We start from the raw sequence: 53,548 nt of genomic DNA, 5'->3' as shown, positions 1-53,548 counted from the left end.
GAACTCTTCTTCGGCGCCGAACCGCCGCGTGACCGCGACGAGGAACTACGCGCTCTGCTCACGTCATGATCGCGCTCACATGATCACCTTGGGCCTCACCGGATCGATCGGCATGGGCAAGTCGACCGTCGCGGCGATGTTCGAGGCGGAAGGTATACCGGTGTTCGATGCCGATGCAGTGGTGCACGAGCTCCAGGGTCCCGGCGGCGCGCTGGTGGCGGCGATCGAGGGCGAGTTTCCAGGCATGACGACAGAGTCGGGCGTGAACCGCGCTTTGCTGCGCGAGATGGTGCTCGGCGACGATGCGGCCCTTGCCCGGCTCGAGGCGCTGGTCCATCCGGGGGTGGCCCGCGAACGCGATAAATTCCTTGCCACCAACGCCGCGGCCCCGCTCGTGGTGCTCGACATACCCTTGCTCTTCGAAGCCGGCGGCTGGCGCAATGTCGACAAGATCGCCGTCGTCTCCGCCCCGCCCGAGATCCAGCGCGAGCGCGTTCTCGCTCGCCCCGGCATGACCGCCGAGCGATTCGAGGCGATTCTCGCGCACCAGATGCCCGATGCCGAAAAACGCGCCCGCGCCGATTTCGTCATTCCCACTGGAGGTACGCTCGCGGAGACACGCGAACGGGTAACTAGTCTCATCGCTTGCCTAGCGCCGCGCGCGGGAGGATAAGCAGGACATGCGCGAAATCGTGTTCGACACCGAAACGACCGGACTCAGTTTTTCGGGCGGCGACCGGCTGGTCGAGATCGGCTGCGTCGAGCTGGTGAACCGGGTGATGACCGGCAACAGCTTCCACGCCTATATCAATCCCGAGCGGGCAATGCCGGCCGAGGCGTTCAATGTCCACGGTCTTTCCGAGCGCTTCCTGTCGGACAAGCCACTGTTCCACGACGTGGTTGAGGACCTGCTCGAATTCATCGGCGAAAGCCCGATGGTCGCGCACAATGCCGGTTTCGACTTCAGCTTCCTCAACGGCGAGCTCGGGCGTTGCGGCCGGCCCCAGGTCGATCTGGCGCGGATGGTCGACACGCTCGGGCTTGCCCGTATCCGTCATCCCGGTGCGAAGCACTCGCTCGACGCGCTCTGCGCGCGCTACGGCATCGATCTCAGCCAGCGCACGCTGCACGGCGCGCTGCTCGACGCGCAGCTGCTTGCCCAGGTCTATGTCGAGCTCACCGGCGGCCGCCAGATCACGCTCGGCCTCGCGGTCGATGCGCCGGTGATGCGTGAGACGCCGGCCGAGGCGCGGAATCGAGTACATGTGCGTCCGGCGCGACATTTCGCTGCCGATCCGGCGGAACTTGAACGCCACGCAGCCTTTCTCAAAGCCATGGAGGAGCCGCTCTGGGGACTGGCCGCGTCAGGTTGACGCATATGGGCCGCATCCCTAGGTGCCGCCCCTCTCTATTCTAAGTGGAGGTTTTGTCATGGATATCCGCATCTCGGGGCATCAGGTCGATACGGGCAGTGCGCTCAAGGGCCAAGTAAGCGACCGACTCCAGGGTATCGCCGACAAATATTTCTCCCGCGCGATTTCGGCCCAGGCGACCTTCGGCAAGGGCCCGCACGACAATGGTTTCACCTGCGACATCGTCATGCACGTGATGCAGGGCCTGGTCCTGAAGGCAACCAACAGCGGCAACGAGGCGCATGGCGCGTTCGACGGCGCGGCCGATCGCATCGACAAGCAGCTTCGCCGTTACACGCGCCGGCTCAAGGACCGCCAGAATGGTGTGGTCAATGCGCTGGCCGAGGAAGGCGCCTATGACGCCGGCTACACGCTCTTCCAGGAGCCAGCCGCCGAGGAAGAGCCCTCCGATGCCCCGCTGATCATCGCGGAAACGCGCGTCGATGTGCCAGAAGCTACCGTTTCGGACGCGGTCATGATGCTCGATCTGCGCCACACCAATGCGCTTCTCTTCCGCAACACCGGTACAGGTGCGTTCAACATGGTCTATCGCCGCGGCGACGGAACGATCGGGTGGGTTGAGCCCAATCGCGCACAGGCCTAAGCGCATCCCGCCGGGCGGACCAAAGCTTTTGGATTACCGATGACCGATTTGAGCGATTTGCTCGTGCCGGAGGCGGTGCTCGCCGGCGTGACTGCAGGGAACAAGAAGGCGCTGTTCCAGCAATTGGGCGCGGCGGCGGCACGCGCCTATGCCCTCGATGCCAAGCTCGTCGCCGAGCGGCTTAGTGAGCGCGAGAAGCTGGGATCGACCGGCTTTGGCGGCGGCATCGCGATTCCGCATGGCAAGCTGGACGGGCTGAGCCATGTCGTCGCGGTGTTCGCGCGGATGGCGCAGCCGGTCGATTTCGCCGCGGTGGATGACCTGCCGGTCGATCTGGTGTTCATGCTGCTCTCGCCCGTGGGCGCGGGCGCCGATCACCTGAAGGCGCTGGCGAGCGTCTCGCGGCGGCTGCGCGACCGCAATTTCGCAGCCAAGCTGCGCGGCGCGGGCTCGCCCGACGCGCTGTTCGCGCTTCTCGCCGGCGTCGAAGCGCGTGACGCTGCCTGACTCCAAGCCTGATGCCGAGCCGACCGGCGCCCAAGCCCATTTTCGTGCGCTCGAATCGCTCTATGCGGCGGCGCCGATCAACCGGCTGTTCGATTCCGTCCTCGAGATTCCCGAGGGCGGCATCGCGCGGATTCGCTTCACGATCGACGAGCGCCACTTCCATGCCGGCGGCGCGGCGCACGGCACGAGCTACTTCAAGATGCTCGACGACGCCGCTTTCTATGCGGCGAACAGCCTGGTCACCGATCGATTCCTGCTGACGACGGCGTTCAACCTGCTGTTCACCAAGCCGTTGGGCCCAGGTCCGGTGATCGCGGAGGGCCGTTGGGTGAGCGGCCAGCGCCGCGTGTTCGTCGCGGAAGCGCGGCTGATCGACGCGAGCGGCGAGGAAGCGGCGCGCGGTACCGGTACGTTCATGCGCTCGCGCATCCCGCTGGCGTCGCTTCCGGGCTATCGGGCGGGCTGATGGCGCGGCTCACCAGTGCAGTGCTCGTCAGCGCGCTGGTCCGCCGCGTCAACCAGGAGGGCGGGTCGGCGATGATCCTCGCCCGCGGCGACGAAACTGCGGGGGCCATCCTGCTGCTGACCTATGAACGCGGCGCCAATCCCAGGTTCCTGGAGCGCGGCATCGGACCGGAGGGATCGCCCGCCTTGTTGCCCGCCGGTCCGGCCCAGATTGCCGACGAAGGCGAGGTCACCGCCTATTGGCAGCGCCGCCGATCGCGCGATTCGGATCTGTGGGTGGTGGAACTGGATATCGCAGGGGCAGAACGGTTCGCCGCTGAAACGATCGGTATCGGTTGACGCGCGCGCCCTTGGCGGGCACAGGCACTTCACTTTCCATAGCGTTGTGCCGCTCGGTGTCAGAGGTCGAACGGTTACGCAGTCGGGGGGAAGCCCGGCGGTCCTATTTTTTCGGGGCCGGTCGCGCACCAACCGCACAGTAATGAATCTCAATGAAGTTTCTGCCACGCGCCGCGACTTTCGCGGCTGTGACTTTTTGCGCTGGCGCACTTGCGAATGCAGCCACGCTCGATGCGAACCCGCTTCCCGCCTCGCAGGATGCGCCGGTTCAGCAAATTAACGTCTCGCTCCGGCAGGATGTTCCCGCGCCCCAGGCGGCAGCGGCTTCCCAGCAGGACGCTCGTGAGATCGTTCAGCCTCTCCCCCAGGATCAGATCGAAGAAGACGCCGATTACGCGTCGCTGTCCGCCGCCGTCGCTTCGCAGGAAGCCGACCAGGAGGTTTCGGACCGAGAGCTGACCTGCCTCGCCACCGGCATCTATTACGAAGCCAAGAGCGAGCCGCTCGCCGGCCAGCTCGCTGTGGCCGATGTTATCCTCAACCGCACCACTTCGGGGCGTTTTCCCAAGTCGGTCTGCTCGGTTGTCACCCAGCCCGGCCAGTTCTCGTTCGTGCGCGGCGGCAAGCTTCCGACCCCGCCGGCCAACGCGCAGTGGCGCAGGGCGCTGGCGATCGCCCAGGTCGCCAAGAAGGATTTGTGGGAAAGCCCCGCCGGTGACGCGCTCTATTTCCACGCGCGTTACAGCAAGGCGAGCTGGAATCGCGCGCGCGTCGCGACCGTGGGCAACCATATCTTCTACCGCTGAGACGGTCGCGGGCCGCCTCGGGGGGCTTTTCCGCGTTCGTGAAATGTTCTAGCGTTCGGGGATGCGCACTCAGCCATCCCCGGCTACGGCCACGTCGGTCGCACCCCCCCTATTGGCGGCCGACGTGGTTCGTGGTGTCACCCGCATGCTGTTGCGCCATGATTGCGTGGCGATCCCCGAAGTGCCGCTCGAAGGCGGGCGCCGCGCCGATCTGATGGCCCTCGACGCGCGCGGCAACATCGTCATCGTCGAGATCAAGGTATCGCGCGCCGATCTGCTCGGCGACTGCAAGTGGAACGACTATCTCGCGCATTGCGACCGCTTCTTCTGGGCGGTGCCGGCCGGATTCGACCTTAGGCCCTTTGAGCAGGAGGGTTTCCTGCCCGATCGTGCCGGGCTTATCGTCGCGGACCGGTACGATGCCGCGGTGGTACGCGAAGCGGCGATGGTGCCACTCGCCACACCGACGCGCAAGAAATGTACGCTCGCTTTCGGCCGGCGCGCCGGGCGCCGGCTAATCCAGCTCGTCGATCCCGAAGCCGAGCAGCCTTTTTGACCGCTCGGCCGTCCGGAATTCAGAGCCTGGGGCCAGCGACCGCCCTCGATTTGACCTTGGGCGCATCGGCCAGCAGCTTCGCGATCTGCGGATAGCGCGCCTCCTGCCGGGCATAGTCGCGCGCCGACAAACCGCCGCCGAAATCGGCCTTGTCGGGATCAGCGCCGGCGTCGAGCAGTGCACGCACGATCTCGATATCATGAACCTGCACCGCGCGGATCAGCGGAGTAACGCCACCCATATTGGCGAGATTCACATTGGCCTTCTTGGCGATCAGCGCCGTGACGCCCGCGTCCCAGCCGCGCTCGGCGGCGACCAGCAACGGCGTGTTGCCCTCGCGGTCCTGGATGTTCACGTTCACATCGGGCTGGTTGATCAGCACGGTCAGATAGGTCGGATCGCTGCGCTTGACGACGATGTGCAGCGCGCCTTCGCCGGTGTTGCGGTCCTTGGTGTTGACGATGCGCAGAGTCTTGTCCTGGAGGAAGGTATTGACCTTGTTGCCGTCGGCTTTGCGGACCGCTTCGAGGAACTGGTAGCCGTCGGAGAAATGCTGCGCTGCGGCTGGTGTGGCGGTGAGAACGAGCGCGGCCATGGCCACAACGCAAAAGACACGGACCTTCATGATACGCGGAAACCCTTTGATGGCAGGAATTCTTGCAAGCGCGTCCCTATCAGATCATGGCTGGCGGTGCCATGAATAGGATGTTTCCCGCCCTGACGCTGCTCTTGTCGGCCAGCTCCCTCGCCGGATGCGGCCAACCCCAGCAGCCGCCGCTCGCCGGCGCGACGATCGGCGGTCCCTTCGCGCTGACCGATCAGAACGGCAAGACGGTGCGCGACACCGATTTCGCCGGCAAATATCGCATCGTCTATTTCGGCTACACCTATTGCCCCGATGTCTGTCCCACAGACATGCAGAAGATCGGCCAGGCGATGCGCATCCTCGACAAGAGCGATCCCAGGACCTCGGACAAGATCGTGCCGATCTTCATCAGCGTCGATCCGGAGCGCGACACGCCGCCGGTGCTCAAGCAGTTCGTTGCCAATTTCCATCCCCGCATAATTGGGCTCACCGGCAGCCCGGATGCGATCGCCAAGGTCGCCAAGAGTTACGCCGTCTATTTCAAGAAGCAGCCGGTCTCGGCTGGCGGAGGCTACATGGTCGATCACCTCGCCATCGCATTCCTGATGGATCCGCAGGGCAAGCCGATGGTCTCGCTGCCGATCGACAAGGATGGCGAGGCGGTCGCCGCCGATCTCAGGCGCTGGGTCCAGTGAGCGAGCGCTTCTGGGAGGATGTGCCGCTCGACAAGCTCGATCGCGCGCAATGGGAGGCGCTATGCGACGGCTGCGGCAAATGCTGCGTCCACAAGCTCGAGGACGAGGATACCGGCGAACTACACGCCACCAACATCGCCTGCCGCCTGCTCGATCGTCGGATGGGCCGGTGCAGCGACTATAAGCATCGCCACGCTTATGTCAGCGAATGCGTGCGGCTGAATACCAGGAACGTCCACGAGATCGAATGGCTGCCCACCACCTGCGCCTATCGCCTGCGCGCGGCGGGCGAGCAGCTTCCCGAATGGCATTATCTGGTCTGCGGAGACCCTGAAGCCGTGCATATCGCCGGCCAGTCGACGCGTGGCTGGACGATTTCCGAGGACGATGCCGGCGATTTCGAGAACCATCTGGTGGATCGCATCTTGTGAGCGAGGTCGAGGTCGTCCGTCACGCCCGGGCGCGGCGGATGCGCCTGGCAGTCGATCCGCGCAGCGGCAAGGTGCGCCTGACGCTGCCGCCGCGCGCCTCGCTCCAGAAGGGGCTGGCCTGGGCGCATGAGCAGCATGCCTGGATCGCCACCCAACGCGCCGCGCTGCCCCAAGGCAGGCCCTTCGCGCCCGGCGAACGCTTCTCCTTTTGCGGCAGCGAGATCGAGATCGTCTGGCCCGCGGGCAATCTGCGCACGCCGCGGCTGGAGGGCGATCGCCTGCTCTGCGGCGGTCCGCGCGAGGGGCTGGAGCGCCGAATCGAGCATTGGCTGAGGCGCGAGGCGTTGCGCGTGCTGAGCGAGGAGACCGCCGAATATGCCGATCGCGCCGGCGTCACGGTCAGCCGCGTGTCGGTGGGGGATCCGCGCGGGCGCTGGGGAAGCTGCGCCTCGTCAGGAGCGATCCGCTATAGCTGGCGGCTGATCCTCGCGCCCGCGTTCGTCCGCCGCGCAACGGTCGCCCACGAAGTCGCGCACCGCGTCCATATGAACCACGGCCCGGCATTCCACCGGCTGGTCGAGACTCTGTTCGAAGCCGATCCCACCCCCGCGCGCGCCTGGCTGCGCCGCAGCGGCGCAGCGCTGCACTGGATCGGCCGCTACCCCTGAGGCCGTTATTCCTGCGGGCTGCGATTGTCGCGTGGCGCGCGGTCCGGCAACGGCTGTACCATCGGCGGCTGGCGCGGCGCATCGCGCGATGGCCCCCGGTTCGGTGTTGGCTGCGGCGTTGGCCGGCCCGTCATCCGATCGATCCAGCCCTGGTCGAGCTTGTCTTCGGGCGGCGGCGCCTGATCATCCGGCTGTTGTTCGGTGCCGTCGGTCTGCGGCTGCTGGTCCTCGGGAAGCGGATTGCCGTCCGGGTCCACGAACATGCCGTTGTCGGGCATGCCATAGGCTTCGTTGTCGGGTTCGAGCTGATATTCGGGCAGCGTCACCTGGGTGTCGAACTGCTCGGCCGGGCGATTGGCCACGGCCTTGCCCATGAAGGCGGAGAAGGCGCGCGCCGGCGCGGTGCCGCCCTGCAGTCCGGGTACCACCTTGGCATCGTCGCGGCCCATCCACACGCCGGTGGTGAGCCCGCTGGAGAAGCCGACGAACCAGCCGTCCTTGTTCGACGTCGTCGTGCCGGTCTTGCCCGCCACGGGCCGGCCGATCTGCGCGGCCTTGCCGGTGCCGGTGTTGACCGCCGTCTGGAGCAGGTCGGTCATCTGTGCTGCGACATAGGGCGCGACCAGCACATGGCTGGTATCGACCTCGTGCTGATAGATCACCGCACCGTTCGCGGTAACCCGCGTGATTCCATAAGGCGTCACCGCCACGCCCTTGCTCGCGACCGAGGCGAAGGCGCGCGTCATGTCGATCAACCGCACGTCTGAGGTGCCGAGCACCATTGCCGGATGCGTGTCGACCGGCGTGGTCAGCCCGAAGCGCCTGGCCATGTCGGCCACGGTGCCGAAGCCCACTTCTTGGCCCAGCTTCGCCGCGACCGTGTTGATCGAATAGGCGAACGCCGTGCGCAGCGTCATCTCGCCGCTATTGTGGCCCGAACTGTTGCGCGGGCTCCAGCCACTGATGGTGACGGGTTCGTCGACCACCATGTCGTCGGGCTTGTGGCCGGCCTCCAGCGCCGCGAGATAGACGAAAAGCTTGAACGCCGAACCTGGCTGGCGCGTCGCCTGGGTTGCGCGGTTGTAGATGGAAGCGACATAATCCTTGCCGCCCACCATCGCGCGCACCGCGCCGTCGCGGTCGAGGCTCACCAGCGCGCCCTGCGCATTGCCCGGCGCGTTCCGCCGGATCGCGTCGTCGGCGGCGCGCTGCATACCCAGGTCGAGCGTCGTCCAAACCTCAAGCGGCGCATCGGTCTCGTCGATCAGCACTTCGAGCTGGGGCAGCGCCCAGTCGGTGAAATAGCGGACGCTGTTCTGCTTGGGCTCGGGGGCGAGCTGGACCGACTTGGGATCGGTTGCCTGCGCCTCGGCCTTCGAGATTTTGCCGGTCTCGGCCATCACGTCGAGCACGACGCTGGCACGGTCCACCGCGGCCTGCGCATCGGCGGTCGGCGAATAATGCGACGGGGCCTTCACCAGGCCGGCGATCACCGCCGCCTCGGCCAGCGTCAGGTTGGTCGCGGGATGGCCAAAGAACTTCCGGCTTGCCGCATCGATGCCATAGGCCCCGCCGCCGAAATAGACCTTGTTGAGATAGAGTTCGAGGATCTGGTGCTTGGAGAATTTCTGCTCCATCGCCAGCGCGAGGATCGCCTCGCGTCCCTTGCGGCCGAGATCATATTTGTTCGACAGGAAGATCGTGCGCGCCACCTGCTGAGTGATTGTCGACGCGCCCTGCATGCGGCGGCCCGATCCGCGATTGACGAAGGCGAATCGCGCGGCGCGCATCAGGCCCATCGGATCGACGCCCCAGTGCGATTCGAATCGGCGATCCTCGACGGCGACGATCGCGTCGCGCATCACCTTGGGGATCTTCTCATACTGGATCCATTCGCCATAGCTCGGCCCCATCGACACGAGCACGGTGCCGTCCGCCGCATGGACGCGGATCATCTGGCCGTTGGGCGAGGATTTGAGCTCGTCGAAGCTCGGCAGCGAGGCCTTGGTCGAATAGATCGCGATGCCCAGTGCGACCAGCCCGAGCAGCGCCAGAGTGCCGCCCGAGATCGTGATCCAGAGGAAGAGGCGCTTCCACCAGGAGCCGCGGCGCCACCAGGACTTGCCGGAAGATTTGGGAGAGACTGCCATCGAAGGGTGGTCGGATACCGTCTATCCGGCCAACTCACAAGGATTAGGAGTTGTCCGAGTTGCCGCCGCTAGCGGGTTCTCCGTTGCCGCCACGTGAACGGAACTCGAGGCTGACCGAATTGATGCAGTAGCGAAGGCCCGTCGGCGGCGGTCCGTCGGGGAAGACATGGCCGAGATGCCCGTCGCAACGTGCGCAGCGGACTTCGACGCGCCGCATGCCGTGGCTGACATCGGCATGCTCGACGACATGGTCGGCTGCGATCGGCTGGGTGAAGCTCGGCCAGCCCGATCCCGAATCATATTTGTCGGCGCTGTCGAACAATTCGAGCTGGCAGGCGGCGCAGCGATAGATGCCGTCGGCCTTGTTGTTGTCGTAACGCCCTGAAAAGGCGGGCTCGGTGCCGGCTTCGCGCAGGACATGGAACTGCTCCGGGTTCAGCCGCTTGCGCCACTCGGACTCGGAGAGATTCAAATGCTCCATAACCCCGATGTGTGCCCAGCCGGGGTCCCCGTCAATCCGCGTTGACGCCAGGCCGGACCAGGCGCCCGCCTTCCCTCAGCCGGGTCTTGAGGATGTCCGCGCGCGGCGCCCAGAGAAATCCGAAGCTTACCGTGCCTTGCTTGCTTTCCACGGCGTGGTGCAGCCGGTGCGCCTGGACGATCCGCTTCATATAGGTCGAACGCGGCACGTAACGGTGGGCCACGCGGCGATGGACGATGACGTCATGAAAGCAGAAATAGATCGCGCCATAGGCAGCGATCCCTGCACCGATCCAGGTGAACCCCGGCCACCAGCCCAGCTGGACGCCACCTAGCAGCAGAACGATCGAGGGCGCAGCGAAGATCGCTGCATAGAGGTCGTTGAGCTCGAACATGCCCGTTCGCGCCCGGTGGTGGCTCGCGTGCAGGAACCAGCCGGGCCCGTGCATCACCCAGCGATGCGCGACATAGGCGACGCCTTCCATCGCGGCGATGGTGGCAGGCAACAGTATGATTCCGATTGCGGGGTGCATGAAGCCGATATAGCGGCTTCGCGCGATGGCTATAAGAGCATCGATTCCGCTGGGCCTGGCCCTGACGCTCGTCGGCTGCGCCGTGCCCGAGGCGCGGCTGCGCGCCGGGCTGGTCCGCGCCGGCCTGCCAAAGCCGTTATCGGCCTGCATGGCCGAGCGGATGGTGGATCGCCTTTCGCTCAAGCAGCTGATGCGAATCGCCGATCTGCCCAAGGCGTCGCGCTCCGAGTCGATCGAGCAGTTCCTCCACCGCGTCCGCGCGCTGGAGGATCCGGAGATCCTGGGCGTCACCACCAGCTCTGCCGCGCTCTGCGCCACGGGCCTCGCACACTAAGATTTGCTCAGTCGCGGGCCGGTGCCCGATCCTGCGAAGCCGCAAACGCCCGACTCGGCGGGGTGGATTCGCCTGTCCGCCTGTGCTTAAGGCTCAGCCAAACTCCCTATCTTCGAACCAAGGGGCTGCCCTCCCATGAACATCCACGAATATCAGGCCAAGGAACTCCTCGCTAAGTTCGGCGTGCCCGTCCCCGCCGGCTTCGCCGCGCTGAGCGTCGAGGAAGCCGTCGAGGCTTCGAAGAAGCTTCCTGGGCCGCTTTATGTCGTGAAGGCGCAGATCCATGCCGGCGGCCGCGGCAAGGGCAAGTTCAAGGAGCTTCCGCCCGAGGCCAAAGGCGGCGTCCGCCTGGCGAAGAACGCGGAAGAGGTGCGCGCCGCCGCGGTCGACATGCTCGGCAACACGCTGGTGACGATCCAGACCGGCGAGCATGGCAAGCAGGTCAACCGCCTCTACGTCACCGACGGCGTCGACATCGCCAAGGAATTCTACCTCGCTCTGCTCGTCAACCGCGCCAGCGGCCGGATCGGCATGGTCGTCTCGACCGAGGGCGGCATGGACATCGAGACCGTCGCGCACGACACGCCCGAGAAGATCCACACGATCGACATCGATCCCGCGACCGGCTTCATGCCGCATCACGGCCGCTCGGTCGCCAACGCGCTCGGACTCAAGGGCGATCTCGCCAAGCAGGCGGCGTCGACCGCATCGAAACTCTATGACGCGTTCCTCGGTACCGACGCCGCGCAGATCGAGATCAACCCGCTCGCCGTCACCGAGGACGGCAAGCTGATGGTGCTCGACGCCAAGGTCGGCTTCGACTCGAACGCGATGTTCCGCCACAAGGACCTGATGGAGCTGCGCGACGAGACCGAAGAGGATCCGATGGAGCTCGAGGCGTCGAAGTACGACCTCGCTTACATCAAGCTCGACGGCGATATCGGCTGCATGGTCAACGGTGCCGGCCTGGCGATGGCGACGATGGACATCATCAAGCTCAACGGCATGTTCCCGGCCAACTTCCTCGATGTTGGCGGCGGCGCCAACAAGGAGAAGGTGACTGCGGCGTTCAAGATCATCCTCAGCGATCCCGCGGTAAAGGGCATCCTCGTCAACATCTTCGGCGGGATCATGCGCTGCGACATCATCGCCGAGGGCATCGTCGCTGCGGCCAAGGAGGTGAACCTCCAGGTTCCGCTGGTCGTCCGCCTCGAAGGTACCAATGTCGCCGAAGGCAAGGCGATCCTCGCCAATTCGGGCCTCGCCATCGTTCCCGCGAACGATCTGGGCGATGCCGCCAGGAAGATTGTGGCCGAAGTGAAGGCCGCCGCCTGAACCTTCTCCTCCCCAGGGATGGTTTGGAACGCAGGAGAGTGGCATGAAGGTGTTGGTGCCGGTCAAGCGGGTGCTTGACTATAACGTGAAGCCGCGGGTGAAGGCCGACGGGACGGGTGTCGATCTGGCCAACGTCAAGATGAGCATGAACCCGTTCGACGAGATCGCGATCGAGGAAGCGGTGCGCCTGAAGGAAAAGGGCGTCGTGACCGAAGTGGTGGTGGTGACGATCGGCGTGCCCAAGGCGGAGTCGGACGTGCTGCTCACCGCCCGCGCGATGGGCGCGGACCGCGCGATCCTGATCGCGACGGAGGATGAGGTCGAGCCGCTGGGCGTCGCCAAGCTGCTCGCCAAGGTTGCCGAGGAGGAGCAGCCGGGCCTGATCATCCTGGGCAAGCAGGCGATAGACGACGACAGCAACCAGACCGGCCAGATGCTGGGTGCACTGCTCGGCTGGCCGCAGGGCACCTTCGCCTCGAAGGTCGAAGTAAATGGCGACCGCGTCGCTGTCATCCGCGAAGTCGATGGCGGCCTCGAGACGGTGGATCTCAAGCTCCCCGCGATCGTCACCACCGATCTGCGCCTCAACGAGCCGCGCTACGCGACCCTCCCCAACATCATGAAGGCCAAGTCCAAGCCGGTCGCGAAGAAGACCATCGCGGATTACGGCGTCGACGTGTCCCCGCGCCTCAAGACTCTCAAGGTCGTCGAGCCCGCCAAGCGCACGGCAGGCGTCAAGGTCGGTTCGGTCGACGAGCTGGTGGAGAAGCTCAAGGCTCTGGGAGTCGCGAAATGAAGACGCTTGTCTGGGTCGAGCACGACAATAGCCACGTCAAGGACGCGACGCTCGCCGCGGTCACCGCTGCTTCTGAGCTCGGTGAAGTCCACCTTCTCGTCGCGGGCAGTGGCTGCGCCGCGGTAGCCGATGAAGCCGCCAAGATCGCCGGCGTCGGCAAGGTCCATCTCGCCGACGACGCGGCCTATGGCCACGCACTGGCGGAGAATGTCGCGCCGCTGATCGCCAGGCTGATGGAGACGCACGACGCTGTGCTGTTCCCCGCCACCACCAACGGCAAGAACATCGCCCCGCGCGTCGCCGCCTTACTCGACGTGATGCAGATAAGCGACATCCTCTCGGTGGAAGGGCCGGACACGTTCACGCGTCCGATCTATGCCGGCAACGCGATCGCCACCGTCCAGACCGCTGACAAGAAGCTGGTGATCACCGTGCGTGGCACTGCTTTCGCCAAGGCGGCGACCTCGGGCGGCTCGGGCATGGTCGAGGCCGTGAGCGGCGAAGGTGACAAGGGCATCTCAACGTTCGTTTCGGCGGAGATCGCCAAGCTGGAGCGTCCGGAGCTCACCAGCGCCAAGGTGATCGTCTCGGGCGGCCGCGCGCTGCAGAACAGCGAGAATTTCCACACGCTCATTGAGCCGCTCGCCGACAAGCTCGGCGCCGCGGTCGGGGCATCGCGCGCGGCGGTAGACGCCGGCTATGTGCCCAACGACTATCAGGTCGGCCAGACCGGCAAGATCGTCGCCCCCGAAGTCTATATCGCGATCGGCATCTCGGGCGCGATCCAGCACCTTGCCGGCATGAAGGACTCCAAGACCATCATCGCCATCAACAAGGACGAGGATGCCCCGATCTTCCAGGTCGCCGACATCGGCCTGGTCGGCGACCTGTTCAAGATCGTTCCGGAGCTCACCGAAAAGCTCTGAGCGTGACGCTCACGCTCGAAGATCATGGGGCGGCCCGCCGGCATGGCGCGGCCGCCCCTTTTCTGCCCGGGCTCCACGCGATCGCAGCCGACCTGCCCAGCGATCGCGCCGGCATCCGTCTCCACGGCATCGCTGCGCTCGCCAATCTGCTCGGGGATCAGGCGCTGGGCAACGAGGCGGCCCGGCACCTCGGCCCGAACGCCCGGCCGGTGCGCGTCATCCTGTTCGACAAGACGTCCGCGGCAAACTGGGCGCTGGGCTGGCATCAGGATCGCACCATCGCGGTGCGGGCTCGCGCCGACGTTCCCGGTTTCGGTCCCTGGTCGGTCAAGGCCGGAATGATCCACGTGGAACCGCCTTTCGCGCTGATCGAACGCATGTTGACGATCCGTATCCATCTCGATGCCGTGCCTGACGGCAACGCGCCGCTACTGATCGCGCCGGGCTCGCATCGGCTCGGCAGAATCGCCGAGGCCGATCTCACATCGGTGGTGGAGCGATGCGGAATCGCGACCTGCCTCGCCGATCTGGGCGATATCTGGGTCTATGCCACGCCGATCGTCCACGCTTCCGCCGCATCGAATCGCCTAGGCCACAGGCGCGTGCTCCAGATAGACTATTCGGCGGACTCGCTTCCGGATGGTCTCGAATGGCTGGGAGTCTGAAATTCAGGCCAGCGCCCCGCGATTGGCGAAGAAGCGGGCGGGAGATTCGCCGAAGGCGCGGCGGAACATGGCGATGAAATTGCTCGGGCTGGCATAGCCCACCGCATCGGCGACTTCGCTCACCGGCTCGCCGCGCGCCAGCCGTTCCATCGCACGGGTCAGCCGCATCTGCTGGCGCCAATGGCCGAAATGCATGCCGGTCTCGGCATGGAAGACGCGTCGCGCCGTGCGTTCGGAAAGTCCGGCCCAGCGCGACAGCATCTCAAGCGTGTCCGGCAAGTCCGGGTGCGCCACGAGCCGCTCCGCGATGCGCAGCGCGCGCGGATCCCGCGGCATCGGCAGGTGCAGCGGCTGGCGTGGCGCCATGCGGATCTCGTCGAGCATCACCTCGATCAGCCGTGCGCGGTCCGGCGTCACCTCGGCCGGATCCGTCCAGCCCGCGGCGCGTTCCACCAGCGCGCGCAGCAGGCCGCTCGTCCCCATCACGCAGGGCTCCGCGGGCAGGCAGGCGCACAGATCGGGACGCAGCAACACGCCCCAGCCGCGCAGCGTGCCGCTGATCGCGATCTTGTGGTCCAGATAGGGCGGCATCCAGCCGAGACGGTGCAGCGGGTACAACATGGCCTCGCGCCGGGTCTCGACGCGCACCAGCCCGTCCTCCACATAGAAAAGCTGGCCGCGCACATGCGAATGCCAGTCGACTTCCATATGGTGCAGATGCAGATCGCTCTCCGGCACTTCCTTGCCCCAGAAAGCGACCAACGGCGGTCCATCGGCGATATCGAAATGCTCGAAGGCTTTCTCAATCGTGTGGCCGCTACCCATTATTTTTTGTCCAGATGCCGTTATCAGGTCAGATAACGCCCGTCCTACATCGACCACAAGGAGATTCGTAATGTGGCTCGATCCCGATCGTTTCCGGTTGCACGACGTTACCGAATTCCCGCTGATCTGGACAGGCGCTCCCGTGCGCGATGAAGTGAATGCGCGGCGATGGCAGGTCGAGATGGACGCACTGGTGGCGCAGGGCTCGCCTTTCGTGATCCTGCATCGTATCGACGGCCCGGAGCCAGCTGAGGCGCGCAAGGCACGGATCTCATGGCTCAAGCACAACAAGCGCGCTCTCGCACAGCTCTGTCTTGCGGTGGTGGCGATCGAAGTCGATCCGATCCGGCGCACGACGCTGGACGCGCGCGTAGCCATCGCCAACCAGAGCTATGGCGTGAAAGCCGCGGTCGTGGCGTCGGCCGAGGAAGGGGAGGACCTCGCCTGGGAAATCCTCTTCTGCACGCCCAGCAACCATGGCGCGCTGGGTGTGTTTCCGGCGGAATAGATAATCGCGCTCGAGCGCAGCGCGGTCAGCTTGCCAGACCGGGTTGTTGGCCGATAGTTCAATGGGATGGCGAACGGCGTTTTCATCCACCGAGAGGATTCCATTTACCGCGACACGCTGGCGGTCCGCTATCATTTCCCCAAGCAATATCTCGATCGTGCTCGTGCCTGTGTGGAGGATTGGATTCTCTACTACGAGCCGGTGAAGGTTCCGCAGACACGAGGTTATTGGGCGGTGGCGAAGGTCCAGTCGATCACCCCAGATCCCGATCAGCCCGGCATGTACTATGCGATGATCGAGGAGGGCAGCTTCCTGCAGTTCAGCACGCCGGTGCCTTTCGTGGTGGATGGCGAACAAGTCGAGCGTGGCTTGCTCAACGATCAGATGAAGCTGTCGGGTCGCGCACAGGCGGCCGTGCGGCCGATTTCCGCTCGGGATTTTGTCCGGATCGTCAATTTAGGACTGCGCGAAGACGAACAGCTTCTACCGCGCAGTGGAATGCCGCCCCCGGAAAATCGCGTCGGCGATCAGAATATCGGGTTTGATTTCGGGGAAAGGGAGCGCATTTCTCAGCTCGTATCGCGGCCCGTGAGGGATCGTGCGTTTCGCAAGACGGTCCTCGAAGCCTATGACTCGCGATGTGCGCTGACCGGGCTGAAATTAATCAACGGTGGTGGCAGAGCCGAAGTCGAAGCTGCGCATATTCGTTCGGTAGAGGCGCATGGCCCTGACATCGTGGCAAACGGGTTGGCGCTTTCGGGCACGGTACATTGGATGTTCGATCGAGGTCTCGTCTCGCTAGAGGACGATCTCCAGATCCTGGTCTCACGGCATGTGAACGACCGAGACAGCGTATCCGCGCTTCTCAATCAGTCGGGATATGCGCACGGGCCCAAGCGGCCGGCCGACCGTCCGCATCCGCTCTTCCTCGCCTGGCATCGCCAGCATTGCTTCAAGGCCTGATACAACAGCATTGACGCTGCACTGCAGCATGGCCACTTGGGGGCCATGCACGCCCCTGCTCCCGTCCGCCCCGCCGCCCCGGTCGCGCTTGTCCATTTCGCGCTGGCGATGGGTGGTTTCGCGATCGGGACGACCGAATTCGCGACGATGAGCCTGGTGCCCTATTTCTCCGCGGGACTTCATATCGACGAGCCAACCGCGGGGCATGTGATCAGCGCCTATGCGCTCGGCGTGGTGGTCGGTGCGCCGCTGCTTGCCGTCGGCGCGGCCAAGCTCTCCCGTCGAACCCTCCTGATTCTCCTGATGACCAGCTTCGCGTTGTTCAACGGCCTCAGCGCGCTGGCGCCGACCTATGGCTGGATGCTGCTATTCCGCTTCCTGAGCGGCCTGCCACATGGAGCCTATTTCGGCATCGCCGCTTTGGTCGCCGCTTCGCTCGTGCCCTTCAACAAGCGTTCGCAGGCCGTGGGCCGGGTGATGCTCGGCCTTACCGTCGCCACCGTAATCGGCGTACCGCTCGCCAATTGGCTTGGCCAGGCGGTCGGCTGGCGCTGGGGCTTCGCGGTGGTGGCGGCGTTCGCGCTGCTCACGGTGGCACTTGTCGGCGCCTTCGCCCCGCGCGACCGAGTCCATGCCGATGCCAGCCCGCTCAAGGAACTCGGCGCGCTCGCCAACGGCCAAGTGTGGCTGACATTGAGCATCGGCGCGATCGGATTCGGCGGGCTGTTCTGCGTCTACACCTATGTCGCCTCGACTCTGCTCGAAGTGACGCGCACGCCCGCGACGACGATCCCGCTGGTGCTTGCGGTGTTCGGCATCGGCATGACCGCGGGCAACCTTATCGCGCCGCGCTTCGCCGATCGCGCGCTGATGCCCACTGCCGCCGCGCTGCTGATCGGCAGCGCCGTCGCGCTCGCGCTCTATCCGTTCGCGGCGGGCCAGCTCTGGTCGATCTGCCTCGATGTGATCGCGATCGGATTCTGCGGCGCGCTGGGCGCGGTGCTCCAGACGCGGCTGATGGATGTCGCCGGCGATGCCCAGGCGCTGGCGGCCGCGCTCAACCATTCGGCGTTCAACACCGCCAACGCGCTCGGCCCCTGGCTCGGCGGCATCGCGATCGCCGCGGGCTATGGCTGGACGTCGACCGGCTGGGTAGGAGCGTTGCTCGCGCTGGGTGGGCTCGCGCTCTGCGTCGTCGCAATGCTTGGCGATCGGCGCGGCGCGAAGCGCAGTACCAGATAGCCGGCTAGTGCGGAGAGGATCGAGCCGGCCAGCACACCGATCTTCACTTCGTCGACCAGTTCGGGCCGTCCCGGAAAGGCCAGCCCGCCAATGAACAGGCTCATCGTGAAGCCGATGCCCGCCAACAGCGCCACGCCATAGATCTGCGCCCAGCCCGCGCCGCCCGGGCGCTTCGCGAAGCCGGTCTTCACCGCGATCCAGATGCTGCCGAAGATGCCAATCTGCTTGCCCAGGAATAGCCCCGCCGCGATTCCAAGCGGCAGCGGCGCCAGCAGCACGCCGGCCGACACCCCCGCCAGCGAAACCCCGGCATTCGCGAATCCAAACAATGGCACGATCAGATAAGCCGACCAGGGATGCAGCCCATGCTCTAGTCGATGCAGCGGCGAGTGTGCATCGTCCCTGCGGATCGGTATGGTCATCGCCGCCGCCACGCCCGCGATCGTCGCATGCACGCCCGACAGGAACACCAGCACCCAGAGCAGTGCCGCAAGTATCAGATAGGGCAGCAGGCGCGTCACGCCGAGCCGGTTGAGCATCATCATCCCAGCCAGCACCACCGCCGCGCCGGCCAGCGCGAGGAAGCCGATATGCGCGGTATAGGCCAGGGCGATGATCGCGACCGCGCCCATGTCGTCGACGATCGCCACCGTGGTCAGGAACAGCTTGAGGCTCGCCGGTGCGCGGCTTCCCAGCAGCGCGAGCACTCCGATCGCGAAGGCGATGTCGGTCGCCGCCGGGATCGCCCAGCCCGCGCTCAGCTCCGCCTTCCCCTGGATGGTCGCCAGATAGATCAGCGCCGGCACCACCATTCCCGCCGCCGCAGCGATAAAGGGCAGCCGCCGTCGCTCCCAGGTGGCGAGCTGCCCATCGACCAGCTCGCGCTTGATCTCCAGCCCGACGAGCAGGAAGAACAAGGCCATCAGCCCGTCATTGATCCAAAGATGCACCGTCATCGGCCCATGGCCGAGATCGGGTCCGGTCTCCAGGTGCAGCGTGTGGAAATAGGCTTCGGAAATGCCCGGCAGATTGGCCGCGAGCATCGCCAGCGCCGCGGCGGCGATCAGGAAGATCCCGCCCGCCGCCTCGCTCTTCAGGAAATCGCGCAGCACCGAGTCGGGTTTGCCCTCCGCCTCGGCACCATGCCCGCTCATGCCTTGGCCAGCGCCTCTGCAATCAGCCTGCGGCTGTTGTCGATGCCGTAGAGCGCGATGAAGCTGCCCATGCGCGGCCCCTGCTCGGATCCGAGCAAAGTCTCGTACAGCGCCTTGAACCAGTCGCGCAGCGCTTCCTTGCCGAAGCGCGCCTTGCCGATCTCATAAACGATGTTCTGCATGTCCTCGGCGCCCGTATCGGCCGGCAGCGCCGCCAGTTGCGTATCGAGATCGCGCAGCGCTTCGATTTCCACGCCTTCGGGCGCCCGGCGCACCGGTTTCGCCGCGATGTCGCGGGTAAATGCGATCGCGAACGGCACCATCGCGTTCAGTGCGGGATGCTGCTCCGCGGCCGATTCCGGTAAGTAGCGCGCGAGATAGCCGCGGACCTGTTCCTCGGTCGCGCCGCTGCCGAGCACGCCGACCAGGTTCAGCAGCAGCGAGAAGCTGACCGGCGGCGTTTCGGCCGGCACCGCGCCGTTATGGATATGGTGCGCCGGGTTGCCGAGCCTCTGGGCGACGGGCTGCTCGGGATAATCGGCAACCGCCTTCCAGTAATCGTCGATCGCGCGCGGGATCACGCCGAAATGGAGCTGCTTGGCCTTTCTCGGCTCGCGATAGGCGTAGAAGGCGATGCTCTCCTCAGGCCCATAGGTCAGCCATTGCTCGAGGCTCAAGCCGTTGCCCTTGGACTTGGAGATCTTCTCGCCCTTCTCGTCGAGGAACATCTCATAGTTGAAGCCCTCGGGCGGGCGCGCGCCGAGCACGCGGCAGATCTTCGAGCTCTGCGTCACCGAATCGATCAGGTCCTTGCCCGACATCTCGTAATCGACGCCGAGCGCGACCCAGCGCATCGCCCAGTCGACCTTCCATTGCAGCTTGGCATGGCCGCCCAGGATCGTCTGGGTGATCCGCTCGTCCTCATCGTCGAACGCGATCAGGCCGGCCTCGGCATCGATCACCTCGACCGGCACCTGCAGCACGATCCCACTCTTGGGGCTCACCGGCAACACCGGCGAATACGTCGCGCGGCGCTCCGCGCCCAGGGTTGGCAGCATGACGTCAAGGATCGCCTGATAGTTGCGCAGCACCGCCTTCAACGTCTCGTCGAAACGCCCGTCGGCGTAATAGTCGGTCGACGAGGCGAACTCGTATTCGAAGCCGAACTGATCGAGGAACTGGCGCAGCAGCGCATTGTTGTGCGCGGCGAAGCTCTCATGCGTGCCGAACGGATCGGGGATGCGGCTCAGCGGCTTGCCGAGATGCTCGCGCAGCATCTCCTTGTTGGGCACATTCTCCGGAACCTTGCGCAAGCCGTCCATGTCGTCGCTGAACGCGATCAAGCGGGTGGGCACGTCGGACATCGCTTCGAACGCATGGCGCACCATTGTCGTGCGCAGCACTTCGTTGAACGTGCCGATATGCGGCAGCCCCGACGGACCATAACCGGTCTCGAACAGCACATGGCCCTTGGCCGGCGCGCCGTCTGGATAGCGCTTCAGCAGCTTGCGTGCCTCTTCATAGGGCCAGGCCTTGGAGTCGAGCGCGGCGGCGCGAAGCTGAGGATCGATCGTCATGTTGCAGCGCGTCTAACCGAGAGCGGCGCCCGCCGCCAGTATTTGCGGGCGGAGGCGGGCGTCGAACCATTGCTTGACTCCGTACTTAGGTACGGAGCGCATACAGTGATTCGCCCATTCCCGGGTGAAGGAGAAAGACAATGACCGACGCCGTTCAGGCCGATGCGCAGGCCGCCAACCGTTGCCAGTGCGTCAATTGCAAGTGCACTGACTGCGGTTGCTGAGGCTATCGGGCCGCATCCGGAAACGGATGCGGCCCTCCTCCTGAAATTCCCGTTTTTGGCGAAGAAGTGCGAGGCACGCGCGCCGCACGCCAATGATCGCGTGAGGCCCCTGCGCCGATCCTAACTGCCGACATATTATTTGGCGCTTGCCGCTTCCTCGATCAGGGCGGCGACTTCCTTGGCATGTGAAATGAAGGCGACGTGGCTAGCATCGAGTTCGGTGGTGAGAGCGCCGATCCGCTTGGCGTAGAAGCGCTCGAGATCGGGACTCAGCGCGTGATCCCGCGACGAGACGACGTACCAGGACGGGATCGCCTTCCACGCCGCGTGTTCCGGACTGGCACCAAAATTGTCGCCTTTGATCGGCTTCTGAGTTGCCGCTGCGACCGCAGCCTGCGCGGCGGAGAGATCGGCAGCGAACACCTGGCGGAACTTGCTAGGATCGACGGTCACGAAGCCGGCAGAATCTACCTTTTGTGCTTGCGCAAGATCGGTCGGATATTTGCCGAGAAAGGCCGCGATCGGCTCTCCCGCGTCGGGTACGATCGCGGCGAGATAGACGAGCGCCTTTACATTGGGCTTGCCGGCCGCGGCCTCGGTGATGACTGCGCCGCCGTAGGAATGTCCGACGAGCACAACCGGTCCGGTTTGCGCGTCAAGCGCTCGCTCGGTTGTTGCAACGTCGCCGGCAAAGGATTCGAGCGGCTCTTCGACCGCGGTTACCTGATAGCCGTCCTGCTGCAGAATGGAGATTACGGGTGCCCAGCTGGCGGCGTCGGCGAACGCGCCGTGGACCAGCACGATGGCTGGTTTCTCGGCACTTTGCGCAGCGACCGGCGTGGCGTTAAGCGCTTGCGCCACGGCAAGCGTCAGCAGGCTGGATGCTTTGATATTCATGTTCATTCTCCCGGATTAAGGCACTGGGCCGGGACTTAAGCGTGATTTCAGCCGCCAGCAGTCAGCCGAAACGATAGGGTGCCTCTCATGGTGCTGAGCGGCAAAAGTGCACGAATGCAGCGCGCGTCCGCGCACTTTGCCGTCGACCGGGCTGGTCAACCGGAACGAAAAGTGTACGGAATCATGGCGTGTCGATGATGCCGGCTTTCCCCTATCCTGCGCTGCACGCCAGCCATGGTGGCATCTGGATCGCCACCGCCGAGGAAACCCGCGCGGTGAGCCGGGGCGAGGCGATCCGCATCGCCGCCGATACCCCCATCCTCCTGCTCAACGCCCCGCTGATCGGCCAGCGGCTCGGCCACCCCGAGATTTCGGGGCTCGATCTGCTCGAGCTCTTCGCCTTCCTCCATCCTGCGCGTTTCATGGTGCCCACGCCCAAGGGTCTAGCGCGCGTCACCGGCCTGGACGTGCCGGCGAACGATTCGGAAATCGCCGGCTTCCTCCGTCGCGCCGCCGAAAAACTGCTGGCGGTACCCGGAGGCGATTGGCTCGAGCGCGAGGGTGCGTGGAATTCGCTCCAGTCGCTGTTCCGCCTGCGCTGGTCCTGGGCGCCCGCGCTTTCGCAACAGGTCGCCAAGCCCGCCCAGGCCGAGCGCTGGCTGTTCTCGAAGCTCCCCGAATGGGAGGAGCACGCGCCGCGCGCCGCGCCGCGTACCGTGACACTCCACGATTCGGACGTCGCCGAACGCCTCGCCCGCCTCACCGGCACCAGCGCCGAGCGCCGCCAGGGCCAGCGCGACTATGCTGCCGCCGCGGCGAACGCCTTCGCCCCGCGCGAAGTCCGCGATTCGCCCATTCTGGTGCTGGCCGAGGCGGGCACCGGCATCGGCAAGACGCTCGGCTATCTCGCCCCCGCCTCGCTATGGGCCGAGCAGGCCGACGGCACCGTCTGGGTCTCCACCTTCACCAAGGCGCTCCAGCGCCAGATGACGCACGAAAGCGAGCGGCTCTTTCCCGACGAAGCGGTGCGCAAGCGCAAGATCGTCACGCGCAAGGGTCGCGAGAATTATGTCTGCCTGCTCAATCTGGAGGATGCGCTGCAAGGCGGGTTCGCCGGTCGCGCGGCAATTCTCGCGCAACTGGCCGCGCGCTGGGCCGCCTATACCGCCGACGGCGACATGATCGGCGGCGATCTGCCCGGCTGGCTCCCCACCTTGTTCCGCCGCAACGGATCGACCGCGCTCACCGATCGCCGCGGCGAATGCATCTATGCCGGCTGCCCGCACTACCGGAAATGCTTCATCGAGCGCGCCGCGCGGGCGAGCGCCGAGGCAGACATCGTCATCGCCAACCACGCCCTGGTGATGGTCAACGCCGCGCGCGGCCGCGAATCCGCCAATCGCCCCACCCGCTATGTTTTCGACGAGGGGCATCATCTGTTCGATGCTGCGGATGCCATGTTCTCCGCCGCGCTCACCGGCCAGGAGGCGATCGAGCTGCGCCGCTGGATCACCGGCCCCGAATCGGGCGCGCGCGGGCGCCGCCGCGGCCTCGCCGCACGGCTTTCGGACGTCGCTAGCTATGACGAGGAAGGCGGCCGCGCGATCACCGATGCGGTCGATGCCGCGCGGGCCATGCCCAGCGACGGCTGGCTGCAGCGCCTGGGCGAAGGTGAACCGTTCGGGGCGGTCGAAGCCCTGCTCGCGGCGGTGCGCGGGCTGGTCTACGCCCGCGACGCCAATGGCGCTGCCGACGCGGGCTACGGCCTCGAGACCGAGCTCGCCGAGCCCGATGCCGCTTTGGTCGAGGCGGCCGGACCCGCCGGCGCTGCGCTCGATGCGCTGGTCCGCCCGCTCGTCACGCTCGGCCGCCGCCTCGAAGCCGTGCTTGCCGAGGCGCCCGACTGGATGGACGGCCCGGCGCGCGCCCGGATCGAGGGTGCGATCGCCTCGCTCGGCTGGCGCACCGACACGGTCAGTGCCTGGCTGGCGCTGATCGCACGTGTGGGTGGCCCGGCCGATCCCGAATATGTCGATTGGCTAGCGGTCGATCGTGTCGAGGGCCGCGAATATGATGTCGGCCTGCATCGCCACTGGCTCGATCCCTCGCGCCCCTTCGCCAAGACCGTGCTCGAGCCCGCGCACGGCGCATTGGTCACCTCGGCTACCTTGCGTGCTGGCGGCGACTGGGACGTGGCGGAGGCGCGCTCGGGCGCGCAGCATCTGCTCCGTCCCGCCCAGCGTTTCGAGGCGCCGAGTCCGTTCGATTACGGCACCCAGGCCGAAGTGCTGATCGTCACCGATGTGAAGCGCGGCGACCTGCCCGGGCTCGCCAATGCTTATGCCCGGCTGATCGTCGCTTCGGGCGGCGGTACGCTCGGCCTGTTCACGGCGATTCGCCGGTTGCGTGCGGTCCATGCCCGAATCGCCGATCGGCTGGCGCGCGAGGGCCTTCCCTTGCTTGCCCAGCATGTCGATCCGATCGACACCGGCACTCTGGTCGACATTTTCCGTGACGATCCGCGCGCCTCGCTGATCGGCACCGATGCGCTTCGCGACGGCGTCGACGTTCCCGGCGATTCGCTGCGCCTGGTGGTAATGGAGGGGGTGCCCTGGCCCAAGCCGACCGTGCTGCACGCCGCGCGGCGCCTGGCGGGTGGCGGCACCGCCTATGACGATCGCGTTGTCCGGGCGCGCATGGCCCAGGCGTTCGGCCGCCTGATCCGCCGCGCCGATGATCGCGGGGCCTTCGTTCTGCTCTCCTCGGCGATGCCGTCGCGTCTGCTCGGCGCGTTTCCGCAGGGGACACCGGTCGCGCGCGTCACGCTCGATGAGGCGGTCGAGCGGGTTCGGCTTTCCTTGGGGCACGGGTTGCGGCATGAGGCGCCCGAATCCGCCCGAGCCCCTGGGGACGCATGAAGACGCTGACTCTGCTGCGCCACGCCAAATCCGGCTGGGACGATCCGGTCGCACGCGATTTCGATCGGCCGCTCAATCCTAAGGGCCAGCGTGCCGCCGCGATGATGGGGCGGCACATGAAGAGCCTGGGGCTCGCCTTCGATCATGTCATCGCCTCGCCCGCCGTCCGCGTGGTCGAGACGTTGCAGCATGTCAGCCAAGGCTATGGCGACGAACTTACGCCGGCCTGGGAGCAGCGCGCCTATCTCGCCTCGGCCGCCACGTTGCTCGACATGGTCCGCGAATTGCCCGACACGATCGAAAGCGTGCTGATTTCCGGGCACAATCCCGGTCTCGAAGAGCTGGTGCTGCTGCTCAGCGGCGCCGATGGGTCCCTGCGCGGCCAGGTCGAGATCAAATTCCCGACCGCCAGTCTTGCGGAGCTGCGTTTCGGCGTTCGCCGTTGGGGAGATGTCGCGCCCGGGGAAGGTGTTCTGGCGCGCTTCGTGCGACCCCGCGATCTGGATCCCGGCCTTGGCCCCGACGCGAACTAGGTCGGAGAGTCAGGCTTTGTCGGCTTCTAGCGCGTCGGAGAGTGAGTCGCGGATTTGCTTGAGGCCCTTCGCGGCGCCCTTGGGCCGCGCGGCCTTCTCCTCCGCCAGCAGCTTTTGCACGCCGCGGATCGTATAGCCTTCGTCGCTCAGCAGATGATGGATGCGGCGGACGAGCGCGACGTCGTCGGGCCGGTAGTAACGGCGATTGCCGGCGCGTGTGAGCGGACGAAGCTGCGGGAAGCGCGTTTCCCAATAACGAAGTATATGTTGCGGCCGGCCGATCTCGTCAGCGAGCTCGCCAATAGTGCGCAAGGCGCCAGCGGCCTTTTCGGTCGCTGGCATCCGCGTATCAGCTTCCAGCCACGATGCGGTCACGCATCATCTGGCTGGCCCGAAAGGTTAGGACGCGGCGCGGCGCGATCGGTACTTCGACGCCGGTCTTCGGATTGCGGCCCACGCGCTCGCCCTTGTCGCGCAGGATGAAACTGCCAAAGCCCGAGATCTTGACGTTCTCGCCCTTGGACAGCGCTTCGCACATATGTCCGAGAATCTGTTCGACCAACCGCGAAGCATCTGCGCGCGAGAGCCCGACTTCGCGGTGAAGCGATTCAGCGAGATCGGCCCTGGTCAGTGTGCCCACAGCAGTCATCTTGGCAAGTCCCCAATTGATCTATGTTGATCACGCTCTAGCCAGATTGTGTTTACGTAGCAAATCACTAGGCCAGCTGTCTAGCAACAAACAGACACGTTACAGAAACATTTAGAATCGGACGACCGCGGCACCCCAGGTGAAGCCGCCACCCATGGCCTCGAGGACAATCAGATCGCCCTGCTTGATGCGTCCGTCCCTCACCGCCGCATCGAGAGCGAGCGGCACCGAGGCCGCCGAAGTATTGGCGTGGCGATCGACTGTGACGATCACCTTCTCGGGCGCGAGGTTGAGCTTGCGCGCGGTCGCATCGAGGATTCGCGCATTAGCTTGATGGGGTACCACCCAATCGACATCCGCGGACGAAAGGCCGACGGCGCGCAGCGATTCCTCCATCACCGCGGCCAGATTGACCACGGCATGGCGAAATACTTCGCGGCCTTTCATCCTGAGCTTGCCGACGGTGCCGGTCGTCGAGGGGCCGCCATCGACATAGAGAAGATCGTTGTAGCGCCCGTCGGCATGGAGCTTGGTCGTCAGGATGCCGCGGCCGTCCTCGGCCACGTCCTGGCCCTCGAGCACGATCGCGCCGGCGCCGTCGCCGAACAGCACGCAGGTCGCGCGGTCCTCCCAGTCGAGGATCCGGCTGAAGGTTTCGGCGCCGATCACCAGCGCGCGCTTGGCCGTGCCGGCGCGGATCATCGAGTCGGCGATCTGCACCGCATAGAGAAAGCCCGAGCATACCGCGGCGACGTCGAACGCGACGCAATCGTTGATGCCCAATGCAGTCTGCACGCGAGTCGCGGTGGCAGGAAAGGTCTGGTCCGGCGTCGCAGTCGCTAGCACGATCAGGTCGATGCTCGCCGCGTCCACACCCGCCGCCACCAGCGCGGCCTTGCACGCGTCGGTCGCCAATGTGCTCGTCGTCTCGTCGGGGCCGGCGATGTGGCGGAAGCGGATGCCGGTGCGCTCGACGATCCACTCATCGGTCGTCTCGACCTGCTCGGCCAGCTCCGCATTCGACACGCGCCGCGGCGGCAGTGCCGATCCGGTGCCGAGAATCACCGAACGCACAGTCATTTCACGCCTTCCATACTTGTCATTACGCGGCCTTGGCCTCGAAGTTTCCAAGGTCTTCGGCAATGCGCCGGGTCAGATCGTCGCGCAGCATCTTTGCGGCGAAGCCGATCGCCGTGTCTACGCCCAGTTCGTTGGCGCTGCCATGGCTCTTCACGACAATGCCGTTGAGGCCGAGAAAGACCGCGCCATTGTGGTTGTTGGGGTCGAGATGATGCCGGAGCAGCTCGGTTGCGGGCCGCGAGATCAGGAAGCCGATCTTCGAGCGAGTCGAGCTGCTGAACGCGCGCTTGAGCAGATCCGCGACGAACCGCGCGGTGCCCTCCACGGTCTTGAGCGCGATATTGCCCGAAAAGCCGTCGCACACGATCACGTCGACTTCGCCGCGCGACAGCTTGTTGCCTTCAATGAAGCCGGTGAATTCAAGCGGGAGGTGCGTCGCGGCGCGCAGCTGGGCGGCGGCATCACGGATGATGTCGGTGCCCTTCATCTCCTCGGTGCCGATGTTGAGTAAGGCGACGCGGGGACGATCGAGATCGAGCGCGGTGCGCGCATAGGCGGCGCCCATCACCGCGAACTGGACGAGATTGCGCACGTCGACTTCGGTGTTGGCGCCCAGGTCGAGCATCACCGTGTCGTTTTCACCCAGGCTCGGCATCAGGGCAGCGAGCGCGGGGCGGTCGATCCCCGGCATGGTGCGCAGGGAAAGCTTCGCCATCGCCATCAGCGCGCCAGTGTTGCCCGAGGAAACCGCGGCGCCGGCGCGGCCCTTCTTCACCAGGTCGATGGCGATGCCCATCGACGTGGTCTTTGCGCGGCGAATCGCCTGGCTCGGCTTTTCGTCGGACGCAACGACCTGTTCGGCGTGGACGATCTCCGACGCCGCTGTCAGGTTGGGGTGGGTCTTCAGGCCTTCTCGGATTTGCGCTTCGTCGCCGACAAGGATGAATTCCATCCCCTCGAATCGACGGCGCGCACGCGCGGCACCGGCCAGCATGACGGCGATCCCCTCGTCACCGCCCATCGCATCGACGGCGATTCGCGAGGGAAAAGTCATGCCGGCACGCCCCCGTTAAACTCCGTCGCTCAGCCCTCGACCGACGTGATCTCGCGGCCGTTATAGTGGCCGCAAGCGCTGCACAGATTGTGCGGACGCTTCAACTCGCCGCAGTTCGGGCACTCCTGGAATGCCTCGACGCTCAGCGCATCGTGCGCCCGGCGCATGCCACGCCGCGAAGGCGAGGTCTTTCTCTTGGGAACGGCCATTCGGCACCTTTAAAAGACTATCAGAATCAAAGTCGCGATAAGCCCACAGGATATTCCAGGCAAGCGACGGCTGGGCCGGCCGCTCGCCGGACCAGCAGGCAGGTCACGAAGCGAGCCCGCGCGTATAGCGATTCTTGCTCGGCATGCAAGGCCGTGTAGGGTGCGGCCCCAACAAAGGGGGACGTCCATGCTGCTACCTGTCGCACTCACCACCACCGGTGCCGCCGCTCTTATCAATCTCTGGCTGGGAGTGCGCGTCAGCCGCATGCGCATATCGGAAAAGGTCTCCGTCGGCGACGGCGGCAACCCCAAGCTGATCGCCCGGATGCGCGCTCAGCTCAATTTTGCCGAATATACGCCGATCGTGCTGATCCTGATTGCGCTGATCGAATTCGGCGCCGGCACGCAGCTGTGGCTATGGGCGGCAGCGGCGCTCTATCTGCTCGGGCGGCTGCTCCATCCCATCGGAATGGATGGCTGGATGCCGGGGCGGACGGTTGGCATCGCCACGACGATGATCGTCATGTTCGGCCTCGGCGTCTACGCGGTGTTCCTGGCCAGCCAGTACAGCAATCCGCTGCGCTAGCCGCGCGCAAGAACCGAATCGGCGACATAGGGATTGGTCCGCCGCTCATGTGCGAAATTGCTAGGCTGGCCATGGCCGGGGACGAACACGGTATCGCCGCCCAGCGGCCATAGCCGTCCGGTGATCGCGTCGAGCAGGTCCTGGTGATTGCCCATCGGGAAGTCGGTCCGCCCGATTGATCCCTGGAACAGCACGTCGCCGACCAGCGCCAGCTTCGATTCGGGATGGTGGAAGATGACGTGCCCGGGCGTGTGCCCCGGGCAATGATAGACGTCGAGCGTGAGGTTGCCGACGGTCACCTGGTCACCATTGACCAGCCAGCGATCGGGCTCGAACGGCTTGCCCCGTACGCCATAGTTGCGCCCGTCATCCTCGAGCCGCGCGATCCAGAAACGGTCGGCCTCGTGTGGCCCCTCGATCGGCACGCCCAGTTCCTTGGCGAACTCGCCGGCCGAGCCGCAATGGTCGATATGGCCATGCGTCACCAGGATCTTCTCGATGGTGACATGGTGCTGCTTCGCCGCCGCACGCAATTTCTCCAGGTCGCCGCCCGGATCACAGAATGCGCCGCGCATCGTCTTGGTGCACCAGATCAACGTGCAATTCTGCTGGAGCGGCGTGACCGGCACGATCGCCGCGCGCATCGGGGGAGATTGGGGAGGAGTGGTCGGTTCGGACATGGCGCTCAGGTAGTTGGCTCGGGCGGCCACGGCAACACGGGCTTGCCGGATGCGGCCGGGGGCGGCATGCCCGAGCGAGCATGCGTTTGCCCGTACCGCCTTTCGTGCTGCTCGACGATGCCCGTCCGAACGGCACACCCGCGCGCCTCTATGCCAATCCGGTCGAGATCGTCCGCGCCGACAGCCTCGATCAGGTCCGCCCTGCGCTCGAAGTGCTCCGCGCCGCCCGTGCGCGCGGCCTCGATGCCGCCGGCTATATAGCCTATGAAGCCGGCGCCGCGCTCGAGCCCGCTGCTTCGGGACATTCGGGCAGCGCGCCCCTGCTCTGGTTCGGGCTGTTCAGCGGTCACGCCGAAATCCCTGCGGACCAGGTCCCTGCGCTGCTGCCCGATCCCGCCGGCGCCTGGGCAGGATCGCCCGAGCCGAAGATCGGGCGATCGGACTATGATGCCGCGCTCGCGCAGGTGCTCGACTATATATCTGCGGGCGACATCTATCAGGCCAACCTCACCTTCCGCGCCGTCGTTCGTACCGCAGGCAGCGAGCCGTCGCTCTACGCGCTGCTCCGCGCCCGCGCCCGCGCCGGCTATGGTGCATTGGTCGCGACCGGCAGCGAATGGCTGCTCAGCTTCTCGCCGGAATTGTTCTTCTCGCTCGACAAGGGCCGGCTCACCGCCCGGCCGATGAAAGGCACCGCGGTCCGCGGCGCCGACCCGGCAAGCGACCGCGCCCATGCCGAATCGCTCCGCAGCGATCCCAAGCAACGCGCCGAGAATTTGATGATCGTCGATCTGATGCGCAACGATCTCGCCCGCGTCGCGCGTCCCGGCAGCGTGTCGGTGCCCAGCCTGTTCGAAGTCGAGACCTATCCGACCGTCCATCAGATGGTGTCCTCGGTCACTGCCGAACTCGCCGACGGGCTCGATCCGGTCGACGCCCTCATCGCGCTGTTCCCCTGCGGCTCGGTCACCGGCGCGCCCAAGATCCGCGCGATGCAGGTGATCGCGGAGGTCGAGAAAGACGCGCGCGGTCCCTATACGGGCTCGATCGGGAGGATCGACGCCGATGGCGACGCCAGGTTCAATGTCGCGATTCGCACTTTGGTGCCCTCGGCGCCCGGCCTTGCGCGCCTCGGGCTCGGCTCGGGCGTGGTCGCTGATTCGAATGCCGCAGCCGAATGGGACGAATGCCTCGCCAAGGGCGCGTTCGTGACGGCCGGCGAAGTGCCCTTCGATCTGATCGAGACGATGCGCTTCGATCCCGAGCAGGGCGTGCCGCTGCTCGAGCGCCACCTCGCCCGGATCAAGGCGAGCGCGGAGGCCTTCGGGTTCGTCTTTGATCGCCATGGCGTGCGCAACGAGCTCCAGGCCGCGACCTTCCGCCTGCGCGAGGCGGCGCGCATCCGCCTGCTGCTCGGCCCTTCGGGGGCGATCGCGATCGGCGTCGCGCCGCTGCCCGCTACCCCCGCCGAGCCGGTGGAGGTGGCGATCGCCCCGCTCGAAGTCGCGCCAGACGACTTCCGCCTCGCTCACAAGACCACCCGCCGCGCCTTCTACGATCGCGCGCGTGCCGCCGGCGGTGCCTGGGAAATCGTGTTCACCGACCCTGAAGGCTTCCTTACCGAAGGCAGCTTCACCTCGATCTTCGTCGAGCGCGGCGGCAGCTTGGTGACGCCGCCCTTGTCGCGTGGCCTGCTCCCCGGGGTGCTCCGCGCCGAGCTGATCGATAGCGGCCGTGCGGTCGAGGGCGACCTCACACCCGCCGATCTCGAAGGCGGTTTCTTCCTCGGCAATGCGCTGCGCGGTTTGGTATCCGCCGTTACAGTTGCGAAAAAGCCGTAGCCGGACCTATAGGCGCGCGTCCCTCCCGGAAAAGGCGCCTCCCATGCAGACTTCCGCCGCGCTCCAGCGCATCCAGCCCTCCGCCACGCTCGCGATGACGAGCCGCGTGTTCGAGCTGAAGCGGCAGGGGATCGACGTGATCGGTCTCGGCGCCGGCGAGCCCGATTTCGACACGCCTGATTTTGTCAAGGAAGCCGCGATCGAGGCGATCCGCGCGGGCAAGACCAAATATACCAATGTCGATGGCACGCCCGAACTCAAGCAGGCGATCGTCGCCAAGTTCGCCCGCGACAACAACCTCGCTTATGCCGAGAACCAGATCACCGTGAACTCGGGCGGCAAGCACACTTTGTTCAACGCCTTCTGCGCGACGATCGATCCGGGTGACGAGGTGATCGTGCCGGCGCCCTATTGGGTGAGCTATCCCGACGTCGTCGAATTCGCGGGCGGCAAGCCCGTCTTCGTCAGCGCCGGCGCGGCCCAGAACTACAAGATCAAGCCCGAGCAGCTCGAAGCGGCGATCACGGCGAAGACCAAGTGGGTGGTGCTAAACTCGCCGTCGAACCCGACGGGCGCGGCCTATAGCGAGGCCGAATTGAAGGCGCTCGGCCAGGTGCTCGAACGGCACCCGCATGTGCTGGTCTATGCCGACGACATGTACGAGCACATCCTCTATGACGGCTTCGAATTCCGCACGATCGCCGAGGTGTGCCCCTCGCTCTACGATCGCACCTTGACCGCCAATGGTGTGTCTAAGGCCTATGCGATGACCGGCTGGCGGATCGGATATGCCGGCGGCCCGACCTGGCTGATCAAGGCGATGGGCAAGCTCCAGTCGCAGTCGACCTCGAATCCCAGCAGCATCTCGCAGGCGGCATCGGTCGCGGCATTGAACGGCGACCAGAGCTTTCTCAAGGAGCGCACCGCCGCCTTCCAGGCCCGCCGCGATCTCGTGGTCTCGATGCTCAACCAGATCAACGGCATGCATTGCCCGCGTCCGGAAGGCGCCTTCTATGTCTATCCGGAATTCTCGGCGCTGATCGGCAAGACCACGCCCAAGGGTCAGCTGATCACCACCGACGAGGAAATGGTCACCTATCTGCTCGACGAGGCGCGGGTTGCGGCAGTGCACGGCGCCGCCTTCGGCTTCTCGCCGGCGCTGCGCATCAGCTATGCAACGTCGGAGGATCTGCTGACCGAGGCTTGCACGCGCATTCAGACGGCCTGCGCCGCCTTGCGCTAGGGCCTGAGGGCACCGACATATCGGCGATGCTCAGGATCGCCCTCCCCGTCGCCGCTCTTGCCGGTGCGTTGCTGTTCGTCTCCGCCGGCGCCAGCAGCGCCGAGCGTGCTGTGCCGATCCCCGCGCCGGCCGCGGACGTTGCGCCGACCAAGGGCCCCCAGGTCGCGGTCCTCGCGGGCGGCTGCTTCTGGGGGATGGAAGCCGTGTTCCAGTCGGTGAAGGGCGTCCAGTCGGTCACCAGCGGCTATGCGGGCGGCGCGCGCGGCACCGCGACCTATGACCAGGTCTCGACCGAGCGCACCGGCCATGCCGAGGCAGTCCGCATCGTCTATGATCCGCACAAGGTGAGCTACGGCACGCTGCTGCGGGTCTATTTCTCGGTCGCGCATGATCCGACCCAGCTCAATCGGCAGACCCCCGATGTCGGCCCCAGCTATCGCTCCGCGATCTTCCCGCAGAATGCCGATCAGCGCCGCGTCGCCACCGCCTACATCGCCCAACTCACCCGGGCAAAGGCCTATCCCAAGCCGATCGTCACCAAGCTGGAGACCGGCGCCTTCTATCCCGCAGAGGCCTATCATCAGGACTTTTTCTGGCGGAATCCGACGCACCCCTACATCGTGCGCTGGGACAAGCCCAAGGTGACCGCGTTCCGCAACGCCTTCCCGCAGCTGGCGAACTAGCCCGGCCGGCTTGACCCCTTGAACGGCCTGTGTCTCCTGTCGCCATCCAGGCGAGGGGGTCGCGTTCGATGAAGTTTTATGCCGCAGCCCTGGCTCTGGCTCTGTCCTCGATAGTCGGGCCCGCTGGCGCCCCTGCGATGCCGGCTTCCGATGAAGAGGCACATCAGGCGCAGGTCGAAGCGCGCGCACCATGGGAGCCCAATGTCGTCCGCGGCAGCGACGGCAGGCAGCACCTTGCCTATGAGCTCCACATCACCAGCTTCGATTCCGGCGACGGGCCGCTGACGCTGGAGAAGGTTTCGGTGTTCGCGGATGGCGGATCGCAGCCGCTGCTGACCGTGCAGGGGCCGGAGATCAACGGGCTCCTCGCGAAGCCGATGGACGAGGAACACGTCGCCCGGGGGATTTCGATCGAATCGGGGCGTCGCACGGTCCTGTTCCTCTGGCTGACCTTGCCTGGAGACGCAGCGCCCCGAACCCTCCGTCATCAGCTCGACTTTCGGACTGCCGGCGGCAGTCTTCAGCGTGCGGCGGGAATAGTGGGCCGCGTCGCCGATCGGACCCCAATCGTGCTTGGACCGCCCCTACGCGGCGGACTCTGGCTGGCGGCGGAAGGGCCCGGCAATGCACATTCGCATCATTGGGGCAGCCTGGTCGCCGTCGATGGAATGCTCACCATTCCCCAACGCTTCGCGATCGACTGGTTCGGGCTGGATGAAAACGGCCATTCCGTGCGGGGCCGGCACCAAAGCTTGGCAGCGACGACCGATGGCGACTGGATCGGCTTCGACCATGAGGTTCTCGCGGTCGCGGACGGCGTGGTACGCGATGTCCGCAACGATGCGCCGGACGGTACGCCGCTCGCGCCGCTGTCCGTGCCGGACGATCTAACGGTGCGCACCCTGTACGGCAATTTCGTGGTGCTCGAAGTCTCGCCGGGCGTGTTCGCCCATTACGCGCATCTTCGGAAAGACAGCGTCACGGTGAAGGTCGGGGACCATGTCCGGCGCGGCGCCGTGATCGGGCGTCTCGGGCAGAGCGGCGCGGCCGGCGCACCGCATCTGCATTTCCACGTCAGCAATCGGATGACCTTCGAGGAATCCGAGGGTCTTCCCTATCTGATCGACAGCTTCTCGCTGCTGGGCAAAAGCGCGATCGAGCAGACGTTCGATCCTTCGGTCCCGGTGGCGCTCAGCGCCCCGGCGCCGGCCGGCCGGCGCGGGGATATGCCCGTGGACCAGGACGTGGTGCGCTTCCCCTAGATCAGCCCGAGCCCGGCGAGCTCGCCCACCAGCCCTGGTGGCAGCTCCGCGATTCCCGCGCCCGCCTCGCCCAGATCGGTCGGCGCGTCCTTGCCCTCCAGATAGCGCCAGCCCTGGTGCGCCCGCTTGGGCCGCGCCTGGACGAGCACCAGCTTGGGCTCGAGATAGATCGCGACGCGCCCGCCCTCGGCTTCGCCGAAGCCCAGGATCGGCGACCGGCCGATCAACTGGTGCTTGATGATCCAGAACAGCGATCCTCCCGCGACCTCCTCGTGCCGCTTGGGCATATAGCGCGTCGTCAGAAAGGCCGGCTGGTGCGCGGCCTTGAGCGCCAGGCGGTCCTGGAGATATTCGATGCTGTCGCAGCCATAGGCGACTTTGGTCAGATGTAAGGGCACACGCCCGATCTGGGGCTGCCGGCCGCGGCGATCAACCCACCAGGCCGCTTGCCGTCGCGAGACCGAGAAAGGCGAGGAACCCCATCGAATCGGTCGTCATCGTCACGAAGATCGACGACGCCACCGCCGGATCGGCGTTGAGCCGGTCGAGCGTCAGCGGCACGACCACGCCCGCCAGCCCGGCGATCACGATATTGGTCAGCATCGCCGCGGCGATCACTGCGCCCAGCGCGACATGACCATAAAACAACGCCACTGCCGTGCCGATCACCACCGCCACGGTCAGGCCGTTCAGCACCGCGATCGAAAGCTCGCGCCGGATCGCGCGGACCGTGTTGGACTGGGTCAGCTGGTTGGTGGCGAGCGCGCGCACGGTCACCGCCATGGTCTGGGTGCCGGCATTGCCGCCCACGCCGGCGACGATCGGCATCAGCGCCGCCAGCGCGACCATGCGCTGGATCGTGCCCTCGAACAGGGTGATGATCGTCGCCGCCACCAAAGCGGTGGCCAGGTTGGTGATCAGCCAGCGCACGCGGCCCTTGTAGCTGTCGAACACCGGCTCGTTGATGTCGCCTTCGCCGGCGCCCGACAGGCGCAGGATATCTTCGCCCGCCTCTTCGGAGATGATGTGGACCACGTCGTCCACGGTAATCATGCCGACCAGCCGCCCGCTCGAATCGATCACCGCGGCGGAGATCAGCGCATATTTCTGGAATCGGAGCGCCACTTCCTCCTGGTCCATGTCGACCGGGATCAGCGTCTGCTCGCGCTTCATGACGTCACCGATCGAGACCGAACGGGGCGTGCGCAGGATCCAGGAAAGCGCGCAGGTGCCGATCGGCTTGTGCGAGGGATCGACGACGAAGATTTCCCAGAAATCGCTGGTCAGATGCTCGCTGCGGCGCAGATAGTCGAGCACGTCGCCGACGGTCCAATGCTCGGGCACGGCGACCAGCTCGCGCTGCATCAGGCGGCCGGCGGATTCCTCGGGATAGGAAAGCGCTTCCTCGATCGCGGCGCGGTCGTCGGGATCGAGCGCGCGGAGCACCTCGCGCTGGTCCTCCGCGTCCATGTCCTCGATGATCGCGACGGCGTCGTCGGTGTCGAGCTCGGCGGCGATATCGGCGACCTGATGCGGCTCGAGCGCATCGACCAAAGCCTCGCGCACCCAGTCGTTCATCTCGGCGAGCACGTCGCCGTCGATCAGGTCGGCGATCGCGGCGGCCAGCGCCGGGCGCAGTTCGGACGGCGTGAGCTCGACCAGGTCGGCGATGTCGGCGGGATGGAGCGGCTCGGCGAGCGCATGCGCCGCCTCGGTATCGCCGGCCTCGACCGCCTCGAGCACGGCGCTGACGAACTCGGGCTTGAGCCGGTCGTCCTCGTCGAGCTCGCTTTCGGACGCGTCTTCGCCCGGATGAAGTTCGGTCTCGCTCATCGTTCGACCTCCTTCGCCGGCCCCGTGCGAGGCGCTGCCACCGCAGCCTTGGATTTGCAAGTCGCGGGCTGCATGCCTAGGTGGCGGTCAAATCCTTCCTCAGGAGTTATCAATGTCCGATCCCACCAGCCTCGTCATGACCCTCGAGTCCGGTGACGTCCGCATCAAGCTGCGTCCCGATCTCGCCCCCCTCCATGTCGAGCGCATCACCAGTCTCGCCAATGAGGGCTTTTACGACGGCGTCGTCTTCCACCGCGTGATCGACGGGTTCATGGCGCAGGGCGGCGATCCCACCGGCACCGGTACCAGCGGCTCGGACAAGCCCAATGTTCCTGCCGAGTTCAGCCGCGAGCCGCACCTTCGCGGAATCTGCTCGATGGCGCGCACGATGGATCCGAACAGCGCCAATTCGCAGTTCTTCATCTGCCTCGACGACGCGACCTTCCTCGACGGCCAGTACACCGTCTGGGGCGAAGTGACCGAGGGCATGGAGCATGTCGACGCGCTTCCCAAGGGCGAGCCGCCGCGCAATCCCGGCAAGATTGTCAAGATGCGCACCGAATAACCACCGCTAAAAGCCCCTCCTCTGAGGAGGAGGGGCCGGGGTGTAGGACCTTTCCCTGGCCCGACGCTGGGACGGCCTACAGGTCCTTCGCCGCCACCGATTCCACCAGCCAGTCATGGAAGATCTTGACCGGACGCTGCGACAGCGCGCGCGGACGGCACACGAACCAATAGCTGTAGTGGCTCTCCACCGTCAGGTCGAAGAGCTGGACGAGCCGCTCGTCGCGGGCCGCCTCGAAATGCGATTCGAGCATGAAGGCGACCCCCAGTCCTTGTGCCGCGGCCTCGAGCATCAGATTGCCCGAATCGAAATGGTCGATCGCGGCCGGCTCGAGGTCGGGAAAGCCCGCCGCCGCGCGCCATGCCGTGAAGGTCTCGGGCATGTCGCGATGGACCAAGGCGGTCAGCCGGCTGAGATCCAGCGGTTCCTTCACCGGATTCGGCCCCTCGATCAGCGCGCGCGCGCCGATCACATGCACCCGGTTGCGATCGAGCCGGCGCGCATAGAGACCAGGATCGATGTCGCGCGCGATCACGATCGCCGCGTCGAGCCCGTCGCCCAGCCGCGCCATGCCGTGCCCCGCGGTATCGACGTCGAGATGCAGCTCGGGATGGCGACGCTTCAGTTCGGGCAGCTTGGGCAGCAGCCGCTGCGTCGCGAACAGCGGCAGCACGCCCAGCCGCAGCCGCAGCAATTCGGTCCCGCTCGTCATCGCCTCGACCGCGTCGGTCATCGCGTCGAGCGCCGGCGCGATCAGGCCGAGCAGCCGCTCGCCATCATCGTTGAGCTTGAGCGCCTGGTGCCGCCGCTCGAACAGCGGCTTCGCGATGAAGCGTTCGAGCGATTGGACGCGCCGGCTGAGCGCGGGCGAAGAAAGTGCGAGCTCCTCGGCGGCGGCCTTGATCGAGCCGAGCCGGGCGACCTGGACGAAAGCCTCGATGGCGGTGAGGGGAGGAAGGCGGCGCATTCTCTCTCTTCTTTGTGCAGTGCGTCACAAAATTGGCAAGTGATTCCGACTTGGCAATGGTGTTCCTACTCTGTGGAGCGACTATCGTTCCGGTTAAGAACGATTGCAAGATGTGCAATCGGAGATAAATCTTTTCGCACTTGCACAATTTCGTACCGCACTGCACATATGTCCTGCCTTTCAGGCATCCTCTCCTAAAACTTTCCAAGGCCGCCCTACGGGGCGGCCCTTTTTTTTGCGTCCACCGTGCTTAGGTTCTCCGTTCCACGCCAACGGGAGAAAAGAATTGGCGGACGAAGAACCACAGGTGCGCAAGCTGCAAGTGGCCAATGCCCGGCCCGAGGACAGCGGACGCGGCCTGGCCCATATCCCGCGTTCGCTGATGGCCGCGCTCGGCATCACCGAAGGTGATGTGATCGAAATCGTCGGCAAGCGGACCACCCCCGCGCGCGCGGTGCTACCCTATTCGGAGGATGAGGGGCTCGAGCTGCTCCGCATCGACGGTCTTCAGCGCGCCAATGCCGGCGTTGGTTCGGGCGATTTCGTCGAGGTCCGCCGCGCCGAATCCAAACCCGCGACGCGCGTTGTCTTCGCCCCCGCACAGGAGAATCTGCGCCTCCAGGGTTCAGGCGAGGCGCTGAAGCGCACTTTCTTCCAGCGCCCGCTCACCGCCGGCGATACGATCGCCACGGTCGGCCACCAGCGCGCCGACGTGCCGCCCAATGTCGCCCAGTTCGTCCGCGCGCCGGCCTATGCGCTCCAGGAGATCCGTCTCGCGGTGATCTCCACCACGCCGCGCGGCATCGTCCATATCGACGAGAATACCGAGGTCGAGCTGCGCCCCGAATATACCGAGGCCGCCGAGACGCGCCGCGCCGACGTTACCTATGACGATATCGGCGGCATGGCCGGCACGATCGACCAGCTCCGCGAGATGGTCGAGCTGCCCTTGCGCTATCCCGAGCTGTTCCAGCGTCTCGGCGTCGATCCGCCCAAGGGCGTGCTGCTGCATGGCCCGCCCGGAACTGGCAAGACGCGGCTAGCCCGCGCGGTCGCCAACGAAAGCGACGCGACCTTCCATCTGATCAACGGGCCCGAGATCATGGGCTCCGCCTATGGCGAATCCGAATCGCGGCTGCGCCAGGTGTTCGAGGAAGCGGCCAAGACCGCGCCGTCGATCGTGTTCATCGATGAGATCGATTCGATCGCGCCCAAGCGCGGCCAGGTCTCGGGCGAGGCGGAGAAGCGTCTCGTCGCCCAATTGCTCACGCTGATGGACGGGCTGGAGGCGCGCGCCAACATCGTCGTCATCGCCGCCACCAATCGCCCCGAGGCGCTCGACGAGGCGCTGCGCCGTCCCGGCCGCTTCGATCGCGAGATCGTCGTCGGCGTGCCGGACGATCGCGGCCGCCGCGAGATCCTCGGCATCCATACGCGCGGCATGCCGCTTGCCGATAATGTCGACCTGAACGAGCTGGCGCGCACCACTTACGGGTTCGTCGGCGCCGATCTCGCGGCGCTCACCCGCGAGGCGGCGATCGAGGCGGTGCGGCGGCTGATGCCGCAGCTCAATCTCGAGGATCGCAGCATCCCGCCCGAGGTGCTCGACACGTTGTCGGTCACGCGTGAGGATTTTCTTGAGGCGATCAAGCGCGTCCAGCCTTCGGCGATGCGCGAGGTCATGGTCCAGGCGCCGCAGGTTCGCTGGGAGGATGTCGGCGGCCTCGACGATGCGCAGATGCGCCTCAAGGAAGGCGTCGAGCTTCCGCTCAAGGATCCCGACGCGTTCCGCCGCCTCGGCATCCGCCCGGCCAAGGGCTTCCTGCTCTATGGCCCGCCCGGCACCGGCAAGACCCTGCTGGCAAAAGCGGTCGCGCGTGAGGCCGAAGCGAATTTCATCGCCACCAAGTCGAGCGACCTGCTCTCCAAATGGTATGGCGAGTCCGAGCAGCAGATCGCCCGCCTCTTCGCCCGCGCCCGCCAGGTCGCGCCCTGCGTGATCTTCATCGACGAGCTCGACAGCCTGGTGCCGTCGCGCGGTGGCGGGATGGGCGAGCCTCAGGTCACCGAGCGCGTGGTCAACACGATCCTGTCCGAGATGGACGGGCTCGAGGAGCTGCAATCGGTGGTGGTGATCGGCGCGACCAACCGGCCCAACCTGATCGATCCGGCACTGCTCCGCCCAGGCCGGTTCGACGAGCTCGTCTATGTCGGTGTGCCCGACAATGCGGGCCGCGAGCGCATCCTGCGCATCCAGACCGCGAAGATGCCGCTCGCGAGCGACGTCGATCTCGCGGCGATCGCCGAGCGGACCGAGCGCTATACCGGCGCCGATCTGGAGGACGTCGTCCGCCGCGCCGGCCTGGTGGCGCTGCGCAGCTCGCTCGACACGCGCGAAGTCACCGCGGCGCATTTCGCCGAGGCGCTGAAGGATTCGCGCGCCACCGTCACCCCGGAGATGGAGGAGGAATATCAGGCCATGTCGGGGCGGCTGAAGCAGCAGGCATCGGCGATCCAGCCGATCGGCTTCATCGCGCCGGGGATGCTCCGCGGCCATGGCCCGAAGGGCGAAGATTGAGCCAGGCATAGACAAACAGGCAAGCGAGCCAGCTGGCGGCCGTGAGATAGGGTAGCGGCCGCCACAGCTCATACAGCCCCACCCCGATCGACGGCCCGAGCACGAACGCCGCGCCGTTGACCGAGGTGACCTTGCCCGCCACCGATCCCTGGTGGTGCGTATCGACCGCCAGCGACGAGCCCGCGGTGAAGCCCGGCCGCGCGAATCCCATGCCGAGCGCGGTCAGCGCATAGCCGAGCGCGATGCCGTAGAGCGAGGTCGCGCTACCCGTCGCCACGCAACCTGCCGCTCCCAGCGCCACGCCGATCAGCACCAGAGCGCGCGGCTTCAGGTCGAACAGCGGAATCAACCCCCATTGCACCATGAGCGAGGAAACCGCGCCCAGCATCAGCACCAGCCCCGTCGGCTGGAGCGCGTCGAGCGGGGTCACGTGCAGCCGGTCGATGATCAGGAAGCCGATCGCCTGCCCGGTCATCGCCTGAGCATGGCCGATCACCAGCCCGCAGATGATCCAGGCGCGGACGCGCGGATCGAAATAGCCGACCGGCTGGCTGGGGTCGGCGGTGGCGGCGGTAACGCTCGCCCCCGAACCCTGTCCGCCGATCGAGGGATAGGCGACCGCCGCGCCGTGCGACGCAGTTTCCTCGCGCGGCAGCAGCCGGGCGACTGCGATCCAGATCACCGCACCGATCGCGCTGCCGGCAAAGGCCGGCCCCGCCAGCCCGATCTGTGGCCCGCCCTGCCACAGGCTTCCCATCACCAGATAGGGTGCGATCGCCGGCCCCAGGATCGTACCGAGTCCGAAAGCGGAGGCGAGCAGGGTCAGCGCCTTGGTCCGCTCGTCGCGCGTGGTGCGCCCCGCGACCAGCGCCTGCACTGCCGGCGGTGCCGCCGATCCGAAGATGCCGTAGAGCATCCGGCCGGCGATGAAGGCGACGAAGGTGGTGATCGGCCCGAGCACGCCGTTGATGCCCAGCACCAGGAAAAGCCCGCACAGGAACAGCGAGGCGGTGAACCCCGCGACTCCGAGCAGCACCATCGCGCGCCGTCCATGCCGGTCGGATCGGTTGGCCCAGAACGGCGCGCAGATCACCCAGAGTAAGGCGGAGACCGAGAAGACCGCCGCGACCGCGCTGTCGGCGGCGCCCAGCGAGCGGCCGAGCGCGGGGAGCACCGATTGCAGCGCGGTATTGCCCGCCGCGATCGCGAGCATCACCGTGAAGAGAAGCGCGAAGGTCCCGTCGATGCCGCGGACCTTCATCCGCGTTCCCAGCTATAGCTGCGTCCGATCTCGGCGACGTGGAGCATGTACCAGTGGTACCAGCGTCCCCGCCCCATCTCGCGCGTCGCGGCGTGCTCGGGATGCCTGCGCCACGCGATCGCGCTCGCCTCGTCGGCCCAATAGCTGACCGTGATGCCGATCCGGTCCTCGCCCCGCGCATCGTCCACGCCGCGATAGCCGGGTTGCAGGGCGGCGAGCGCGTCCATCGCCGCCGCCGCTTCTGCATAGCCGGTATCGTCTTCGAACGTGCGCTCGGAGACGAAGATCACTGCGATCTGTCCGCTACGGTCCTCGGCCATGGCTTTCCGCTTAGGCATTTTGCCTGCGGACGCAAATCCGCAAGGCGCGGCCCATTGCGGAGCTTCGCCTCCAAGGGCATCGTCCGTGCCGAAGCGCGCGGGCCGCGCTGGGCAATTGCGGGGAACTAAATTGGACAATTCGACGCCCGCTCAGTTGCGCGCGCGTGTCGCGCTCGCCTTGGCGATCGCACTCGGCGCCCTGTGGATCGGCGCCGCCTTCGTTCCCGCGATCCTGTGGGCTGGCGTCGTCGCTATCGCCGTCGAGCCGCTGCGCCGGCGCCTGCTGGCCCGCTGGCCTGGCCACGAGACGCTCGTCGCCTGCCTGATCACGTCTGCCGTGCTGCTGATCGTCGTTGTACCGCTCGTGATCGCTCTGGCGCGCGCTGTGGTCGAGGCGCAGGGCGTCGCGCTCTGGCTGGCGGACGCGCGTGCCCATGGCGTGCCCGTGCCGGCCTGGGTAGCAAACCTGCCGATCGGGTCGGCCCAGATCACGGCCTGGTGGAATGCGCATCTCCTCACGGCTGCCGGCGCTTCGGAGCAGTTCGCGCGTATCGACACCGACCTGCTCCTCGCACAGTCCAGGACCCTTACGCACGACGTCATCAGGCGCGTCGTCGTCTTCGCGTTCACGATCGTCGTCCTGTTCTTCCTGATCCGTGACCGCGACACCGTCGTGCAGCAGCTCGAGCGCGGCGCGACCCGGGCGTTCGGCGATGCCGGTGGGCGCGTGGGGCGCCAGATCTTCGCCTCGGTGCGCGGCACGGTCGACGGGCTCGTGCTGCTCGGTCTCGCCCAGGGCATCATCATGGCGGTGATCTTCGCCTTTGCCGGCGTACCGCATCCGATCCTGACGGGCCTCTTGTCTGGCCTCGCCTCGATCATCCCGTTCGGCCTTGTCGCCGTACTGCTGGTGGCGCTCCTGCTGCTGGTGATCCAGGGCGCGGTGGTGGCGGCGATCATCGTCGGCGTGCTGGCCTTTGTGATCAACTTCGTGATCGACCATTTCCTGCGCCCGGGCTTGATTGGCGGCACGACGCGCCTGCCCTTTGTCTGGGTGCTGATCGGCATCGTCGGCGGGGTCGAGACGATCGGTCTGCTCGGCCTGTTCGTCGGGCCCGCCGTGATGGCGGCGCTCGTGCTGATCTGGCGCGAATGGGTCGACTCGGGCGATATCGGCACGACGACCGATGAAGCCTGAGTTCCCGGGAGCTTCGCCTGGCGGCATGACGTCATGATCACCGACTGGCATTTCTACGCGCTCGCCATTCCCGCGGTCATCCTGCTCGGCCTGTCCAAGGGCGGCTTTGCGGGGATGGGCGCGTTGTCATTGCCCTTGCTCGCCTTCGCGATCGATCCGGTGCGCGCCGCCGCGATCACGCTGCCGATCCTGATCACGCAGGACGTGGTAAGCGTGCTCGCGTTCCGCCGCACGGTCGACTGGCGGCTGATCGGCTGGATGCTGCCGGGATCGGTGATCGGCATCTGGCTCGGCTATGCCTTTGCCGCCAGCGTCTCGCCGGTCGCGGTGATGGCGGCGGTCGGCTTGATCTCGATCCTGTTCGGCGCGTACCGGCTCTGGGTCGATGCGCATGCTGTCCCGCGCGACGCGGCGCGATGGCCCGAATGGGTGGGATCTTTGTTCGGCATCGCCTCGGGCTTCACCAGCCAGATCGCGCATGCCGGCCAGCCACCCTTCCAGCTCTGGGTACTGCCGCGCAACCTGCCGCGCGACGTGCTGGTCGGCACCACCGCGATCTATTTCGCCGCGACCAACTGGCTGAAGGTGCCCGCTTATGTCGCGCTCGGCCAGTTCAGCCGGGCGAACCTGCTCACCTCCGCCGCGCTGCTGCCGCTCGCTTTGGTCTCGACCCTGGCCGGGGTCTGGCTGGTCCGCCGCGTCTCGCCAGAACGCTTCTACACCGCGATCTACTGGCTGATGATCCTGGTCGGCGCGGCGCTGGTCTGGGAGGCGCTGGCCTAGTCGAACAGGCTGGAGACCGAGCTTTCGTCCGCGATGCGGCGTACCGCCTCGGCGAGCAGCGGCGCAATCGTGAGGTGCCGGATCTTCTTGCTGTCGGCGATCACCGCGTGGTTGCCGATCGAATCGGTGATGACGAGCTCGGCCAGCGCCGATCCGTCGACCCGCGCCACCGCGCCGCCCGAAAGTACGCCATGCGTACAATAAGCGACCACGTCCTCGGCGCCCGCCGCCTTCAGCGCGGCGGCGGCGTTGCACAAGGTGCCCGCCGAATCGACGATGTCGTCGATCAGGATGCAGAAGCGCCCCTCGACCTGGCCGATGATGTTCATCACTTCCGATTCGCCCGGCCGCTCGCGGCGCTTGTCGACGATCGCCAGCGGGGCATTGTCGAGCCGCTTCGCCAGTGCACGGGCGCGGACCACGCCGCCCACGTCGGGCGAAACGACCATCCATTGCTTGTCCGGGAAGCGGGTATGGATGTCGGCCGACATCACCGGCGCGCCGTAGAGATTGTCGGTCGGGATATCGAAGAAGCCTTGGATCTGCCCGGCATGGAGATCGACCGAGAGCACGCGGTCGGCGCCGGCGACGGTGATCAAATTGGCGACCAGCTTGGCCGAGATCGGCGTGCGCGGGCCGGGCTTCCGGTCCTGGCGGGCATAGCCGAAATAGGGGAGCACCGCGGTGATCCTTTTGGCCGACGCGCGCTTGAGCGCGTCGATCATGATCAGCAGCTCCATGAGATTGTCGTTGGCCGGATAGCTGGTCGACTGGAGCACGAACACGTCCTCGCCGCGCACATTCTCGAGGATCTCGACGAAGATCTCCTCGTCGGCAAAGCGGCGCACATTCGCCTTGGTGAGCGAAATCTCGAGATAGTCCGCGATCGCCGAGGCGAGCGGCAGGTTCGAGTTGCCGGCCATCAATTTCATGTGCGTGATCTCCCGTCCGCCCGCCTCTTAGGCGTGGCCGTCCAGACAGGTAAAGGGGCATTGCCGCTTGCGCCCTTGCGGCCTAGGTCCCGGCCATGACGGTCACGACCCGCTTCGCCCCCAGCCCCACCGGCAGCCTCCATGTCGGCAATTTGCGGACCGCGCTCCACAATTGGCTGTTTGCGCGCCGGCATGGCGGGCGCTTCCTGCTGCGCATCGACGATACCGATCAGGCGCGATCGGAAGAGCGCCATGTCGATGCGATTCGAGCCGATCTCGCCTGGCTGGGCCTCGCGCCTGACGATGAGGAACGCCAGTCGGCGCGCTTCGATCGCTACGAGGCACGCTTCGCCGAATTGGTCGCCGCGGGCCGCGTCTATCCGGCGTACGAGACCGCCGAGGAACTCGATCTCAAGCGCAAGGTCCTGCTCGGCCGCGGTCTCCCGCCGGTCTATGGCCGCGCCGCCCTGACCCTCACCGACGCCGATCGCGCAAGGCTGGAAGCCGACGGCGTCCAGCCGCACTGGCGCTTCCGGCTCGATCATGACGCGGCAATCGAATGGGACGACCTCGTCCGCGGCCATCAACGCTTCGATCCCAGGACGATGAGCGACCCCGTCGTCCGCCGCGCCGACGGATCCTGGCTCTATCTGCTTCCCTCGGTGATCGATGATGTGGACATGGGGATCAGCCATGTCGTGCGCGGCGAGGATCATGTCTCCAACACCGCGTCCCAACTCCAGATGTTCGAGGCGCTGGGCGCGTCGCCGCCCGCCTTTGCGCATGAGGCGCTGCTGACCGGCAGCGAAGGCAAGCTCTCCAAGCGGCTCGGTTCGCTCGGCGTGGCGCATTTCCGCGAGATCGGCATCGAACCACAGGCGCTGATCGCATTGCTCGCCCGGCTCGGCACCAGCGATCCCGTCGAACCCTTTGCCGATCCCGCGCCCTTGATCCAAAGCTTCGACTTCGGCCGCTTCGGCCGCGCCCCGGCGCGCTTCGACGAGACCGAGCTGGCCCAGCTCAACGCCCGCATCCTCCACCAGCTCGATTTCGTGTCGGTTGCCACGCGCCTGCCCACCGGCATGGACGCCGCGGCATGGGACGCGATACGCCCCAACCTCTCCACCGTCGCCGAATCCGCCGACTGGTGGACCGTCGTTCAGGGCCCGGTCGATTCGCCCGCGCCCGCCGAAGAGGATCGTGCTTTCCTCGCCCGCGCCGCCGCGCTCGCCAGCGAGATCGATTGGTCGGCCGATCCCTGGCACGCGCTCACCGATGCGCTCAGGGCCGAGACCGAACGCAAGGGCCGGGCGCTGTTCCTGCCGTTGCGCCAGGCGCTCACCGGCCGCGATCACGGCCCCGACATGGCCGCGCTCTTGCCGCTGATCGGCAAGGATCGTGCGATCGCGCGCCTCTCCGCCGCCTGACCCGGAAACCATTTGCCATTAGCATGTAATGATGTATCATCACTAAGTCGGCGCTAAAGACCGGCAACAGGAGATGGAGTGCACAGCATGTACGCCAATCACAGGTACCAGCCTCCGCATTCGCGCGGCTTCAGCTTCGGCGCCGCACTCGCGATCAACGCCGCGATCATCGCCGGCCTGATCTATTCGGCGCCCAACATTATCGGCAAGGAGCCGATCAGGTTCATCATCAACGACTATAAGGATCCGCCGGTCCCGCCGCCGGTCGAGCAACCGAAGCCGCAGCCCAAGACCGTGAAGCGCGACGTGGCCCGCGAACCCCTGCCGACCGCGCCGAAGCCCGAGGTGTTGACCAAATCGGACAACACGTCTGCCACGACCGACGTCATCGATCCGCCGCAGCCGTTCCAGCCGAAGGTCATCGAAACCGGTCCGCCCACGACGGTCGAACCGCCCAAGGTGCTGCCGCCGTTGATGGGCGCCGAGCAGGACCCGCGCTACCTCAAGGACTTTCAGCCCGAATATCCCTCGTCCGAGTTGCGCGCCCAGCGCGACGGCCAGGTCCGCGTCCGCGTGCGGATCGGCGTCGATGGCCGGGTCAAGGAGGTTCAGCAGCTCGGCACCACCAGCACGGCATTCTTCGAGGTCACCAAGCGCCAGGCGCTCGGCAAGTGGCGCTTCAAGCCCGCCAGCCGCGGCGGCGTTCCGGAAGAGAGCTGGAAGGTCATGAACGTCCGCTTCGAGCTCGAAAACGCCCGCTGACGGGTGTTGGATGCGGGGGCTGGTCCCTGAGCCCTCGCATCCCTATCTTGCGCCCGAGATGACGTTCCTGAGATCCCTGTCCCCGCTCCGCGCGATTCGCGACCTGCGGTTCTTCCTTGCGCAGCGCAAACCGCATGAGCTCTGGTTCATGATGCTCTCGATGGCGATCACCTTCGCGGTGCTCTTCGTGTTCGTGAAGGATTCGCGCGTCGAGACGCCGTATGAGCGCAACATCATCTACGCCGAATCCTGGCCGCTCACGCGCACCGACGCGCAGATCAAGGCCCAGCAGAAGATCGACCAGGCCAAGAAGCACATCGCCGAGGAAGCGCTCGAAAAACGACGCAGGGCGAACCAGGCCGAGTTCAAGAAGGTCGACGATTGGCTGACCAATCACGGCTTTTGACCGACGCCCGCTGGATGGCGGCGGCGCTCGCGCTCTCTGAGCGCACCAAGGGGCGCACCGCGCCCAATCCCAATGTCGGCTGCTTGATCGTGCAGCCTGCCCCCGCGAAGGCGGGGGGCCGCGTCGTCGGGCGCGGATGGACCCAGCCTGGCGGCCGTCCGCATGCCGAGGCGATGGCGCTGGCCGAGGCCGGCGAAAAGTCGCGCGGCGCAACTGTCTATGTGACGCTCGAACCCTGCGCCCATGCCTCGCCACGCGGCCCCGCCTGCAGCAACCTGCTGGTCGAAGCCGGCGTCGCCCGGGCGGTGATCGCGCTCGGTGATCCCGATCCCCGCACCGATGGCCAGGGGATTGCGCGCCTCCGCGACGCCGGCATCGAAGTTTCACAGGGCATCGGCGAGAGCGCCGGACGCCGGGCGATGGCCGGATTCCTCACTCGCCGCGCCAAAGGCCGTCCCCAGGTCACGCTCAAGCTCGCCACCTCGCTCGACGGCCGCATCGCGCTCGCTTCGGGTGAAAGCCGCTGGATCACCGGACCCGAGGCCCGCGCCCATGCCCATCTCGAACGGTCGCACCACGAAGCGATCCTGGTCGGGCGGAGAACATACGAGGCCGACGCACCCAGCCTCGACGTCCGCCTCGCCGGTCTGGAAAGCCGCTCGCCGCGCCGCCTGCTGCTTTCGACGGGCGCGGCGCCTGAAGGCTGGGAAGCGATCGCCTCTCCCGAGCGGATCGCCGAACTAGAGGGAATCGATCATATTCTGGTCGAAGGCGGCGCCGAAACCGCCGCGGCCTTCCTCCGCGCGGACCTGGTCGATCGGCTCCTTCTCTACCGCGCGCCGATCCTGATCGGCGCCGGCAAGTCCGCGCTCGCCGATATCGGTCTCGCAGATCTCGCCGCGGCACATAATCGCTGGACCTTGTCAGACGCACGTATGCTTGGCAGCGACCGGATCGAGGTTTACGAGCGCGCCTCATGAGGAAAAGCGGGAACCGGTTTTCCGCCCGCATGAGGCGCTGTAGGGACTCCTGATGTTTACTGGAATCGTCTCCGATATCGGCACAATCGAAGCCGCCGAGCGCCAGGGCGACCTGCGCGTCCGCGTCTCCACCATCTATGAGACCGACGCGATCGATCTCGGCGCCTCGATTGCCTGTTCGGGAGTGTGCCTGACGGTGGTCGACAAGGGGCCGGGCTGGATGGCGTTCGACGTGTCGGGCGAGACGACCTCGCGCACCGCCGACGGGCAATGGACCGCCGGCCGCCGACTCAATCTCGAACGCGCGCTGCGCCTTGGCGATGAATTGGGCGGCCATATCGTCACCGGCCATGTCGACGGCATCGGCACGGTGAAGGACGTGCACGAGGAAGGCGGCTCGCACCGCGTGACGATCGCCGCGGGTTCCGAAATCGCGCCCTATGTCGCGCCCAAGGGCTCGATTACCGTCGACGGCGTCTCGCTGACCGTCAACGACGTGCGTGACACCGAAGACGGCGTCGAATTCATGCTCAACATCATCCCGCACACCGCGGCTGTCACCACCTTCGGCGATCTGAAGCCCGGCCAGGCGGTCAATCTCGAGATCGACGTGCTCGCACGCTATCTCCAGCGTATGGAGGCGCTTCGTGCCAAGTCCTGAACTGGCGCGCCTGCGCCACGGCTTCCTCTCGACTCCCGAGGAACTGATCGACGAGGCCCGCAACGGCCGGATGTTCATTCTGGTTGATGACGAGGATCGCGAGAATGAAGGCGATCTGGTCATCCCCGCCCAGATGGCGACGCCCGATGCGATCAACTTCATGGCGAAATATGGCCGCGGCCTGATCTGCCTGGCGATGACCAAGGAGCGCGTCGACGCGCTCGGCCTCGAACTGATGAGCCGTGCCAACGGCACGCGCCACGAAACCGCGTTCACCGTCTCGATCGAGGCGCGTGAAGGCGTCACCACCGGCATTTCGGCGGCGGACCGCGCGCGTACTATCTCGGTCGCGATCGATGCGTCGAAGTCCAAGGAAGACATCGTCACGCCCGGCCATGTCTTCCCGCTGGTCGCGCGCGATGGCGGCGTGCTGGTGCGTACCGGCCATACTGAGGCGGCGGTGGACGTCGCGCGGCTCGCGGGCCTCAATCCCTCCGGCGTGATCTGCGAGATCATGAAGGATGACGGGACGATGGCGCGGATGGACGATCTCGTCCCCTTCGCCCAGTTCCACAATCTCAAGATCGGCACGATCCGCGATCTGATCGCCTATCGCCGCCGCCACGACCATCTCGTCGAGAAGCGCGCCGAAGCCCGCTTCATCAGCGAATATGGCGGCGAGTGGGCCGCGGTAACCTTCTGGAACAAGGCGACCGCGAGCGAGCAGGTCGCTTTGGTCAAGGGCAAGGTCGATCCCACCAAGCCGATATTGGTCCGCATGCACGCGCTTTCGCCGTTCGGAGACATATTCGGCGAGGAGGGCGCGCGCGGCGGGCTGCTGCGCCGCTCGATGGAGATCATCGGCCAGGAAGGCGCCGGCATCGTCGTCGTGATCAACAAGCCGCGCCCGGACCAATTCACGCTCGCGCTCCAGGCCAAAGCGGGCACGATCGCTCCCAAGGACATGGACGAGCTGCGCGATTACGGCGTCGGCGCGTCGATCCTCACCGAGCTCGGCGTGCAGGACATGGTCCTGCTCACCAACACCCACCACACCCTCATCGGTCTCGACGGCTATGGCCTGTCGATCGTCGGCGAGCGGCCGATCGATATGGATAGCTAATGGCCAGGATTCTCATCGTCGAAGCGCGGTTCTACTCGCATCTGAACGATCTGCTGCTCGCCGGAGCGCGCGCCGCGATCGAGGAAGCGGGGCACAGCCACGAAACGATCACCGTCCCCGGCGCACTCGAGATTCCCGGTGCGGTTTCGATGGCGGCGGAGAGCGGCCGCTATGACGGCTTCGTTGCGCTGGGCGTGGTGATCCGCGGCGAGACCTATCATTTCGAGATCGTCGCGGGCGAAAGCGCGCGCGGGCTGATGGCGCTGTCGATGGACGGCGTATGCGTGGGCAACGGCATTCTCACAGTCGAGAACGAAGCCCAGGCGCTGACGCGTGCCAAGCCTGACGAGAAGGACAAGGGCGGCGAAGCGGCCAAGGCGGCGCTGGCGATGCTGGCGCTCAAGAGCCGCTTCGGCTGACGCATATGCAGATGAAGCCGCCGCCCACCCGCTATCGCGTCGTGGAAAAGGGCCGGCGGCTCGTGGTGATCGATACGCTGACCGGCGCGCCGGTGCACGAACATCCCGCCAGCGGCGCTCCGGCGCAACCGCCGGTCCAGCGCAGTCCCGCCGGGGTGGATGATGGCTCGGTCTTCACCACCCAGCCCTGGTTCGACGAAAAGGCGCCGCGCACCGTGCGGCTGAACCATGCGTCGCGGCAGCAGATCAAGAATCTCCGCTTCGCGGTCGCCATCGTCGTCGCGGTCTGCGTCGCGCTCAGCTTCCTGCTCTGGCCGTTCTTCCCGATCCTGCTGTTCGTGCTGCTTGTGCAGCCCAAGCTGCACAAGCAGGCGCGCGCCGGCGTTACCAGGTGGGTCGACGGCTTCGATCAGGCGGCTTGAGCCTCGTCCCAGTTCGGATAATCGGTATAGCCCTCGGCCCCGCCGATATAAAACAGGTCCTCGCGCTGCGGGTTGAGCGGCAGCTTCTCGGCGATCCGTCGCGGCAGGTCCGGATTGGCGAGGAAGGGTCGGCCGAACGCGATCGCATCGGCCTCGCCCGCGTCCAGCGTCGCCTGGGCGTCGTCGCCATGATAATCGGCGTTGAGTGCCAGCGGACCCTTGAACACTTTGCGCATCACCGGATGCACCGGCGGATGATCGGGCCTGCCGCGCGTCCCGTCGGGCCGCGGCTCGCGCATCTCGAGAAAGGCGATGCCGATATCGTCCAGCGCTCCGGCCGCCGCCTCGAACAGTGGCGCCGGGTTGCTGTCGTTGACGCCCTGCACCTCGCCATTGGGCGACAGGCGCACGCCGGTGCGGTCGGCGCCGATCGTGTCGGTCACGCGCTGGGTCACTTCGCGCAGCAGCCGGATACGGTTCTCGATCGACCCGCCATATTGATCGTCGCGGAAGTTCGAATTGTCGCGCAGGAACTGGTCGATCAGATAGCCATTGGCGGCGCGAATCTGCACCCCGTCAAAGCCCGCGCGGATCGCGTTGGTCGCGGCGTTCGCATAATCGTCGAGGATGCCGGGAATCTCGTCGGTGCGCAGCGGCCGCGCTGGGCCATAAGGCCGCTTGGTCTCGCCCGCATGCTCGCCGGCATAGGTGCGCGTCCCGCCCGGCGCGGTGGTCGCGGAGGCCGAGACGGGCGGTTCGCCGTCGAGGAAATCTGGATGGACCAGCCGGCCCATATGCCAGAGCTGCGCGACGATCCGGCCGCCGGCATCGTGCACCGCCTGCACCACCGGCTTCCACGCCTCGGTCTGCTCGTCGGTCCACAGCCCCGGCGCATAGGCCCAGCCCAGCCCCTGGCGGCTGATGCCGGTCGCTTCGGAGATGATCAGCCCCGCGCCGGCGCGCTGGGCGTAGTAATCGGCCATGATCGGCGTCGGCACATGCTCGCGGGTCGCGCGGCCGCGGGTGAGCGGCGACATGAAGATCCGGTTCGGCGCGTGGATCGCGCCCAGCTGGATCGGATCGAACAGGCTCGGCATATCGGGATAAACCCCTTCTGTTGTGACGCAGCGAAAATAGGGCGCTACAGGGCGCCATGCACGATTCAGGGTCCCCAAGAAAAACTCTCACGAGCGAAACCGCGCATATGTTGCCGTTGGCGGCTTTGCTCTGCGGCAACATCGCGCTCGCCTTCGGCCCCTGGTTCGTGCGGCTCGCCGATGTCGGGCCGGTCGCGGCGGGATTCTGGCGGATCGCGCTCGCCGCGCCGCTGCTGGTCATCCTCGCCTTTGCGACCTCGCGGCGGCCCTTCGCCAGCGCGCGCGGCCTGTGGCTGCTGATCGCGTTCGGCGGTATCGCCTTCGCCGCCGATCTGGCGAGCTGGCATCTTGGCATCCTGCGCACCACGCTCGCCAACGCCACCTTGTTCGGCAATTCGGCGACCTTGATGTTCCCGATCTACGGCTTCCTCGTCGCGCGCGCCTGGCCGACGCGCTCGCAGGGCTTCGCACTGCTGCTCGCCGCGGCCGGCGCCGCTTTGCTGCTCGGCCGCTCCTACGAGATGTCGCCCAAGCATCTTGCCGGCGACCTGCTCTGTCTGATCGCGGGCACGCTCTACACCGTCTATTTCATCCTGATGGCGCGCGTCCGCTCGGCGATGGCGCCGATTCCCGCGCTCGCTCTGTCGACGCTCGCCAGTGCGCTCCCGCTGCTCGTTGCGGCCTGGGTGCTGAACGAGACGATCTGGCCCGAGAAATGGGGTGTGCTCATCGGGCTCGCGCTGGCCAGCCAGGTGCTGGGGCAGGGCCTGATGATCTATGCGATCGGCCATCTCTCGCCGCTCGTTGTCGGCATTGCGCTGCTCACCCAGCCGATCGTCGCTGGAACCGTGGGCTGGTTCGCCTATGGCGAGCGCCTCGGCGTGCCCGATTTCATCGGTGCGGCCCTGGTCGCGGCGGCGCTGGTGCTGGTCCGCGCCGGCGGACCGCGGGTTGCTTCGCCGGCTCAGGAGCCTAAATCGGCGTAATGGACCTGGCCGACGCGACTCTCGACGAACTCCGCTCCGCTTTGGCGCCCGCTTTGGCTGCCAATGCCGCATTCGACGGCTGGAACGCGCGTGCAGTCGATGCCGCCGCCGATGCGGCGGGCGTTGACCGCGACGTCGCGCATCTCGCCTTCTCGGACGGCCCGGTCTCGATGATCGATGCCTGGTTCGCCACGATCGACGCCGCGATGCTGGCGCGTTTCACGCCCGAGCAGCTCGCCGCGATGAAGATTCGCCAGAGGATCACCGCACTGGTCGAGGCGCGCCTCGATCTGGTCGCCCCGCACCGCGACGCGCTCGGCCGCGCGCTCGCGATCCTCGCCATGCCCCAGAATGCGGCCAGGGGTGCCCGGCTCGGCTGGCGCGCGGCCGATTCGATGTGGCGCGCCGCGGG

General features: G+C 66.3%; 62 protein-coding genes (2 of these 62 only partly in view). 41 read left to right on the top strand and 21 right to left on the bottom strand.

Translation table 11 applies throughout. From position 1 onward, the window contains the following. From IAG41_RS19555 to IAG41_RS19515, 9 genes are all read left to right on the top strand, one after another. On the top strand, window positions 1-69 hold the end of the coding sequence (locus tag IAG41_RS19555; protein ID WP_187730344.1) for a shikimate dehydrogenase family protein. It extends 753 nt beyond the left edge of the window; 69 of the gene's 822 nt are visible here — the last part of the coding sequence; its start codon lies beyond the left edge, outside the window; the stop codon is at window positions 67-69. A gap of 10 nt (window positions 70-79) precedes the next feature. After that, window positions 80-673 (top strand): dephospho-CoA kinase, encoded by a 594-nt coding sequence (coaE, locus tag IAG41_RS19550; RefSeq protein ID WP_187730343.1) that lies wholly within the window; start codon window positions 80-82, stop codon window positions 671-673. A 7-nt stretch (window positions 674-680) separates the two neighbouring features. Next, the gene (dnaQ, locus tag IAG41_RS19545) at window positions 681-1,373 is read left to right on the top strand and encodes a DNA polymerase III subunit epsilon (RefSeq protein ID WP_187730342.1); all 693 of its coding nucleotides are present in this window, start codon (window positions 681-683) and stop codon (window positions 1,371-1,373) included. 58 nt (window positions 1,374-1,431) lie between these two features. Then, a complete protein-coding gene (gene hpf / locus IAG41_RS19540; RefSeq protein ID WP_187730341.1) occupies window positions 1,432-2,016 on the top strand; it encodes a ribosome hibernation-promoting factor, HPF/YfiA family in 585 nt (194 codons plus the stop codon). Between the two features lie 39 nt (window positions 2,017-2,055). Next, complete coding sequence (locus IAG41_RS19535) at window positions 2,056-2,523, top strand: PTS sugar transporter subunit IIA (RefSeq protein ID WP_187730340.1); 468 nt, start codon at window positions 2,056-2,058, stop codon at window positions 2,521-2,523. Beyond that, complete coding sequence (locus tag IAG41_RS19530) at window positions 2,510-2,989, top strand: PaaI family thioesterase (RefSeq protein WP_187730339.1); 480 nt, start codon at window positions 2,510-2,512, stop codon at window positions 2,987-2,989. The genes IAG41_RS19535 and IAG41_RS19530 overlap by 14 nt, the downstream gene beginning before the upstream one ends. Continuing rightward, window positions 2,989-3,327 (top strand): DUF1491 family protein, encoded by a 339-nt coding sequence (locus IAG41_RS19525; protein WP_187730338.1) that lies wholly within the window; start codon window positions 2,989-2,991, stop codon window positions 3,325-3,327. The genes IAG41_RS19530 and IAG41_RS19525 overlap by 1 nt, the downstream gene beginning before the upstream one ends. 152 nt (window positions 3,328-3,479) lie before the next feature. Next, complete coding sequence (locus tag IAG41_RS19520) at window positions 3,480-4,133, top strand: cell wall hydrolase (RefSeq protein WP_187730337.1); 654 nt, start codon at window positions 3,480-3,482, stop codon at window positions 4,131-4,133. Window positions 4,134-4,194: 61 nt separating this feature from the next. Then, window positions 4,195-4,689, top strand: coding sequence for an MmcB family DNA repair protein (locus tag IAG41_RS19515; RefSeq protein ID WP_187730336.1), 495 nt, complete (start codon window positions 4,195-4,197; stop codon window positions 4,687-4,689). A 19-nt stretch (window positions 4,690-4,708) separates the two neighbouring features. On the opposite strand, the gene IAG41_RS19510 is transcribed toward IAG41_RS19515, so the two are convergent. Beyond that, window positions 4,709-5,284, bottom strand: coding sequence for an ankyrin repeat domain-containing protein (locus IAG41_RS19510; RefSeq protein ID WP_262408777.1), 576 nt, complete (start codon window positions 5,282-5,284; stop codon window positions 4,709-4,711). Window positions 5,285-5,385: 101 nt separating this feature from the next. Between IAG41_RS19510 and IAG41_RS19505 the strand changes: the two genes are divergently transcribed. Genes IAG41_RS19505 through IAG41_RS19495 form a run of 3 tightly spaced genes read left to right on the top strand, consistent with a single transcriptional unit; the run spans window position 5,386 to window position 7,069 of the window. After that, a complete protein-coding gene (locus IAG41_RS19505) occupies window positions 5,386-5,970 on the top strand; it encodes an SCO family protein (RefSeq protein ID WP_262408776.1) in 585 nt (194 codons plus the stop codon). After that, on the top strand, window positions 5,967-6,401 hold the full coding sequence (locus IAG41_RS19500; RefSeq protein ID WP_410468099.1) for a YcgN family cysteine cluster protein: 435 nt from the start codon (window positions 5,967-5,969) through the stop codon (window positions 6,399-6,401). Before IAG41_RS19505 ends, IAG41_RS19500 begins: the two co-directional genes overlap by 4 nt. A 38-nt stretch (window positions 6,402-6,439) precedes the next feature. Continuing rightward, window positions 6,440-7,069 carry a M48 family metallopeptidase gene (locus IAG41_RS19495; RefSeq protein WP_187730515.1) on the top strand — a complete coding sequence of 210 codons (630 nt, stop codon included), beginning with the start codon at window positions 6,440-6,442 and terminating at the stop codon, window positions 7,067-7,069. 5 nt (window positions 7,070-7,074) lie between these two features. Here the strand turns inward: IAG41_RS19495 and IAG41_RS19490 are convergent, their stop codons facing one another. The 3 genes from IAG41_RS19490 to IAG41_RS19480 are packed head-to-tail and all read right to left on the bottom strand — an operon-like array spanning window position 7,075 to window position 10,232. Further along, window positions 7,075-9,219, bottom strand: coding sequence for a transglycosylase domain-containing protein (locus IAG41_RS19490; protein WP_187730334.1), 2,145 nt, complete (start codon window positions 9,217-9,219; stop codon window positions 7,075-7,077). A 43-nt stretch (window positions 9,220-9,262) separates the two neighbouring features. Further along, window positions 9,263-9,700, bottom strand: coding sequence for a peptide-methionine (R)-S-oxide reductase MsrB (msrB, locus tag IAG41_RS19485; RefSeq protein ID WP_187730333.1), 438 nt, complete (start codon window positions 9,698-9,700; stop codon window positions 9,263-9,265). 31 nt (window positions 9,701-9,731) lie between these two features. Continuing rightward, entirely contained in the window at window positions 9,732-10,232 is a 501-nt protein-coding gene (locus IAG41_RS19480) for a sterol desaturase family protein (RefSeq protein ID WP_187730332.1), read from the bottom strand. A 25-nt stretch (window positions 10,233-10,257) separates the two neighbouring features. Between IAG41_RS19480 and IAG41_RS19475 the strand changes: the two genes are divergently transcribed. The 5 genes from IAG41_RS19475 to IAG41_RS19455 all read left to right on the top strand — a co-directional run bounded on the left by IAG41_RS19475 (window position 10,258) and on the right by IAG41_RS19455 (window position 14,288). Beyond that, window positions 10,258-10,566 carry a hypothetical protein gene (locus IAG41_RS19475; protein WP_187730331.1) on the top strand — a complete coding sequence of 103 codons (309 nt, stop codon included), beginning with the start codon at window positions 10,258-10,260 and terminating at the stop codon, window positions 10,564-10,566. A 135-nt stretch (window positions 10,567-10,701) separates the two neighbouring features. Then, window positions 10,702-11,901 carry an ADP-forming succinate--CoA ligase subunit beta gene (sucC, locus tag IAG41_RS19470; RefSeq protein ID WP_187730330.1) on the top strand — a complete coding sequence of 400 codons (1,200 nt, stop codon included), beginning with the start codon at window positions 10,702-10,704 and terminating at the stop codon, window positions 11,899-11,901. Between the two features lie 43 nt (window positions 11,902-11,944). After that, the gene (locus IAG41_RS19465; protein ID WP_187730329.1) at window positions 11,945-12,697 is read left to right on the top strand and encodes an electron transfer flavoprotein subunit beta/FixA family protein; all 753 of its coding nucleotides are present in this window, start codon (window positions 11,945-11,947) and stop codon (window positions 12,695-12,697) included. Further along, window positions 12,694-13,623: an electron transfer flavoprotein subunit alpha/FixB family protein gene (locus IAG41_RS19460; RefSeq protein ID WP_187730328.1), complete on the top strand. Its 930-nt coding sequence runs from the start codon at window positions 12,694-12,696 to the stop codon at window positions 13,621-13,623. The genes IAG41_RS19465 and IAG41_RS19460 overlap by 4 nt, the downstream gene beginning before the upstream one ends. Before the next feature lie 2 nt (window positions 13,624-13,625). Beyond that, complete coding sequence (locus IAG41_RS19455) at window positions 13,626-14,288, top strand: phytanoyl-CoA dioxygenase family protein (protein ID WP_187730327.1); 663 nt, start codon at window positions 13,626-13,628, stop codon at window positions 14,286-14,288. Between the two features lie 3 nt (window positions 14,289-14,291). Here the strand turns inward: IAG41_RS19455 and IAG41_RS19450 are convergent, their stop codons facing one another. Continuing rightward, complete coding sequence (locus IAG41_RS19450) at window positions 14,292-15,113, bottom strand: helix-turn-helix domain-containing protein (protein WP_187730326.1); 822 nt, start codon at window positions 15,111-15,113, stop codon at window positions 14,292-14,294. Between the two features lie 70 nt (window positions 15,114-15,183). On the opposite strand from IAG41_RS19450, the gene IAG41_RS19445 reads away from it, so the two are divergent. The 3 genes from IAG41_RS19445 to IAG41_RS19435 all read left to right on the top strand — a co-directional run bounded on the left by IAG41_RS19445 (window position 15,184) and on the right by IAG41_RS19435 (window position 17,826). Further along, the gene (locus IAG41_RS19445; RefSeq protein ID WP_187730325.1) at window positions 15,184-15,621 is read left to right on the top strand and encodes a hypothetical protein; all 438 of its coding nucleotides are present in this window, start codon (window positions 15,184-15,186) and stop codon (window positions 15,619-15,621) included. 66 nt (window positions 15,622-15,687) lie between these two features. Beyond that, the gene (locus IAG41_RS19440) at window positions 15,688-16,584 is read left to right on the top strand and encodes an HNH endonuclease (RefSeq protein WP_187730324.1); all 897 of its coding nucleotides are present in this window, start codon (window positions 15,688-15,690) and stop codon (window positions 16,582-16,584) included. Window positions 16,585-16,629: 45 nt separating this feature from the next. Then, complete coding sequence (locus IAG41_RS19435) at window positions 16,630-17,826, top strand: MFS transporter (RefSeq protein ID WP_187730323.1); 1,197 nt, start codon at window positions 16,630-16,632, stop codon at window positions 17,824-17,826. Here IAG41_RS19435 and nhaA read toward each other — a convergent pair. The 3 genes from nhaA to IAG41_RS19420 form a co-directional block, all read right to left on the bottom strand. Continuing rightward, window positions 17,712-18,980, bottom strand: coding sequence for a Na+/H+ antiporter NhaA (nhaA, locus tag IAG41_RS19430; protein ID WP_187730322.1), 1,269 nt, complete (start codon window positions 18,978-18,980; stop codon window positions 17,712-17,714). The two genes, IAG41_RS19435 and nhaA, sit on opposite strands and share 115 nt — an antisense overlap. Then, on the bottom strand, window positions 18,977-20,557 hold the full coding sequence (locus IAG41_RS19425) for a lysine--tRNA ligase (RefSeq protein WP_187730321.1): 1,581 nt from the start codon (window positions 20,555-20,557) through the stop codon (window positions 18,977-18,979). The genes nhaA and IAG41_RS19425 overlap by 4 nt, the downstream gene beginning before the upstream one ends. 359 nt (window positions 20,558-20,916) lie before the next feature. Further along, window positions 20,917-21,678 carry an alpha/beta fold hydrolase gene (locus IAG41_RS19420; protein WP_222950780.1) on the bottom strand — a complete coding sequence of 254 codons (762 nt, stop codon included), beginning with the start codon at window positions 21,676-21,678 and terminating at the stop codon, window positions 20,917-20,919. 197 nt (window positions 21,679-21,875) lie between these two features. On the opposite strand from IAG41_RS19420, the gene IAG41_RS19415 reads away from it, so the two are divergent. Next, a complete protein-coding gene (locus tag IAG41_RS19415) occupies window positions 21,876-24,596 on the top strand; it encodes an ATP-dependent DNA helicase (protein ID WP_187730513.1) in 2,721 nt (906 codons plus the stop codon). Further along, window positions 24,593-25,129: a SixA phosphatase family protein gene (locus IAG41_RS19410; protein WP_187730319.1), complete on the top strand. Its 537-nt coding sequence runs from the start codon at window positions 24,593-24,595 to the stop codon at window positions 25,127-25,129. The genes IAG41_RS19415 and IAG41_RS19410 overlap by 4 nt, the downstream gene beginning before the upstream one ends. Before the next feature lie 9 nt (window positions 25,130-25,138). Here IAG41_RS19410 and IAG41_RS19405 read toward each other — a convergent pair whose 3' ends face one another. From IAG41_RS19405 to rpmF, 5 genes are all read right to left on the bottom strand, one after another. Beyond that, window positions 25,139-25,471 (bottom strand): MerR family transcriptional regulator, encoded by a 333-nt coding sequence (locus tag IAG41_RS19405; RefSeq protein ID WP_187730318.1) that lies wholly within the window; start codon window positions 25,469-25,471, stop codon window positions 25,139-25,141. 7 nt (window positions 25,472-25,478) lie between these two features. After that, window positions 25,479-25,778: an integration host factor subunit alpha gene (locus tag IAG41_RS19400; RefSeq protein WP_187730317.1), complete on the bottom strand. Its 300-nt coding sequence runs from the start codon at window positions 25,776-25,778 to the stop codon at window positions 25,479-25,481. Window positions 25,779-25,889: 111 nt separating this feature from the next. Then, entirely contained in the window at window positions 25,890-26,858 is a 969-nt protein-coding gene (locus IAG41_RS19395) for a beta-ketoacyl-ACP synthase III (protein WP_222950779.1), read from the bottom strand. Between the two features lie 22 nt (window positions 26,859-26,880). After that, a complete protein-coding gene (gene plsX, locus IAG41_RS19390) occupies window positions 26,881-27,912 on the bottom strand; it encodes a phosphate acyltransferase PlsX (protein WP_187730316.1) in 1,032 nt (343 codons plus the stop codon). 29 nt (window positions 27,913-27,941) lie between these two features. Then, window positions 27,942-28,121 (bottom strand): 50S ribosomal protein L32, encoded by a 180-nt coding sequence (gene rpmF, locus IAG41_RS19385; RefSeq protein WP_187730315.1) that lies wholly within the window; start codon window positions 28,119-28,121, stop codon window positions 27,942-27,944. Between the two features lie 187 nt (window positions 28,122-28,308). Between rpmF and IAG41_RS19380 the strand changes: the two genes are divergently transcribed. Further along, window positions 28,309-28,707 (top strand): MAPEG family protein, encoded by a 399-nt coding sequence (locus IAG41_RS19380; RefSeq protein WP_187730314.1) that lies wholly within the window; start codon window positions 28,309-28,311, stop codon window positions 28,705-28,707. On the opposite strand, the gene IAG41_RS19375 is transcribed toward IAG41_RS19380, so the two are convergent. After that, on the bottom strand, window positions 28,704-29,351 hold the full coding sequence (locus IAG41_RS19375; protein WP_262408775.1) for an MBL fold metallo-hydrolase: 648 nt from the start codon (window positions 29,349-29,351) through the stop codon (window positions 28,704-28,706). The two genes, IAG41_RS19380 and IAG41_RS19375, sit on opposite strands and share 4 nt — an antisense overlap. Before the next feature lie 116 nt (window positions 29,352-29,467). Between IAG41_RS19375 and pabB the strand changes: the two genes are divergently transcribed. The 4 genes from pabB (at window position 29,468) to IAG41_RS19355 (ending at window position 34,416) form a co-directional block, all read left to right on the top strand. Then, a complete protein-coding gene (pabB, locus tag IAG41_RS19370) occupies window positions 29,468-31,228 on the top strand; it encodes an aminodeoxychorismate synthase component I (RefSeq protein ID WP_187730312.1) in 1,761 nt (586 codons plus the stop codon). Window positions 31,229-31,271: 43 nt separating this feature from the next. Then, complete coding sequence (locus IAG41_RS19365; RefSeq protein ID WP_187730311.1) at window positions 31,272-32,471, top strand: pyridoxal phosphate-dependent aminotransferase; 1,200 nt, start codon at window positions 31,272-31,274, stop codon at window positions 32,469-32,471. Window positions 32,472-32,497: 26 nt separating this feature from the next. Then, the gene (gene msrA / locus IAG41_RS19360) at window positions 32,498-33,154 is read left to right on the top strand and encodes a peptide-methionine (S)-S-oxide reductase MsrA (RefSeq protein WP_187730511.1); all 657 of its coding nucleotides are present in this window, start codon (window positions 32,498-32,500) and stop codon (window positions 33,152-33,154) included. Window positions 33,155-33,291: 137 nt separating this feature from the next. Continuing rightward, the gene (locus tag IAG41_RS19355; RefSeq protein ID WP_187730310.1) at window positions 33,292-34,416 is read left to right on the top strand and encodes a M23 family metallopeptidase; all 1,125 of its coding nucleotides are present in this window, start codon (window positions 33,292-33,294) and stop codon (window positions 34,414-34,416) included. Here IAG41_RS19355 and IAG41_RS19350 read toward each other — a convergent pair. Together IAG41_RS19350 and mgtE are read right to left on the bottom strand one after the other, a co-directional pair. After that, window positions 34,413-34,814: a DUF1489 family protein gene (locus tag IAG41_RS19350; protein WP_187730309.1), complete on the bottom strand. Its 402-nt coding sequence runs from the start codon at window positions 34,812-34,814 to the stop codon at window positions 34,413-34,415. The two genes, IAG41_RS19355 and IAG41_RS19350, sit on opposite strands and share 4 nt — an antisense overlap. A 31-nt stretch (window positions 34,815-34,845) precedes the next feature. Beyond that, window positions 34,846-36,249: a magnesium transporter gene (mgtE, locus tag IAG41_RS19345; protein ID WP_187730308.1), complete on the bottom strand. Its 1,404-nt coding sequence runs from the start codon at window positions 36,247-36,249 to the stop codon at window positions 34,846-34,848. A gap of 112 nt (window positions 36,250-36,361) precedes the next feature. Here mgtE and IAG41_RS19340 point away from each other — a divergent pair, with 112 nt between their 5' ends. Further along, complete coding sequence (locus tag IAG41_RS19340) at window positions 36,362-36,814, top strand: peptidylprolyl isomerase (RefSeq protein ID WP_187730307.1); 453 nt, start codon at window positions 36,362-36,364, stop codon at window positions 36,812-36,814. A gap of 76 nt (window positions 36,815-36,890) precedes the next feature. Here IAG41_RS19340 and IAG41_RS19335 read toward each other — a convergent pair whose 3' ends face one another. Further along, window positions 36,891-37,781 (bottom strand): LysR substrate-binding domain-containing protein, encoded by an 891-nt coding sequence (locus tag IAG41_RS19335; RefSeq protein WP_187730306.1) that lies wholly within the window; start codon window positions 37,779-37,781, stop codon window positions 36,891-36,893. Between the two features lie 286 nt (window positions 37,782-38,067). Between IAG41_RS19335 and IAG41_RS19330 the strand changes: the two genes are divergently transcribed. Then, entirely contained in the window at window positions 38,068-40,359 is a 2,292-nt protein-coding gene (locus IAG41_RS19330; RefSeq protein ID WP_187730305.1) for a CDC48 family AAA ATPase, read from the top strand. Here IAG41_RS19330 and IAG41_RS19325 read toward each other — a convergent pair. Both IAG41_RS19325 and IAG41_RS19320 read right to left on the bottom strand, forming a co-directional pair. Next, on the bottom strand, window positions 40,310-41,620 hold the full coding sequence (locus IAG41_RS19325; protein ID WP_187730304.1) for an MFS transporter: 1,311 nt from the start codon (window positions 41,618-41,620) through the stop codon (window positions 40,310-40,312). The genes IAG41_RS19330 and IAG41_RS19325 overlap by 50 nt on opposite strands. Beyond that, window positions 41,617-41,940, bottom strand: coding sequence for an antibiotic biosynthesis monooxygenase family protein (locus tag IAG41_RS19320; RefSeq protein ID WP_187730303.1), 324 nt, complete (start codon window positions 41,938-41,940; stop codon window positions 41,617-41,619). Before IAG41_RS19320 ends, IAG41_RS19325 begins: the two co-directional genes overlap by 4 nt. Before the next feature lie 130 nt (window positions 41,941-42,070). On the opposite strand from IAG41_RS19320, the gene IAG41_RS19315 reads away from it, so the two are divergent. Both IAG41_RS19315 and IAG41_RS19310 read left to right on the top strand, forming a co-directional pair. Beyond that, window positions 42,071-43,138 carry an AI-2E family transporter gene (locus IAG41_RS19315; protein ID WP_187730302.1) on the top strand — a complete coding sequence of 356 codons (1,068 nt, stop codon included), beginning with the start codon at window positions 42,071-42,073 and terminating at the stop codon, window positions 43,136-43,138. Between the two features lie 33 nt (window positions 43,139-43,171). Continuing rightward, complete coding sequence (locus tag IAG41_RS19310; protein WP_187730301.1) at window positions 43,172-43,921, top strand: sulfite exporter TauE/SafE family protein; 750 nt, start codon at window positions 43,172-43,174, stop codon at window positions 43,919-43,921. Here the strand turns inward: IAG41_RS19310 and IAG41_RS19305 are convergent. Further along, window positions 43,918-44,853, bottom strand: coding sequence for a ribose-phosphate pyrophosphokinase (locus tag IAG41_RS19305; RefSeq protein ID WP_187730300.1), 936 nt, complete (start codon window positions 44,851-44,853; stop codon window positions 43,918-43,920). The genes IAG41_RS19310 and IAG41_RS19305 overlap by 4 nt on opposite strands. 95 nt (window positions 44,854-44,948) lie before the next feature. Here IAG41_RS19305 and gltX point away from each other — a divergent pair, with 95 nt between their 5' ends. The 8 genes from gltX (at window position 44,949) to IAG41_RS19265 (ending at window position 51,053) form a co-directional block, all read left to right on the top strand. Further along, window positions 44,949-46,280, top strand: a complete 1,332-nt coding sequence (gltX, locus tag IAG41_RS19300; protein WP_187730299.1) for a glutamate--tRNA ligase — start codon at window positions 44,949-44,951, stop codon at window positions 46,278-46,280. An 87-nt stretch (window positions 46,281-46,367) separates the two neighbouring features. Next, window positions 46,368-47,042, top strand: coding sequence for an energy transducer TonB (locus tag IAG41_RS19295; protein WP_187730298.1), 675 nt, complete (start codon window positions 46,368-46,370; stop codon window positions 47,040-47,042). 10 nt (window positions 47,043-47,052) lie between these two features. After that, entirely contained in the window at window positions 47,053-47,448 is a 396-nt protein-coding gene (locus tag IAG41_RS19290) for a hypothetical protein (protein ID WP_262408774.1), read from the top strand. Window positions 47,449-47,462: 14 nt separating this feature from the next. Next, window positions 47,463-48,428, top strand: a complete 966-nt coding sequence (gene ribD / locus IAG41_RS19285; protein WP_187730509.1) for a bifunctional diaminohydroxyphosphoribosylaminopyrimidine deaminase/5-amino-6-(5-phosphoribosylamino)uracil reductase RibD — start codon at window positions 47,463-47,465, stop codon at window positions 48,426-48,428. A gap of 52 nt (window positions 48,429-48,480) precedes the next feature. Then, on the top strand, window positions 48,481-49,089 hold the full coding sequence (locus tag IAG41_RS19280; RefSeq protein WP_187730297.1) for a riboflavin synthase: 609 nt from the start codon (window positions 48,481-48,483) through the stop codon (window positions 49,087-49,089). Further along, entirely contained in the window at window positions 49,076-50,212 is a 1,137-nt protein-coding gene (gene ribB, locus IAG41_RS19275; protein ID WP_187730296.1) for a 3,4-dihydroxy-2-butanone-4-phosphate synthase, read from the top strand. The genes IAG41_RS19280 and ribB overlap by 14 nt, the downstream gene beginning before the upstream one ends. After that, window positions 50,212-50,631 (top strand): 6,7-dimethyl-8-ribityllumazine synthase, encoded by a 420-nt coding sequence (ribH, locus tag IAG41_RS19270; protein ID WP_187730295.1) that lies wholly within the window; start codon window positions 50,212-50,214, stop codon window positions 50,629-50,631. The genes ribB and ribH overlap by 1 nt, the downstream gene beginning before the upstream one ends. Before the next feature lie 11 nt (window positions 50,632-50,642). Further along, entirely contained in the window at window positions 50,643-51,053 is a 411-nt protein-coding gene (locus tag IAG41_RS19265) for a hypothetical protein (protein ID WP_187730294.1), read from the top strand. Here IAG41_RS19265 and IAG41_RS19260 read toward each other — a convergent pair. Next, entirely contained in the window at window positions 51,041-52,150 is a 1,110-nt protein-coding gene (locus IAG41_RS19260) for an alkene reductase (protein WP_187730293.1), read from the bottom strand. The two genes, IAG41_RS19265 and IAG41_RS19260, sit on opposite strands and share 13 nt — an antisense overlap. A 56-nt stretch (window positions 52,151-52,206) precedes the next feature. Here IAG41_RS19260 and IAG41_RS19255 point away from each other — a divergent pair, with 56 nt between their 5' ends. Continuing rightward, a complete protein-coding gene (locus IAG41_RS19255) occupies window positions 52,207-53,136 on the top strand; it encodes a DMT family transporter (RefSeq protein WP_187730292.1) in 930 nt (309 codons plus the stop codon). Next, on the top strand, window positions 53,136-53,548 hold the 5' portion of the coding sequence (locus IAG41_RS19250; protein ID WP_187730291.1) for a COQ9 family protein. The gene runs 244 nt beyond the window's last position; the window shows 413 of its 657 coding nt (coding positions 1-413); the start codon lies at window positions 53,136-53,138; its stop codon lies beyond the right edge, outside the window. The genes IAG41_RS19255 and IAG41_RS19250 overlap by 1 nt, the downstream gene beginning before the upstream one ends.

The organism is Sphingomonas sp. JC676 (genome assembly GCF_014489075.1).
Classification (GTDB): Bacteria; Pseudomonadota; Alphaproteobacteria; order Sphingomonadales; family Sphingomonadaceae; genus Sphingomonas.
The sequence above is the reverse complement of the archived record's forward strand: the minus strand, read 5'-3'. Positions and strand labels throughout refer to the sequence as shown.

Bases quoted from the DNA above. Each gene is read 5' to 3' on its own strand.
- coaE (WP_187730343.1), top strand. From the start codon at position 80: ATGATCACCTTGGGCCTCACCGGATCGATCGGCATGGGCAAGTCGACC.
- dnaQ (WP_187730342.1), top strand. From the start codon at position 681: ATGCGCGAAATCGTGTTCGACACCGAAACGACCGGACTCAGTTTTTCG.
- hpf (WP_187730341.1), top strand. From the start codon at position 1,432: ATGGATATCCGCATCTCGGGGCATCAGGTCGATACGGGCAGTGCGCTC.
- IAG41_RS19535 (WP_187730340.1), top strand. From the start codon at position 2,056: ATGACCGATTTGAGCGATTTGCTCGTGCCGGAGGCGGTGCTCGCCGGC.
- IAG41_RS19525 (WP_187730338.1), top strand. From the start codon at position 2,989: ATGGCGCGGCTCACCAGTGCAGTGCTCGTCAGCGCGCTGGTCCGCCGC.
- IAG41_RS19520 (WP_187730337.1), top strand. From the start codon at position 3,480: ATGAAGTTTCTGCCACGCGCCGCGACTTTCGCGGCTGTGACTTTTTGC.
- IAG41_RS19515 (WP_187730336.1), top strand. From the start codon at position 4,195: ATGCGCACTCAGCCATCCCCGGCTACGGCCACGTCGGTCGCACCCCCC.
- IAG41_RS19510 (WP_262408777.1), bottom strand. From the start codon at position 5,284: ATGGCCGCGCTCGTTCTCACCGCCACACCAGCCGCAGCGCAGCATTTC.
- IAG41_RS19505 (WP_262408776.1), top strand. From the start codon at position 5,386: ATGAATAGGATGTTTCCCGCCCTGACGCTGCTCTTGTCGGCCAGCTCC.
- IAG41_RS19495 (WP_187730515.1), top strand. From the start codon at position 6,440: ATGCGCCTGGCAGTCGATCCGCGCAGCGGCAAGGTGCGCCTGACGCTG.
- IAG41_RS19490 (WP_187730334.1), bottom strand. From the start codon at position 9,219: ATGGCAGTCTCTCCCAAATCTTCCGGCAAGTCCTGGTGGCGCCGCGGC.
- msrB (WP_187730333.1), bottom strand. From the start codon at position 9,700: ATGGAGCATTTGAATCTCTCCGAGTCCGAGTGGCGCAAGCGGCTGAAC.
- IAG41_RS19480 (WP_187730332.1), bottom strand. From the start codon at position 10,232: ATGCACCCCGCAATCGGAATCATACTGTTGCCTGCCACCATCGCCGCG.
- IAG41_RS19475 (WP_187730331.1), top strand. From the start codon at position 10,258: ATGGCTATAAGAGCATCGATTCCGCTGGGCCTGGCCCTGACGCTCGTC.
- sucC (WP_187730330.1), top strand. From the start codon at position 10,702: ATGAACATCCACGAATATCAGGCCAAGGAACTCCTCGCTAAGTTCGGC.
- IAG41_RS19465 (WP_187730329.1), top strand. From the start codon at position 11,945: ATGAAGGTGTTGGTGCCGGTCAAGCGGGTGCTTGACTATAACGTGAAG.
- IAG41_RS19460 (WP_187730328.1), top strand. From the start codon at position 12,694: ATGAAGACGCTTGTCTGGGTCGAGCACGACAATAGCCACGTCAAGGAC.
- IAG41_RS19450 (WP_187730326.1), bottom strand. From the start codon at position 15,113: ATGGGTAGCGGCCACACGATTGAGAAAGCCTTCGAGCATTTCGATATC.
- IAG41_RS19445 (WP_187730325.1), top strand. From the start codon at position 15,184: ATGTGGCTCGATCCCGATCGTTTCCGGTTGCACGACGTTACCGAATTC.
- IAG41_RS19440 (WP_187730324.1), top strand. From the start codon at position 15,688: ATGGCGAACGGCGTTTTCATCCACCGAGAGGATTCCATTTACCGCGAC.
- IAG41_RS19435 (WP_187730323.1), top strand. From the start codon at position 16,630: ATGCACGCCCCTGCTCCCGTCCGCCCCGCCGCCCCGGTCGCGCTTGTC.
- nhaA (WP_187730322.1), bottom strand. From the start codon at position 18,980: ATGAGCGGGCATGGTGCCGAGGCGGAGGGCAAACCCGACTCGGTGCTG.
- IAG41_RS19425 (WP_187730321.1), bottom strand. From the start codon at position 20,557: ATGACGATCGATCCTCAGCTTCGCGCCGCCGCGCTCGACTCCAAGGCC.
- IAG41_RS19420 (WP_222950780.1), bottom strand. From the start codon at position 21,678: ATGAATATCAAAGCATCCAGCCTGCTGACGCTTGCCGTGGCGCAAGCG.
- IAG41_RS19415 (WP_187730513.1), top strand. From the start codon at position 21,876: ATGCCGGCTTTCCCCTATCCTGCGCTGCACGCCAGCCATGGTGGCATC.
- IAG41_RS19410 (WP_187730319.1), top strand. From the start codon at position 24,593: ATGAAGACGCTGACTCTGCTGCGCCACGCCAAATCCGGCTGGGACGAT.
- IAG41_RS19405 (WP_187730318.1), bottom strand. From the start codon at position 25,471: ATGCCAGCGACCGAAAAGGCCGCTGGCGCCTTGCGCACTATTGGCGAG.
- IAG41_RS19400 (WP_187730317.1), bottom strand. From the start codon at position 25,778: ATGACTGCTGTGGGCACACTGACCAGGGCCGATCTCGCTGAATCGCTT.
- IAG41_RS19395 (WP_222950779.1), bottom strand. From the start codon at position 26,858: ATGACTGTGCGTTCGGTGATTCTCGGCACCGGATCGGCACTGCCGCCG.
- plsX (WP_187730316.1), bottom strand. From the start codon at position 27,912: ATGACTTTTCCCTCGCGAATCGCCGTCGATGCGATGGGCGGTGACGAG.
- rpmF (WP_187730315.1), bottom strand. From the start codon at position 28,121: ATGGCCGTTCCCAAGAGAAAGACCTCGCCTTCGCGGCGTGGCATGCGC.
- IAG41_RS19380 (WP_187730314.1), top strand. From the start codon at position 28,309: ATGCTGCTACCTGTCGCACTCACCACCACCGGTGCCGCCGCTCTTATC.
- IAG41_RS19375 (WP_262408775.1), bottom strand. From the start codon at position 29,351: ATGCGCGCGGCGATCGTGCCGGTCACGCCGCTCCAGCAGAATTGCACG.
- pabB (WP_187730312.1), top strand. From the start codon at position 29,468: ATGCGTTTGCCCGTACCGCCTTTCGTGCTGCTCGACGATGCCCGTCCG.
- IAG41_RS19365 (WP_187730311.1), top strand. From the start codon at position 31,272: ATGCAGACTTCCGCCGCGCTCCAGCGCATCCAGCCCTCCGCCACGCTC.
- msrA (WP_187730511.1), top strand. From the start codon at position 32,498: ATGCTCAGGATCGCCCTCCCCGTCGCCGCTCTTGCCGGTGCGTTGCTG.
- IAG41_RS19355 (WP_187730310.1), top strand. From the start codon at position 33,292: ATGCCGGCTTCCGATGAAGAGGCACATCAGGCGCAGGTCGAAGCGCGC.
- mgtE (WP_187730308.1), bottom strand. From the start codon at position 36,249: ATGAGCGAGACCGAACTTCATCCGGGCGAAGACGCGTCCGAAAGCGAG.
- IAG41_RS19340 (WP_187730307.1), top strand. From the start codon at position 36,362: ATGTCCGATCCCACCAGCCTCGTCATGACCCTCGAGTCCGGTGACGTC.
- IAG41_RS19335 (WP_187730306.1), bottom strand. From the start codon at position 37,781: ATGCGCCGCCTTCCTCCCCTCACCGCCATCGAGGCTTTCGTCCAGGTC.
- IAG41_RS19325 (WP_187730304.1), bottom strand. From the start codon at position 41,620: ATGAAGGTCCGCGGCATCGACGGGACCTTCGCGCTTCTCTTCACGGTG.
- IAG41_RS19320 (WP_187730303.1), bottom strand. From the start codon at position 41,940: ATGGCCGAGGACCGTAGCGGACAGATCGCAGTGATCTTCGTCTCCGAG.
- IAG41_RS19310 (WP_187730301.1), top strand. From the start codon at position 43,172: ATGATCACCGACTGGCATTTCTACGCGCTCGCCATTCCCGCGGTCATC.
- IAG41_RS19305 (WP_187730300.1), bottom strand. From the start codon at position 44,853: ATGAAATTGATGGCCGGCAACTCGAACCTGCCGCTCGCCTCGGCGATC.
- gltX (WP_187730299.1), top strand. From the start codon at position 44,949: ATGACGGTCACGACCCGCTTCGCCCCCAGCCCCACCGGCAGCCTCCAT.
- IAG41_RS19295 (WP_187730298.1), top strand. From the start codon at position 46,368: ATGTACGCCAATCACAGGTACCAGCCTCCGCATTCGCGCGGCTTCAGC.
- IAG41_RS19290 (WP_262408774.1), top strand. From the start codon at position 47,053: ATGCGGGGGCTGGTCCCTGAGCCCTCGCATCCCTATCTTGCGCCCGAG.
- ribD (WP_187730509.1), top strand. From the start codon at position 47,463: ATGGCGGCGGCGCTCGCGCTCTCTGAGCGCACCAAGGGGCGCACCGCG.
- IAG41_RS19280 (WP_187730297.1), top strand. From the start codon at position 48,481: ATGTTTACTGGAATCGTCTCCGATATCGGCACAATCGAAGCCGCCGAG.
- ribH (WP_187730295.1), top strand. From the start codon at position 50,212: ATGGCCAGGATTCTCATCGTCGAAGCGCGGTTCTACTCGCATCTGAAC.
- IAG41_RS19265 (WP_187730294.1), top strand. From the start codon at position 50,643: ATGAAGCCGCCGCCCACCCGCTATCGCGTCGTGGAAAAGGGCCGGCGG.
- IAG41_RS19260 (WP_187730293.1), bottom strand. From the start codon at position 52,150: ATGCCGAGCCTGTTCGATCCGATCCAGCTGGGCGCGATCCACGCGCCG.
- IAG41_RS19255 (WP_187730292.1), top strand. From the start codon at position 52,207: ATGCACGATTCAGGGTCCCCAAGAAAAACTCTCACGAGCGAAACCGCG.